Below are 57671 nucleotides of genomic sequence, written 5' to 3'. Positions count from 1 at the left end.
CCCGGTCGCTGATGATAACGAGCGGCAGCATGAAGTCATTCCAGGCCCAGAGGGTTGTCAGGATTCCAACCGTTGCATTCATCGGCATCAGCAGCGGGAAGATAACCTTCCAGAAGACGCCCCATGTACTTGCGCCATCCACAATCGCTGCCTCCTCAAGCTCTTTCGGAATGGATTTAATGTACCCGACATATAAAAACACGTTAAAGGCGAGTCCGTAAACGACATAAAGGAAAATCAGGCCGATCAGGTTATCCAGGTTCCACTGAGCAGTCTGCTTCACGATCGGAAGCATGATGATCGGAAACGGAATGAACATCGCACTAACGAGATAATAAAAGATAAACTTATAGAATTTTTTATGCATGTTCCGGGCGATCGCGTAGGCCACCATGGAATTTGTCAATAGAGTGAGGACGACGACAAAGACCGTAATCAGCAGACTGTTCCCGAATGCATTGAAAAAGTTCGTCAGTTCAATCGCTTTTGCATAGTTTGAGAAATTCCACTGTTCCGGCAAGGCGAGCAGGGACTTGCCCATTTCCTCCGGTGTTTTAAACGAGATCGTTACAGCCAGGTACAGCGGAAATAAGATGAGCACCGAGCCCGCCAGCAGAAGGAGGGTTACGAGCCAGTTCGTTTTTCCTTTTTTCATTACAGCTCCACCTCTCTTCTCTGCAGGTAACGCAGCTGCACAACCGAAATAATCACAATCACAAGGAAATAGATCACAGCGTTGGCAGACTGATAGGCAAATTCTCCACCCTCAAATCCTCCGCGGAAGATAAGGAGCGAGATAGACTCAGTAGACGTCCCGGGGCCTCCGCCGGTCATAGCGATGATGTGGTCGAAGATCATCAGGAAGTTCTTCATCGCAAGAACCATATTGATCGTGAAGAACGGTGCGATGAGCGGGAAGGTAATGTTCCAGAACTTTCTCCATACACCCGCCCCATCGATGCTTGCCGCTTCATACATATCCTCCGGAATGGTAACAAGCCCGGCCAGATAAAGGATCGTATTAAATGCAACCGCCTGCCATACAGATACAGTCAGTATTCCAAGCCAGGCAACATCGGGCTTCCCGAGGATGTTTTCAGCCAGGGCATTAATGCCAAGCACCTGGGCGATCTCCGGCACAAACATGGTGAAAATAAAGTTGAATATGTAGCCGACGATCAAAATGCTCAGGATGTTCGGCAAAAAGTAAACGGCTCTCAGCGTTTTTGAAAATTTGATCCTGGAATTGAGGCCGATGGCGATCAGCAAGCTGAAAACATTCACGAGAATTGTAGCGACCACCGCAAACTGAAAGGTAAATCCGTACGCCTGAAGCGCCCGTTCATCCTGAAACACATTGAAGTAGTTTTTCAGACCGACGAAGCTCCATTCCCCGTAGCCTTTATAATCTGTGAAGCTGTAATAGATTCCCTGAAGTGCAGGGTATGTGTGAAAAACAAAGAACAGAATGAGTGCCGGGATGGTCATCAACATAAAGGCACGCTGTCTATTTTTCATCTCCCCAGTCCTCCCCTCTCAATTGTTTAATAGCGGTTTTGAACCTTGTCCCACTCCCGGTCCATCTTACGCAAAAATGCCTCTTTATCTTTTCTGATCAGGAATTCCTGAATCAGCCCCTCAGCCCGGATAGCTCTTGGATAGGCGTGATCGGGGAAACCGGTCAGCTGCTCCTTCTCAAAGCTTTCCTGGATGCCCTGCATGACCGGGTCCTCCTGAATCACATCTTCCAGGGCAGAAAATGCCTTCTGCTCATCGATGTAGCGCTTTGAATTCTCTTTTTCCAGCATAAAGGCCAGGAATTTCTTTGCTTCCTCTTCATGTTCAATCTCTTTATTCATCGTCAGGAGAACATCGACTCCTGAAACGAGGTTGTTTTTCTTTGGATCATCCGTTACTGGGAGCGGGAAAACCCCCATTTCCAGATCAGGATTCAGTTTCTGGATCTCCGGGATTGCCCAGTTTCCCTGGAGGTAAAAGACCCCTTCCCCGTTGGCAAATGCCTTATTTCCATCTGCATAGCCGTAACCGTAATTGTTTTGATGCCCGTACTGGAGGAGCGTCAGCATTTTGTCTGCAACATCGTTATAATCTTCCGTAAAGCTCGCTTTATCGTTTCGCTTTTTTTCGGCAAAATTTTCACCCTGAAGATTTCCTGCTACAGAATTCCATGGGATCATCCCGGTCCATGCATCTTTTAAAGTGAAGTAGATCGGCACATCTCCTGCTTTTTTAACTGTTTCCAACTGTCCAATGAAGTCACTCCATATATTTGGAGGGGTCAGTCCGTATTCCTTCAATTTTGCCTTGTTGTATATGACCACATTGGCGTTCGTAGCAAATGGAATCCCGTATGTACCCTCTTTTTCATTGGCAAGCTCATCAATCATCTCAGTATAGGACGGCTTCACCTGATCAAGCAGGCCGCTTTTGGAAAAGTCATAAAAGATGCCGGCATTCGCGAGTTCACCGTAAGAACCGTTGCCTCCTATGGCGAGCAGGTCAGGCATATCCTCTTTTACCAGCCTCGTCTTCAGCACGGTTTCTGCTTCAGGCGGCGCGTTCAGCTGAATATCAATCGCTGGATTCTCTTTTTCAAACTCTGTGATCAGCCCTTCGAATGTACCGACGTTCTCTGCTTTATTGGAAAACAGCTCGAGCTTTATTTTTCCGTCAGATGATGCATTCTCAGCCTGGCATCCGGCGAGCAGAAACGTGCCGGCAGCTAGACCGAAAGATGCTGCAAACCGTTTTCTCCACATGCTGCAGTCTCCTCTCTTAGTTCGTAAACGTTTACGCAAACAGGCAAAAAAATACTCGTGTAAACGTTTACGTCAATTCTATCATACCAACAGCTTCCTAAGCTGTAAACTCTTACATGCTTTTTTCCAGCACCTGATAAACAGGAGGTCAGAAGCTCCTGCGTTCCTTAAGTAAACTAGTTAAAACCAGCCTTTATAAAAAAATGCCCGCTGCATGAGCGGGCATTTGAGAGTTAAATATCAAGGTTTTTAACGTATTGTGCATTTTCTTCAATGAAATGGCGGCGCGGCTCTACTTTGTCTCCCATAAGGATATCAAAGGTTTCATCCGCTTCGATCGCATCCTGAAGGCTGACCTGGAGAAGGGTTCTGGATTCCGGATCCATTGTTGTCTCCCAAAGCTGCTCAGGGTTCATCTCACCAAGTCCTTTATACCGCTGAATTCCAGGCTTCGGATTTTGCGGGATTTCGCCAAGGAGCCGTTCAAGTTCGCGATCATTGTAGGCATATTCAATCCGTTTGCCCTGCTGAATTTTATACAGCGGCGGCTGCGCAATGTAAATATAGCCTTTCTCAATGATTTCACGCATATAGCGGTAGAAGAACGTCAGCAGCAGGGTACGGATATGTGCTCCATCCACGTCTGCATCTGTCATGATGACAATTTTATGATAACGGGCTTTAGTGATATCAAAATCCTCGCCGATCCCTGTTCCAAGAGCCGTGATGATCGTCCGGATCTCGTTGTTTGAAAGGATTTTATCAAGGCGGGCCTTTTCTACGTTAATGATTTTTCCGCGAAGCGGCAGGATCGCCTGAAAATGACGGCTTCTTCCCTGTTTCGCTGATCCGCCTGCAGAGTCACCCTCAACTACATACAGTTCGCTGATGGAAGGATCCTTAGAAGAACAGTCAGCCAGTTTACCAGGCAGATTGGAGATTTCAAGGGCACTTTTGCGTCTTGTCAGCTCACGCGCCTTTTTCGCAGCCATCCTTGCTCTGGCTGCCATGAGGCCCTTCTCCACAATTTTCTTAGCGACAGAAGGATTCTCGAGCAGGAATTTTTCAAAGCCTGCGTCAAAGAGGGAATCGGTTACTGTACGGGCTTCCGAATTTCCAAGCTTTGTTTTCGTCTGTCCTTCAAATTGAGGATCCGGATGCTTGATGCTTACAATTGCGGTAATCCCTTCCCGGACATCTTCACCGGACAGGTTGGCATCGCTGTCTTTGAAAACATTATGTTTCCGGGCGTAATCGTTAATGACACGGGTAAGAGCCGTTTTAAAACCGGCCTCGTGCGTTCCGCCTTCATACGTATGAATGTTGTTGGCAAACGAGTAAATGCTGCTCGTGTATCCGTCATTGTATTGAAAAGCGATCTCGATCGTGATGCCGTCTTTTGATCCTTCAAGGTAAACAGGCTCATCATGAATCGCTTCTTTCGTACGGTTCAAGTGCTCGACATACGATTTGATGCCGCCTTCATAATAGTATTCATTCCGGCGCTTATTCTCGCGTTTGTCTTCAATGATGATTTTAAGGCCGCGGTTCAGGAAAGCGAGCTCTCTTAAACGGTTGGCAAGTGTGTCGTAATCATATTCAGTCGTTTCCGAGAAAATTTCCGGATCCGGTTCAAAATGAGTGATCGTTCCGGTTTTATCCGTTTCCCCGATGATTTCAAGATCACCCTGCGGCACCCCCCGCTGGAAGCCCTGGCGGTGGATTTTGCCGTCCCGGTGCACCGTGACAATCAGGTTCGTTGAAAGGGCATTAACAACCGAAGCCCCTACTCCGTGAAGTCCGCCGGACACCTTGTATCCGCCGCCGCCAAATTTTCCGCCGGCATGAAGGACCGTCATGATGACCTCTACAGCCGGACGGCCCATCTTCTCATGGATTCCGACCGGAATTCCGCGTCCGTTATCTGTTACTGTGATGCTGTTGTTTTCCTCGATCGTGACGACAATCTCATCGCAGTAGCCGGCAAGGGCTTCATCAATGCTGTTATCGACAATTTCCCAGACCAAGTGATGCAGTCCCCGGGCGCTTGTCGAACCGATATACATCCCCGGACGTTTTCTTACGGCTTCAAGTCCTTCAAGAACCTGTATCTGATTTTCATCATAGCTTTGCTGTTCCACTTGTTTTTGTTCCATAGCCAATTAGTTCACCTGCTCTTTTCAAACGGCTTATGGGGCCATTAAGTTTGTTTTTCGAATTGAATCTATATCAAACGCGATATGCGCCCGTTTCTTTAGCGTTCCTGCTGCTAGGGGGGAAAAATAAATATGCTTCTCTGTGACTACGATGGACTTCGCTTCCCCTTCCGAAAGCCGGACCACTTTCTCTTTCTGCTTATCCAGAAACTCCGGTACTATATCCGACGTTTTGGAAGAAGCCGTGTCCATGATCATGATTACGTCCTTCGACGGAACAACAAAGTCATCACCCAGATGGATGTACATACGCGTCTCACCCCGATTCGTTCGTTTCCAGTCCGCCTGAGGCTACCCGGTAGGCAGCCGCTTCCTTCAGCGTCTGATGATCGATCCCTTCCACACTGGTGGTCGTGACAAAGGTCTGAACCCTTCCCTGGATCGTGTTCAGAAGATGCGACTGCCGGTAATCGTCAAGCTCCGACAGCACGTCATCCAAAAGAAGAATAGGATATTCCCCTATCTCTTCATGAATCAGCTCGATTTCTGCGAGCTTTAAAGACAGTGCGGTTGTGCGCTGCTGGCCCTGTGAACCGAAGGTCTGGACGTCCCGGCCGTTCACGAGGAACTGGAGATCGTCTCTGTGAGGCCCGGCAAGCGTGGTTCCGCGTTCTATTTCTCTTTCTTTTATCGCATCAAATTTTTCCAGATACACATCTGTCATTTTCGACAAATCCGCGTCTTCTGATACGTCTGCAGTAGATTTATATTGGATGGTCAGTGTCTCAAGGCCTCTTGAGATGCCGGAATGAATGGGCTGGGCCCATTTTTCAAGCTGATTGGTAAAAACTCTCCGCTTCCTGTAAAGCTTGGCAGCCGCTTCACTCAGCTGCTGGGTAAGTACGTCAAGCATTGTCCGGTCATGCTGTTTGCGGGTCTGCAGCTGCTTCAGATAATGATTACGCTGCTGAAGGATTTTCTGATAGAGGCTCAGGTCATGCAAATAGACAGCCGAAACCTGTCCGATCTCCATATCCACAAACCTTCTCCTCACCTGCGGGCTTCCTTTGACGAGGTTCAGATCTTCAGGAGCGAACATAATCACATTGACTGCCCCGATATACTGGCTTAGCTTCCGCTGTTCCAGGTGGTTGATTTTCGCTGTTTTTCCTTTTTTGGAAAGTACCAGCTGCATGGGGACGGAACCGCCCCTCTTGACAACCCTTCCCTCTATTTTAGCATATTCTTCATCCCAGCGGATAAGATCTTTATCGTTTGAGGTCCGGTGGGATTTTGCCATGGCAAGAACGTAGATAGCTTCCATCATGTTCGTTTTGCCCTGGGCATTTTCCCCGATAATGACGTTCACTTTATTCTCAAACGATACAGTGAGGGAAGAGTAATTGCGGTAATTTGTCAGCTTCAGTTCCTGAATGTGCATCGATCCACCAACCTTGCTTTATTCATGCGTGCTGATAACAGCGAATGACCCGGCTTCTCCTGCATCGACCGTATCACCGTTCCGCAGCTTCCTGCCGCGGCGGTCCTCTGGCTCCCCATTCACATAAACCTCATGCTCTTCAAGAAACCATTTGACCATGCCGCCGGACTGGATGACATCGGCAAGCTTCAGAAACTGGCCCAGGGTTATATATTCCGTCTCAATGCGGACGTGTTTTTTCTCACTCATAGGATCGCCTCCTGTTCAATTTCGGCCGTTCTATTTAGGCGTACCTTTTATTTTAACTTTTTTCCTAAAAAAAGAAAAGAACCCCTGACTCTGTATTAGTACAGCGAGGGGATTTTTGTTTCTTTATATCGAACACTGTCTTTTCTGAGCGGACACAAAAGAAGAGCTGGCGTAGAAGTGCCAGCTCTCTGAAGATTAATAGGTGCGGACTGGAAGAATCAGCTGCAGGATGCTGTCATCCTCAGGCGTCCGAATAAGAAACGGCCGCATTGCTCCGGTAAAGCTTACTTTGATTTCACTGCTGTCCAGTGCTTTAAGCGCGTCCATCATATATTTGGCACTGAAGGAAATTTTTAATTCTTCACCGCTGATCTCCTCTGTCTGCACTTCTTCAATGACCTTCCCGATTTCAGGAGAGTTTGAGGAAATTTCAAGCATGCCTCCGTCCATAGTCGAAAGCTTAACTACATTGTTCCGGCCCTCTTTTGCAAGCAAGGATGCACGGTCGATCGATTGCAGAAATTCCTTTGCCTGAACAAGAACATCCGTTTTGCTCTCATCCGGGATCAGACGGGAAGTGTCCGGATAGTTGCCATCCAGAAGCCTGGAGAAGAATAAAATGTTCTTCGCTTTGAAGAGCACCTGATTGTCCGTAAAAAGAATTTCGGTTAAATCATTTGTATCATCCAGGATTTTGCTGAGCTCTGACAGGCTTTTTCCTGGAATCACGACATTGTACTTGCCTTCGTTTGCTCCATCAATCGACGTTTTCCGTAGTGCAAGCCGGTGGCTGTCAGTTGCGATGCACGTTAATTCCCCATTCTCGAGACGCCAGTTCACTCCTGTTAGTATCGGTCTCGTTTCAGAAGTGGATACGGCAAACCCGGTTTGTCTGATCAATGTTTTCAGCAAATCTGCCGGGATGCGGAACACATGATCTTCTTCGACATTCGGAAGGTGCGGATATTCCTCTGCATCAAGGCCAATCAGGTTAAATTCAGCTTTTCCTGACCGGATGATCGTGGAAAAGTGGTTCTGAACTTCCATCTCCACTGTGTCCTTCGGAAGTTTTTTAACGATTTCACTGAAAAAACGGGCCTGGAGAACAATGCTGCCAGCTGTTTCGACCTCAACATTGATTTTTCCTTTTTCTTCAGCAGGAATAAAAGACTCGATGGATATATCAGAATCGCTTCCTGTCAATGTTACGCCTTCACTGTTTGCTGAAATTTTGATTCCCGTAAGGATCGGAATCGTGGTTCTGGAAGAGACAGCCTTCATTACGTCCTGCACACTTTGGGCAAGCTTATCTTTTTGAATGACGAATTTCATCATTTTTTCCTCCTGTTCTAGCGTCTGAATCTATTAAATAATGTTTTAAAAAGCAGTAGAAGTACTAGTAGGGCATGTGATTATGTGGATAACTCATAAAAGACAAGGAAACACAGCCTATCAACCTGTGGATAGACTGTGTATGAATGAGAAGGAGTTATGCACATTATTCACGTTTTAGTTTTTCAGAGATTCCCTGATCTCTTTCACCTGACGCTGCAGCTGATCATCAACCTGAAGCATTTTGCTGATTTTTTCATGGGCATGAATCACGGTCGTGTGGTCGCGTCCGCCAAACTCTTCCCCGATCTTCGGAAGGGACGAATCCGTCATTTCTCTAGAAAGGTACATAGCGATCTGCCTTGGAAACGCGACGGATTTCGTCCGTTTTTTCGCTTTAAAATCTTCGAGGCGCACCTGATAGTGCTGCCCGACCGTTTTTTGAATATCCTGGATCGTTACCATCCGGGGTTTGGAGCTTGGAATGATATCCTTCAGTGCCTCCGCTGCAAGATCAGCGTTAATATCTTTATTGATCAAAGAAGAATAGGCGACAACCCGGATCAGCGCCCCTTCGAGTTCCCGGATGTTGGAATCGATTTGGTTTGCTATGTAAAGCATGACCTCATTCGGGATATCAAGTCCTTCCGCTTTCGCTTTTTTGCGGAGGATGGCGATCCTTGTTTCCAGATCCGGCGGTGTAATGTCTGTAATCAGGCCCCATTCAAAGCGGCTTCGCAGACGGTCTTCCAGTGTCGGAATTTCCTTCGGAGGACGGTCACTGGAAATGACAATCTGTTTGCTTTCCTCGTGAAGCGTGTTGAACGTATGGAAAAACTCCTCCTGGGTCTGTTCTTTCCCTGCCAGAAACTGAATATCATCTATGAGAAGCACATCCACACTTCGATATTTATTGCGGAAATCGACCGCTTTGTTGTCACGGATCGAGTTGATGAATTCATTGGTGAACTTCTCAGAAGAAAGATAAACCACCTTGGCTTGCGGATTATGATCGATGACATAATGGCCGATCGCATGCATAAGGTGGGTTTTTCCAAGTCCGACTCCTCCGTATATAAACAGCGGATTGTAAGCTTTCGCGGGTGCTTCGGCTACTGCCAGGGATGCTGCATGGGCGAAGCGGTTTCCGGAACCGATGACAAATGTGTCGAACGTATATTTCGGATTGAGCATATTCTGCGGAATCTCAATCTGGTTTTCATCCTCTTTGGATACCGGTTTAGCAGGAGTTTTCGGAATAAAATCCTCTTCATCCTGATTAAGCGGGATGATAAATTTTACGGCCAGCTCTTCTCCGGTCAATTCATAAATAATATTGGCGATCAAATGCAGGTAGCGGCTCTCCAGCCAGTCTCTTGCAAATTCATTCGGGGCCGTAATCGTCAGTGTATCCCCTTGAAGAGCATGGGCCTTTGTTGATTTCAGCCATGTGTCGAAGCTGGGCTTGCTTATTTTTTTTTCAATTTCTCCAAGCGCCTTCGTCCAAAGATCTGCGATATTTTCCATAAGCTGCTCTGTCCCTCCTTCTCCAAGTCTTTTTATCTATCTTTAGTGCCATGTGTCAAAAAAATAGGCATGTACAGAAGTTGTACAGCCTCTCCGGCGACCTTTGTATATTTATTCATGCGTATTGAATTGTTGATAACGATATAATATAGTAGAAAAGCAGGTTTTCGACAAAAAACCCGTTCTGTGGACAAGTTTACAAACACGCTGTTATCAACTTTCCACATCTTATCCACAGTTTGTGGATAATCTGAAATGGTGCTTTTCGTTATGAAGAGTGAAAACACAAATATAATATCAAAATAAACCATTTGTTGCAACGGGGTATGAAACTTATCCACAAGAACAACAGTCTGTCGATAAAAATTGTCCACATTTGCCGAATCTGTGAAAAACGTGTCGATAAAGGGTGTGGATAAAAAAAATGCATTAGAAAAGTTGTCCACAGACCGTTTTTTCCGGAAGAAGATCGCTGCGTGAAAAAATTCAAAAAGGTCTTCTGTTTTTTTCCCTATTGACATTTACCTGGCATGGTCACTATACTTATAAGGACTGTCTTTTACAGCTATTCCTCAGGGAGGTGCATATAATGAAACGTACTTATCAACCAAATAAACGTAAACACAGTAAAGTACACGGCTTCCGTGCGCGCATGAGCACTAAAAATGGACGTAGAGTCCTTGCTGCCCGCCGCAGAAAAGGAAGAAAAGTTTTATCCGCATAAGCCACTGAAAACGTCAGTGGTTTTTTTTTTCATTACAAGGGTTTTAAAGTGAAAGGCAGTTTGGCTACCCTTAAGAGGAAGATGGGTTCTAAAGAGCAATAAAGCGGAGTGGAGCAAGCGTGAAAAAAAGAAACCGCATTAAACGGAATGAAGATTTTCAGCAGGTATTTAAAAAAGGCAGATCGATCGCCAACCGTCAGTTTGTCCTTTATACGCTTCATAGAGATGAAGAAAAAGAGTTCAGACTCGGACTTTCTGTCAGCAAGAAGATCGGGAATGCAGTCACGAGAAACCGTGTGAAACGGCTCGTGAAGCAAATTTTTCTCGAAGAAAAAGATTTCCTTTCGAAAGGAAAGGACTATATTGTCATCGCCAGGAAACCGGCGGCCGAAATGAGCTATGAAGAAGTTCGCAGCAGCCTTTTTCATCTATTTAATAAAGCAAAGCTTGTTAAGAAGAAGAAAAATGATGAAAAATGATGTCAAGAAACGTTTGAAAAGAAAAAACAATTCTCTAAAAAAAGATGGTAAAATACATGTGAATCAATGCCCGGTATTCCGGGCGGAGGTTCTATAACAATTGTATTGCCAGTTGAAAAATAGACATGCTGTTAGGAGGACAAAGTTTGAAGAGGCGCATTTGGTTAGGAATTGCACTTGTTGGTCTTGTCACCCTATTATCCGGCTGTACCGAAATCAATCAGCCAATTACGGATAAAAGTACAGGGTTTTGGAATCAGTATATTGTTTACCCTCTTTCATGGATCATCACGTATTTCGCCGATTTGACAGGCGGAGGAGCAGCGACCGCAAATTATGGACTTGCCATTATAATTGTAACCGTGCTCATCCGTTTTGCGATTTTGCCGCTGATGATCAAGCAGACAAAAAGCTCTAAAGCCATGCAGGCACTGCAGCCTGAAATGAAGAAGCTGCGCGAGAAATACAGCTCTAAGGATCAGCAGACACAGCAGAAGCTGCAGCAGGAAACGATGGCATTATTCCAGACACATGGCGTCAACCCGCTCGCAGGGTGTTTCCCGCTTCTCGTTCAAATGCCGATCCTGATTGGTTTTTACCATGCGATCATGAGAACGGAAGCCATTAAAGAACACGCCTTCCTCTGGTTCGATCTTGGAGAGAAGGATCCATTTTACATCCTTCCGATCGTGGCAGGGATCACAACGTTTATCCAGCAGAAAATTATGATGGCCGGTACAGAAAACCAGAATCCGCAAATGGCGATGATGGTTTGGCTGATGCCGATTATGATCGTTGTTTTCGCCATCACGTTCCCGGCAGCACTCTCTCTTTACTGGGTAGTCGGAAACATCTTTATGATCATTCAGTCCCTCCTTATCAAAGGACCGGATCTTAAAGCTTCCGCCAATGCGAAAACACCGCAAAAAGCAGGAGCAAAAAAATGAACGAGGCGACGGCTGCAGGTTCAAACGTTGAAGAAGCCGTTTCAGCCGCATTGAAGCTTCTGAAAGCATCGAGAGAAGAAGTAACGATTGAAGTATTGTCAGAAGGAAGGCGCGGGTTTCTCGGCTTCGGAAAAAAAGAAGCCCGGGTAAGAGTCGTGCTTTCCGCTCCTGAACAGACCGAACTCCCTAAAGTGGAAGAACCGGTACTGCCGGCAGCACCTGACACCGAAGAAAAAGCGGAACTGCCCGCTGCTAAGCCCGAGAACCATGCACCGCCCAAAGCTGTCAGCGAAGTACCCGGAGAAGAAGCCCACGCCTATTTGAAAAGCGTGGTGGAACAGATGGGTGTGAAAGCGACAGTGGAAAAAATTCAAAAGGGAAGAAATCTCACTTTCCTGATTGAAGGCGAAAACATGGCGCTGCTGATCGGAAAAAGAGGCCAGACGCTGAACTCGCTTCAGTATCTCACCCAGCTGGCGGCAAACCGTCATTCTGATCAGTACTTTCACGTTACAGTCGATGCAGAATCCTACCGGCAGCGCCGGGAAGAAAGCCTTGTCCAGCTCGCCGGCAAGCTTGCAGGACAGGCTCTGTCAACGTCAAAAGAAGTGGCCCTCGAACCGATGCCATCCAATGAACGAAAGATTATTCACGCCGCGCTGGCGCGCAACCGGAACGTCTCCACCTACTCGGCCGGAGAAGAACCAAGGCGCTATATCGTGATCGTTCCAAAAAAGTAAGCCAGTCCTGATCAGGGCTGGTTTTTTTTCTGCCTGGAAAGCTGTTTGCGGTCCTGAGCCAGGGAGCGAAAGCAAGAATCCCAACCACTCAGATGAGTTTCACTTTAGTGGATTCAGCATAAAACTCGGGGAATTCAGCGTAAACTCAAAAGTTTCAGCAAAAATTCGGAAATCCAGCATAAACTCAAAAGTTTCAGCAAAAATTCGGAAATCCAGCATAAACTCATAAGTTTCAGCATAAACCCATAAGTTTCAGCATAAACCCCAAAAATTCAGCAAAACCGAAAACCATTCAACTTAAATTCCGACGTTTCCGGTCGGCTGTCGGAGCCGCTCTTCATAATTTCTGTGGACAGCTGTTTTTTCATTCTCCTGCTGCACTTATATTGTTATTCACATGTGGATAAGTTAAAATATAGAGCGAAAGAAAAAGAATATGTGCATAACTCCTCCCGTCTTCAATCTTCCTTTTGCCTGCCGAATATGATATCTTTGAAATTTGATGACCACTTTTACGATTATTTCCCGAACTATAGATAGATTGCCATACAACGAGGTGAACGACTTGGAATTTGATACAATAGCAGCGGTATCCACACCGATGGGTGAAGGAGCAATTGCGATTGTCCGGATGAGCGGCGGAGAAGCGGCAGCGATAGCTGACCGTATTTTTGCAGCGCCTGGAGGCAGGCCGCTGTCTGAAAATGACTCCCATACCATTCATTACGGCCGCATCGTGGACCCGGATACGAATGAGGTCGCTGAAGAGGTCATGGTTTCTTATATGAAAGGACCAAGAACCTTTACCCGCGAGGATGTTATTGAAATTAACTGCCACGGCGGACTTGTTTCCGTGAACCGGGTACTTCAGATTGTCCTGAACTGCGGAGCAAGGCTTGCAGAGCCGGGAGAATTCACAAAACGCGCCTTTATGAACGGCCGTATCGACCTCTCTCAGGCTGAAGCGGTCATGGATTTGATCCGCGCTAAGACGGATAAAGCGATGAATGTTGCTCTTGGCCAGATGGAGGGCCGGCTTTCCAAGCTGATCCGGAAGCTGCGCCAGGAAATCCTTGAGACACTAGCCCACGTGGAAGTGAACATTGATTACCCGGAATATGATGATGTGGAAGAAATGACACATCAGATGCTTGTAGAAAAAGCTTCTTATGTCAAGAATGAAATAGAGAAGCTCTTGCAGACTTCAAGCCAGGGCAAAATTTTAAGAGAAGGGCTGTCTACTGTCATTATTGGGCGCCCGAATGTCGGAAAGTCTTCTTTACTGAACAGTCTTGTTCATGAGAATAAAGCGATCGTAACAGATGTACCGGGGACGACCCGCGATGTCATTGAAGAGTACGTGAATGTAAGAGGCGTGCCTCTGAAACTGGTCGATACAGCCGGCATCCGTGAGACAGAGGACATCGTTGAGAGAATTGGTGTGGAGCGCTCCCGCCAGGTTTTGAAGGAGGCAGATCTGATTCTCCTCGTTCTGAACTACAGTGATGAGCTGACCCATGAGGATGTCCAGCTGTTTGAAGCGGTGAAAGGCATGGACGTTATCGTCATCATCAACAAGACCGACCTTCCGCAGAGCATTGACATGGAACGCGTCATGCAGCTTTCAGAAGGCCGTCCGGTCGTGACGACGTCGCTTAAAGAAGAAGAGGGAATCGATAAACTGGAGGAATCCATTCAGTCCCTGTTTTTCCAGGGGGATATTGCCCTTGGAGATATGACCTATGTATCCAATTCCCGCCATATTGCCCTCATGACACAGGCGAAGCGGTCGATTGAGGAAGCACTGAACGGCATTGAGGCCGGTGTGCCGATTGATATGGTACAGATTGATTTGACGCGTGCGTGGGAACAGCTCGGAGAAGTAATCGGCGAATCGGTTCATGAGAGCCTGATCGATCAGCTGTTTTCCCAGTTCTGTCTTGGAAAATAATCTGCTGATTACAGCAGAGAAATAGATGAAACGATGTAAAAAATAAAGGAGGAAACCACATTGGCATATCATGCTGGTGATTATGATGTCATCGTTGTTGGGGCCGGACATGCCGGGGTTGAGTCCGCTCTTGCTGCTGCGAGACTGGGCGCAAAGACGCTTGCGTTGACCATCAATCTCGATATGGTCGCGTTTATGCCCTGCAACCCTTCTGTCGGAGGGCCCGCAAAAGGAATTGTTGTCCGTGAAATCGATGCCCTTGGCGGAGAAATGGGCAAAAATATAGATAAAACCCACATTCAAATGAGAATGCTGAATACAGGGAAAGGTCCTGCCGTGAGAGCATTGCGTGCCCAGGCGGATAAGTTTACGTATCAGCACGAAATGAAAAAGACTATGGAAAATGAACCGAACCTAACCCTCATGCAGGGAATGGTCGATCACCTCCTGATCGAGGATGGCGAATGCCGAGGTGTTGTCACGCAGACCGGTGCTGAATACCATTCCAAAACCGTTGTACTGACGACTGGAACGTTCCTTCGCGGAAAAATTATTCTCGGAGAGCTTTCTTATTCCAGTGGTCCGAATAATCAGCAGCCATCCATCAAGCTGTCTGAGCACCTGCAGGAGCTTGGCTTTGATCTTGTCCGTTTTAAAACCGGAACGCCTCCGCGTGTGGACAGCAAAACCATCGATTACAGCAAAACGGAAATCCAGCCGGGCGATGAAGTACCCCGTGCCTTTTCGTATGAGACGACGAAATTTATTACCGATCAGCTTCCATGCTGGCTTACGTATACAAGTGAAGAAACCCATCAGATCATCGACAGCAATCTGCACAGATCGCCGATGTATTCCGGTATGATTAAAGGGACAGGCCCCCGCTATTGCCCTTCCATAGAAGATAAAGTGGTGCGTTTCAACGACAAGCCGCGCCATCAGATCTTCCTTGAGCCAGAGGGCCGCAATACGGAGGAAGTTTACGTGCAGGGTCTTTCCACAAGTCTTCCGGAAGACGTGCAGAAGCAGATATTGAGCACCATTCCCGGCCTTGAGAATGTCCAGATGATGAGACCGGGCTATGCGATTGAATATGATGCGATCGTTCCGACTCAGCTTTGGCCGACCCTGGAAACGAAAAAAGTACCCGGCCTCTATACAGCAGGCCAGATCAACGGAACATCCGGCTATGAAGAAGCAGCCGGACAGGGCATTATGGCAGGAATCAACGCAGGCCTCAAAGCTCTCGGCCGCGATCAGCTGATTCTAAGCCGCTCAGATGCCTATATTGGTGTGCTCATTGATGATCTGGTCACAAAAGGAACGAGCGAGCCGTACCGTCTGTTGACGTCCCGTGCGGAATACCGCCTTCTCCTCCGCCATGACAACGCCGATCTTCGCCTGACGGAAAAAGGCCATCGGATTGGCTTGATCAGTGAAGACCGTTATCAGCGGTTCACAGATAAAAAAGCAGCGATCGAAGCGGAGAAAGAGCGCCTGTCCAAAGCCATGCTGAAGCCTTCTGAAGCGGTGCAGGAAATGATCCGCTCAACCGGAGGCAGCGAGCTGAAGGACGGGATCCGTGCTGCGGACCTTCTGAAGCGGCCGGAAGTGAATTACAGCCACATCGCGGCCGTTGCGCCTGCTGATGTTTCTGTAGATCCGGACGTATCCGAGCAGGTAGAAATTCAAATTAAATACGAAGGGTATATTGATAAATCCCTTCAGCAGGTCGATAAACTGAAAAAGATGGAAAATAAAAAAATTCCGGAAAACATCGATTACGATGCGATCAACAGCCTGGCATCCGAAGCACGCCAGAAGCTGAAGGAAGTGCGTCCGCTCTCCATGGCGCAGGCTTCCAGGATCGCCGGTGTCAATCCGGCTGACATATCCATCCTCCTCGTTTATATTGAGCAGGGCCGCATAGCAAAAGTAGCGAACGACTAAAGCACAAAAGAAAGGATTGTATGATGGACATCTCCCTATTTCAATCCAAGCTGGAGGAGAAAGGCATTTCCCTTTCTCCGGAACAGCTTTCCCAATTTGATACGTACTACCATCTGCTCGTTGAGTGGAATGAGAAAATGAACCTGACCTCTATCACAGAGGAAAAGGAAGTCTACTTAAAGCACTTCTACGACTCCATCAGTGCTGCCTTTTATTTTGATTTTTCCAAGCCGCTGTCCCTGTGTGATGTCGGTGCAGGAGCGGGATTCCCGAGCCTGCCGATCAAGATCTGCTTCCCGCAGCTTAAGGTTTCTATCGTTGACTCACTGAACAAGCGGATCACATTTTTAGAAGAGCTCGCCAAACAGCTGAAGCTTGAGAACGTTCATTTTTATCATGACAGAGCGGAAACGTTCGGCAAAAACAAGCAGCACCGTGAACAGTATGATGTGGCCACAGCAAGAGCGGTTGCCCGGCTGTCTGTGCTGAGTGAACTCTGCCTCCCGCTCGTTAAAAAAGACGGACACTTCGTAGCCCTGAAAGCGGCATCCGCAGACGAGGAAATGAAAGCAGGCGAAAAAGCGGTCACCGTTCTTGGAGGAAAGGTTGAAGCCGTTCATTCTTTCCAGCTGCCGCTTGAGGAAAGCGACAGAAACATCGTCGTCATCCATAAAATCAAAGCGACTCCCGGAAAATATCCGCGCAAACCCGGAACACCGAATAAAACACCAATTGAATGATCCATATTTTGAAAAAGTACCCATGTGCTTATTGGCATGCAGGAATTCCGGCTCAGAAAATAGAATACTAAATTGGCAGTTTCAAAAGGTGGTGTACGCATATGAAGCATCCGTTTTCCCGTTTCTTCGGTCTTGGAGAAAAGGAAGAAACAGATCAGACGCTTGAAAATCAGGAGATTGAACCAGCAGCAGAAGAAGAACCCGTGCGGGAGGAAGTCAAACAGATTCCTGTTCTTGACATCACTCCGAACCGTTTTCAGCCCCGTTCCGTCTTCTCGGATGAAAAAATAGATGAGCTGTCCATGACAATCCGCACACACGGAATCATCCAGCCGATTGTTGTCCGGCCAGCCGGCGGCAAATATGAGCTGATTGCCGGTGAGCGCCGCTGGAGAGCGGTCCAGAGATTGGGCTGGGAAACCATTCCTGCCATTATTAAAGAATTTAATGATAAAGAAACCGCATCTGTGGCGCTGATCGAGAACCTTCAGCGTGAGGAGCTGTCCGCCATTGAGGAGGCCCTTGCTTATGCACGGCTTCTCGAACTCCATGAGCTGACACAGGAAGCCCTCGCCCAGCGGCTCGGCAAAGGCCAGTCCACGGTCGCGAACAAGCTACGGCTTCTGAAGCTCCCGGATGAGGTGCAGGAATCCCTTATGCAGAAAAGCATAACCGAGCGCCATGCAAGAGCGCTCATCCCTCTTAAAAAGCCCGAGCTTCAAAATGCCCTGCTGCTCGAGGTCATCGAAAAGCAGCTGAACGTTAAGCAGACCGAGGACAGGGTCGTCAAAATGCTCGAAAAAGAAAAGCCAAAACCAAAGCCGAAGCGCAAAGCCTTCAGCCGCGACACACGGATCGCGATGAACACGATCCGGCAGTCCCTTACGATGGTGCAGGACACGGGAGTCCAGATCAATTCGGAAGAAGAAGAATTTGAAGAATACATTCAATTCACCATCAAAATTCCCAAGTAGCTCTCTAATCTTATGATTAGAGAGTTTTTTTGTTCGCCCAGCATGGGCGAACTCTAACGGGTGAAAGTCCCAAGTACGACCTTAAGTAGCGGTAAGTACATAGCCAAAAGCAAGGGTGTCCACGGCGACGTGGAATCTGAAGGAAGCTCGAGGCAAACCTACGGTCTGACAAACAGAAATCATATAATACGCGCCGTTAGAGGATAAGGCTGCAAAAGAGGGTGAAGTCCATAGCTACTGTACTTTCGTCGTATATATGGCAGATAGATGGAGGGAAAGAATACGCACCTTAACTGTTCAAGAACAGTGGACGACGGAGATTTCATCTCCTTAATCCGAAAATTCCTAGTTAGTGGGGTCCAAATCAATGACGAGTATAAAGAAGCCGTCATCGGTACGCCGCAAGGGGGGAATCTGTCGCCTTTATTGAGCAACATTATGAACGCTTCTGAGGAAAGTCGATGCTCACACATTGTTCAGGCTCAGAATGTGTATCTGGAAAAAGTGGAAGACAGCTAAAAACCGCCGAAAGAACCTAATCAAACTGGGAATGAACCGAAATGATGCTTATAAAAACAGCCACACAAGCAAGGGACCAGCACGAATTGCATCTTCGTGGGTAATGACCACAACCATAACAATAAGAAACTAGCCTCATTTGGGCTAGTCCCTGGATTAAAGTACGTGCCTAGAATAAAATTGAACCGCCGTATACGGATCCGTACGTACGGTGGTGTGAGAGGTCGAGGGTTAATCACCTCCTCCTACTCGATTTGTGATGTTAAAATAGCAAAAAATAGTTCGGTTGACGAAAATCGCCGCATGTAAAAATTCATGCAAAGATGTTATACAGAACAATAATAAGGATGATTCCCATTACAATTGCCCCACCGATGGTTGGCGTTCCTGATAAGATTCGCCCAAGAGCATCGCCGGATTCAATCTGACTTTGGTTTTTCTTTTTCTTGTTCTTTTCGCTGTTCATAATTGGATCACCCTTTCTATTCTATTAACTAAAAACAATTCGTCAAATAGAAAGGTACTTCCTTTTTTTTAAATGAAAAAATATTTAGAATATTTTACTAATTTACATTGATTTCCGACAATAAAAGCGTTAACTTTAAATGGAATATATTACATAAAAAGGAAGTGGGTTAAATCGTGAAAAAATGGTTTGCATTAATGTTAACGGTTACACTGGCGTTTAGTTTCTTCGGAGAATCTACTTTTGCAAAAGTTAGTGATGCCCCAATACGTGTACTCTCGGAGGAAGTCGAGATTAAAGACATCGATGAACTATTTGAAAGAGCAAAAGAGAACGTCAATGATTTGGATGCCAATGTGATCGAAGACAAATTAGACGCCTCTTTGACCAAAGAAGGAGGAGGGGCGAGTGAAACCGCTGTCGACCTCATATCCACTTCTCAACTTTTAAAAGTTTCAGAGAAAAATGATGGAACAAGGCTTGAAGAATTCGCAGTGACTGCGTTTACCGCTGACGTGGGGCAGCAGATGGCTTCTGGTAGCAGTTCCAGATCGGCTTCATTGTGGGACGAGTCATACTCAGTGAGAGCTTATGCCACTTATTATTTCACCAGACACGTCAAGGGCGATTATACGTATCACGACATCACTCGTGCGACTGGTGGATGGGAGCGAGCTGATACTTCAGTGACAATAAGTCAAAAAAAGGTGATATATGGTGCGAGTGGTCAACGTTTAAAAGATAGTGGTTACGTGCAACAAAGTCAAACAATGTACCCATCGGGTAATACGTTTGCCTATAATGCGCCTAGTAGTTGGGAGCCTGTGATAACGCTTCATGGTGTAGGGGTTAGTACGTGGGTTACAATGAATCGAGGCCGTAGCACATGGACACTGAAATTAGTTTGTCAGAACTAATAGTGACCTAAATGTAAGCATACGTTTTTCACTGAATAATAAAACCGGAGCAAATTGCGCTCCGGTTTTATTTTCGCCTTTCTTCTTTAGATTTTAGTTTGTGAGAAGCGCCTGGAGGTGTCCCATGAATTGACTGACCGCAACTTGGACTCCTTCCGGGATGTCTTTTTCATCAGCGTCTTCTTCCGGCTCCTCTCCAAGAAAATCAAAGATTGTGAGCGGGCCGTTCGGTGCGTCTTCACCACGTTCTTCATGATGGCAGGCGATTGACTGGAAGAACGTTTCAATCGCTCTCAGTTTGCTCATTTCAGCAGCAAGCTCGTTCCCTTCGGACTTTTCGATAAACAGACGGCTCTCGATCAGATGAACTTTCTCAGCATTTGTAAATCCGCTGCTCCCTATGATGGATTTGATTTCAGTCACGTTGCAGGACTCAATGGCGTTCAGGGATTCTGTTTCGTGTTCTTTAATCGATTGGACTGTCATTTGTATCATGTTGCATTCGCTCCTTTAAGTAACCGAATGACGGTCTATACGAGTTCTCTTTTGTATTCGGATTCGCTCTCCCGAATCCTGACATACAGATCACTGGTGTGCCCATAACTTTCGATCATGACGCAGCAGCTGGATTGATAGTGCGCTTTATGCCAATTAGCATGGCGTCTGCAAGCAGCTATTCTTTTAGTTGTTATCCGGAATGAAGGTTGTTTCGACTGTTGTGTTCATTGGTTCACGCTCCTTGTCTCATTAGGAGGCTGGTCGTCGAAGGACGCCTCGATTTCGTTTAGGATTTCCTCGCCGGAAAAATAGCAGGCAATCTAAATATTTGCAGATTTTAGAAAAATCAGGGCGAAGCGGGTTCGTTTTTTGGTAGAATAGAAGAATAACTTTAAAGGACAGAATGCATGGACGTCATGCAGAAGCAGGTGAAACGCATGGGAAAAATCATTGCAATTGCAAATCAGAAAGGCGGCGTGGGCAAGACTACGACTTCAGTAAACCTTGGTGCCTGCCTTGCCTATATAGGGAAAAAAGTTCTTCTCGTTGATACGGATCCGCAGGGAAACGCGACGAGCGGAATCGGAATTGAAAAAGCGGATGTGGAATATTGCATCTATGACATCTTGGTCGAGGATAAAGAAGCAAGTGCAGCGATCAGCCCCTCTCCGGTAGAAAACCTTCATGTGATCCCGTCAACCATTCAGCTGGCCGGCGCGGAAATTGAACTGGTTCCGACTATTTCCCGGGAAGTAAGACTGAAAAGAGCGCTTGATAAAGTAAAGCATAATTACGATTACATTTTGATTGACTGTCCCCCGTCTCTCGGTCTGCTGACCATCAATGCCCTGACAGCGGCCGATACGGTGATCATTCCGGTGCAGTGTGAATATTACGCTCTTGAGGGCTTGAGCCAGCTTCTCAATACGGTCCGCCTCGTCCAGAAGCATCTGAATACGAACCTCATGATCGAAGGCGTTCTGCTGACGATGCTTGATGCCCGGACAAACCTTGGGATCCAGGTCATCGAAGAAGTTAAGAAATACTTCAGAGAGAAAGTATACAGGACGGTAATTCCAAGAAATGTAAGATTAAGTGAGGCTCCGAGCCACGGCCAGCCGATCATTCTATACGATGCGCGTTCACGCGGAGCGGAAGTCTATCTGGATCTTGCAAAGGAGGTAGCGGCCAATGCCTAAAGGACTGGGGAAAGGACTGGAATCCCTCTTGCAGGCAGGGACAGAGGAAAGTGTACAGGAGCTGAAATGCAAAGATCTGCGGCCGAACCCCTATCAGCCGCGCAAAGTCTTTCAGGAGGATGCGATTGCAGAACTAAAGGAATCGATCCTCCACTACGGGATCTTACAGCCGATTATTGTGCGGAAGAGCATCAAGGGATATGAGATTGTTGCCGGTGAAAGGCGATTCCGTGCTGCTGTGCTCGCCGGTCTTGAGACCGTCCCTGCCGTAGTACGGAAGCTCGATGATAAGCAGATGATGGAGCTTGGACTGCTCGAAAACCTCCAGCGGGAGGATCTGACTCCGGTGGAAGAGGCAAGAGCCTACCAGTCCCTGCTTGATGAGCTCGGCCTCACGCAGGAAGAGCTGGCAAAACGGCTCGGCAAAAGCCGTCCGCATATTGCCAACCATTTGCGCCTCCTCGCTCTTCCGTCAGAGGTGCAGACCATGATTAATGAAGGCCGGCTGACTATGGGCCACGGCCGGACCATTCTGGGATTAAAGAATAAATCGAAGATCAAGCTGCTGGCAGAAAAAATAATTAAAGACCAGCTCAATGTCCGGCAGACGGAAATTCTCGTGCAGCAGCTGAACGAGAGCGGCGGAAATGCACCCGATCCAAAGAAGCTTCAAAAGCGGGATCTGTTTTTAGCAGAACGCGAGAGCTCTCTGCAAGCTTATTTCGGAACGAAGGTCTCGATCAAACAGCAGCACAACAAAGGGAAAATTGAAATCGAATTTACGGATTCACATGACCTTGAGCGGATCCTGGAGCTCCTTGCGGCAGAAGAATCCTAGATTGGAGTTTTTGTGAATGGTTTTATTGGGAAGCCTGGCAAATGCACTCGGAATTGCAGCCGGAACGTTAATCGGGCTGTGTCTGACGAGGATACCGGCCAGGATAAAAGAAACCGTCATGGTGGCAATCGGGTTATCTGTTTCCATCCTTGGCATCACCATGGCGTTGAAGGCAGAGGATTTTTTCTTCGTGATCGTCAGCCTGATCGGCGGGGCCGTACTTGGGGAACTCTTCTCTCTTGAAGAAAAACTGCACCAGGCCGGCCGCTTTCTTGAACGGAAAATGGGGAAATCCAAATCCGGAAACATCGCAGAGGGATTTGTCACCGCTACCCTGATCTTTGTGATTGGAGCGATGGCGATTGTCGGGGCTTTAGACAGCGGGCTCCGCGGAGACCACAGTGTCCTGCTGACAAAATCGATGATCGACGGGTTTACAAGTGCTGTCCTTGCGAGCACGCTCGGCATCGGGGTTCTGTTCTCGGCAATCCCTGTCTTTTTTTATGAAGGGTCGATTGCCTTATTGGCTGGATTGATTCATGCGTCGATCGAAGAAAAACTGCTCGAGTCCCTTATCGCCCAGCTGACCGGCACGGGAGGAGTTATGATTTTGGCTATCGGACTGAATATGCTTGAAATCAAAGCGATCCGGGTAGCAAATCTGCTCCCGGCACTCCCCTTCATGATTCTGATCGTATGGCTTCAGCACAGCTTATTCTAAAGCACCGGCATTTTTGTTCGTCAGCTTTGCAACAGGCGTGCGCCTGAGCCAGGAGGAACGGACCACATGCCGTTTCTCTGCGTCATTCAGGCTTTCCGCAATCAGATGGGCCATCGACATCACGAGATGAAGCCTGGTGTTCTGCAGTACAAAAAACTCCATGAACCCGCTCACGTTCACGATCCCCGTTAAATGCATATCCCCGACCGCAGGAAGATCCTTGTTGACCCCTGCTCCCGGTTTTACCGGACCCGGTCCGACCTGAAAGGAACCGACACTCTTTAATTTTCCAAGACAGGCATCAATGGCAATAATATATGGATTATGGTGCGTGTCCTTGATGCGGGCAATGGAATCCTCCAGATTGACCGCATGCACCGGCTCTTTAAGCGTCCCGTACACATGAAACCGCTCCAGTCCTATTTCCGCAAGCCGGGTCCCGACAATTGGACCGAGACTGTCTCCGGTTGACCGGTCCGTACCGATGCAGAGGATCACAATCTCCCTCCCCGCCGTCTTTGGAAGCAGCGTCAGAATACAGGAAGACAGAAGTCCTTTTGCATCCTCATCCTCGTAATATATGCGTTCCGGATCCCGGAATGATGAAAACAACCCTGTCTTTATATTCATAGACTCTGCCCAGCTCCCTTGTACTCATAAGTACTACCAGTATACGGATTCTGCCGGAAATCTATACTTGCGGAATAGAAGTTTGCCCGCCTCTGTCAAAGCTCTTCAAAACTTGCTAAAATAGACCATGTTGAGTATTAGGGACAGACAGGAGTGAATCCTTTTGATCAAAACAATAAATGATAAACTGCAGGAGTACTTGTTTAATGAAGAACTGTGGGTTGGCATTGGATTTGGAATCTTAAAAATCGTCCTGATCGTCATTGTTTCCGCGATTATCATCCGGGTAGGGAACCTCGCCATCCAGAAAATCCTGTCACTAAGGGTCAAATCACCACTCCGCATTTCTGAAAGGCGTGAAAATACCCTCGCCAAGCTGCTGAGCAATGTGATGACCTATGTGGTTTATTTTGCAGCACTGCTGATGGTGCTTGAGACGATGACGCTTGATGTCCGGGCTCTGCTTGCCGGAGCGGGGATTGTCGGGCTTGCTGTCGGATTCGGCGCCCAGAACCTTGTGCGCGATATCATCACAGGCTTTTTCATCATTTTTGAAGATCAGTTCTCAGTAGGTGATGTGATCCGGGTAGGTGCTTTTGAAGGTACTGTCGAAGAAATCGGCCTCCGTACCACAAAGATCAAAAGCTGGACAGGTGAGCTCCATATTCTGCCGAACGGAAGCATCGTGGAAGTCACGAACTTTTCCATTCATAACAGCACGGCAGTAGTAGACGTTAACGTTTCCTATGAATCGGATATTCAGCATGTCGAGGAAGTCATCCGTGACCTTCTGCGAGTGCTCCCTTCAAAATATGAAGATATGGCGGCCGTTCCGGAGCTCTTGGGTGTTCAGAATTTTGGTGCATCCGAAATAACACTGAGGGTCATTTGTGAAACAGCCCCGATGCAGCACTTTTACGTATCCCGGATGATCCGCAAGGAAATTAAGCTGATGATGGATGAGCATGGGATTGACATTCCATTCCCGCGCATTGTGATGTATAACCGGGATGCAAAAGAAGGACAGGCAGGAAAGGGTGAAAGCAGTGGCGGATAAAGAATTTGATTTGAATGATGTAGTCGAGATGAAGAAGCCGCACCCGTGCGGAGCAAACCGCTGGAAAATCATCCGCCTCGGCATGGATATAAGGATCAAATGTGAAGGCTGCGGGCACAGCGTCATGATCCCAAGAAGAGAGTTTACAAGGAAAATGAAGAAAATCCTGGTGAAGGGTGTGCCAGCACCAGAATAAACCCTGTTTTTCTTGTGTTTTCCCCGTATCCTTTCTATAATTGGGGTTGGTTTACAAAAGTACGGCCATTTACAGCAGGGTCCGAGCAGGACGCTGTTTATCATAGAGGAGCTGAACTAATCATGGCTTTAACTGCAGGTATCGTCGGACTTCCGAACGTAGGAAAATCCACGCTTTTTAACGCAATCACCCAGGCAGGGGCTGAATCTGCCAACTATCCGTTCTGTACAATCGATCCGAATGTCGGAATCGTGGAAGTGCCGGATGAGCGCCTTCAAAAACTGACGGAGCTTATTCAGCCGAAAAAGACGGTTCCAACCGCATTTGAATTTACGGATATCGCCGGAATCGTAAAAGGTGCGAGCAAAGGCGAGGGACTTGGAAATAAGTTTCTTTCCCACATCCGCCAGGTGGACGCCATCACTCATGTGGTCCGCTGCTTTGAAGACGGCAACATCACACACGTTTCCGGAAAAGTCGATCCGATCGATGACATCGAAACGATCAACCTTGAGCTCGTGCTTGCTGATCTGGAAACGATCGAAAAACGTGCGGCACGTGTTGAGAAGCTTGCCAGACAAAAGGACAAGGAAGCCGTGTTTGAGCATGAAATCCTTTCTAAACTGAAGGAAACGTTCGAAAACGGACAGCCGGCCCGTGCTCTTGAATTTAACGAAGAGCAGCAGAAATATGTGAAGCAGCTGCACCTTTTGACGACAAAACCTGTTCTTTACGTAGCTAACGTTGCTGAAGATGAGGTAGCGGATGCATCCGCCAACCCACTCGTTCAAAAGGTAAAAGACTTTGCAGCAAACGAAAACGCAGAAGTCATCGTCGTCTGTGCCAAAATCGAATCTGAGATTGTCGAACTGGACGCTGAGGAAAAAGAAATGTTCCTCGAAGAGCTCGGAATTACAGAATCCGGCCTCGACCAGCTGATCCGTGCCACCTATGAACTGCTTGGCCTTGCCACGTACTTCACAGCAGGTGTGCAGGAAGTCCGCGCCTGGACGTTCCGCCTCGGCATGAAAGCACCGCAATGCGCAGGCGTCATCCACACCGACTTCGAACGCGGCTTCATCCGTGCCGAAACCGTTCACTACGAAGACCTCGTCGCAGCCGGCACTATGGGCGCAGCCCGCGAAGCTGGAAAAGTCCGCCTTGAAGGAAAAGAATACCTCGTTAAAGACGGTGACGTGATTCACTTCCGTTTTAACGTATAAGAGAGGGGAGAAGGCCGCGGCCTTCTCTTTTTTTTGGAGTTTTGGATTGGGATGTTTCTGTTAGCGGCTGGCAGGGAGCGGCATGAGGATTGGCTGGTTTGGTACGGAAGCTTTCCGTTTCGGCACGTGAAAAGACCGAACCGGCACAAAACCTGGAAGGATCGGCACGAAACCGATCCGTCCCGGCACGTAAATGGAGTTAGGTACGAAACCCTCCCATTTCGGCACGTAAAAGGACCGGACCGGCACGAAACCTGGAAAGATCGGCACGAAACCGATCCGTCCCGGCACGTAAATAGAGTTAGGCACATAACCCTTTCATTTCGGCACGTGAAGGGACCGAACCGGCACGAAACCTGGAAGGATCGGCACGAAACCGGTCCGTTCCGGCACGTAAATAGAGTTAGGCACGTAACCCTTTCATTTCGGCACGTGAAAAGACCGGACCGGCACGAAACCTGGAAAGATCGGCACGAAACCGATCCGTCCCGGCACGTAAATAGAGTTAGGCACGAAACCCTCCCATTTCGGCACGTAAAAGGACCGGACCGGCACGAAACCTGGAAAGATCGGCACGAAACCGGTCCGTTCCGGCACAGATCCCTACCCCAAACCTGCATAAACCCTAAAAAACCGTCCCGACCGACTTATCTTCAAGCCCCTCGGTATATCGCAAAAGCCATCTTTCGCCCCCGAGAAACTTTAAAAAGCTGCTCCTGTCTGTTCCTGATCTCTCCCCTTGCTAAATTCCAATTCCAGTGGTATAATTCTAACTTGTGAGTAATTGAATATTGCTCCTTGCTCTCAATTCATTGAGAGCCGCTTAGACCAAGAGGAGGTGTAGAGGTATGACAAACTACGAGATTATGTACATCGTACGTCCGAACATCGAAGAAGATGCTAAGAAAGCTCTTGTTGAGCGTTTCAGCGGTATTCTTTCTGACAATGGTGCGGAAGTAAAGGAAACGAAAGAGTGGGGCAAACGCCGCCTTGCTTATGAAATCAACGATTTCCGCGATGGCTACTATCAGATCGTTAAAGTTGCATCTAACGCTGAAGCGGTTCAGGAATTTGACCGTCTTGCGAAGATCAGCGAAGACATCATTCGCCACATCGTAATTAAAGAAGAAGAAAAATAATAGCTGATAATAAATTTTAAACAAAGGATGGTCTTCATGATCAATCGTGTCGTTCTTGTCGGAAGACTTACAAAAGACCCTGAACTCCGCTACACACCATCTGGTCAGGCTGTTGCGACTTTTACTATTGCGGTAAACCGTACGTTTACCAATCAGCAGGGTGAAAGAGAAGCAGATTTCCTGAACTGTGTTGTGTGGAGACGTCAGGCTGAAAATGTAGCCAACTTCCTGAATAAAGGCAGCTTGGCTGGCGTAGAAGGCAGATTGCAGTCTCGCAGCTATGAGGATCAGTCAGGACGCCGCGTGTATGTGACGGAGGTTGTCGCGGACAGTGTCCAATTCCTTGAGCCTAAAGGTTCAGGCGGAAGCGGTGCTGGAGGCGGCGGCAATAATAACTTTTATGGCGGAGGCCAGTCCCAGGGCGGAGGCCAAAACCCGTACGGTTCCGACCAGCAGCGGAAGAATAACAGCGATCAAGGCCGTACAAGCTTTGATGATGATCCATTTGCCAATGATGGACAGCCGATTGATATATCAGACGATGATTTGCCATTCTAAAACCATTTAAAAACGAAAGGAGTGTATGACTAATGGCAGGAGGACGCAGAGGCGGACGTGCAAAGCGCCGTAAGGTTTGCTACTTTACTTCTAACGGAATCACGCACATCGATTACAAAGATATCGATTTGCTGAAAAAATTTGTTTCCGAGCGCGGTAAAATTCTTCCTCGTCGTGTAACTGGTACAAGCGCTAAATACCAACGTAAACTTACGATTGCTATCAAACGCTCACGCCAAATGGCATTGCTTCCATACGTTACAGGCGAGTAATGATTTAATCAAGAGACACTCAAGTGCTGAGTGTCTCTTTTTATTCTATAGAAGCGTCTGGTACGCTTTCCGGCAAAAAAATGGTATAATAAATAAGGTTATGTACATAACAAAAATGATGGCTTCGGACTGTAAGCCATTTTTTATTTTGCATTTTGATTGATCTGAAGCAGGGAGACGGTCTTTCTGCTCTTTCTCTGTGTACATATAAATGAGGTGAACAATTGAAGAAAACCAATGCTCTTACCGAGGGTGCTGTTTTGCTGGCGCTCTTTGCGGCCGCTGTATTTCTGACACAATCCGTTCCGCCTCTTGGAGTAATCCTGGTGGTTGTTTTGCCGCTTCCGTTTATTGTTTATGCGTTAAAGCATGACGTGAAATACACGCTGGTGATGCTGATTGCTTCGATTCCGGTTGTTTTCCTGACCGGGACGTTTAACGGGCTAGTGCTTGCCTTGCCTGCAGGCTTAATGGGTGCCGTGATGGGTACACTTTATAAGAAGAAAGGGAGTATGGCCGCAGTAGCGGGCGGCGCTCTTTCCTTTGTGGCTTCTTTCCTTATCGGGATGGCTGTTTCGGTTTTCTTTTTTGGATTTAATCCGCTTGAAGAGATGCGGGCACTTGTTGATGCCTCGTTCAGACGGTCTTTCACCATGCTTGAGAGTCTCGGCCGCGGACTGAGTGATAAACAGCAGGCGATGTACTTCGAACAGCTTGAGCAAGCTTACAGCGCATTGCCTTTTTCGATCATCGCCGGCGGGTTCATGGCCGCGCTGATTCAGCATAAAGCTGCGCGTGTGCTGCTGAAAAGGCTCCGGATGACGGTTCCCGCTTTAAAACCGTTTCGGGAATGGAAGCTTCCGGCAAGCATCGGCTGGTATTACCTGGCTGTGATTTTGCTTGGGTACTTCCGTTTTGAAGAAGGCACCTTTATGCATTCCGCCTTCATTAATGGCTTTTATCTTTTAACCGTGCTGCTCATTATTCAGGGCCTTTCCTTTGTATTTTATTATGCTCATGTGAAGGGTAAGTCTAAAGGCATACCGGTCATTACGGTTATTGCCGCTTTAATGATTCCATTTTTGCTTTATCCTCTACAATTCTTAGGTATAATTGACATAGGATTTAAATTAAGAGAAAGAATTGCCCGGAATTCATAATCCGGGCTTCGGTATCACTGGTGCGAGGAGCTGAAGCAGATGCCAAGTTTTTATCAAAAGCGTTTATTTCGTTACCCTATAATCGCCTTATACGGCGTAACAGTGATCGCATTAGCCATCCTTTTTTACTATAACTGGATCCTTTCCGTTTCCTGTCTGCTTCTGACCGGTTTCACGCTCATCCTTCTTATTCAGGCGGATGCGAGGATGCGTGAGGACATGGAGGGCTATATTTCCACGCTTTCTTACAGGCTGAAAAAGGTCGGAGAAGAAGCACTGATGGAAATGCCGATCGGAATCATGCTGTTTAATGACCAGTACTTTATTGAATGGACCAATCCGTTTCTCGCCTCCTCTTTTGATGAAGACACCCTTGTCGGCAGGACGCTTTACGATGTGGCTGAAGGATTGATCCCCCTCATCAAGCAGGAAGTGGACTCCGAAACGATCTCCCTCAACGGCCGTAAATTCAAAGTGATTATTAAAAGAGAGGAACGCCTTCTTTATTTTTTTGATGTAACGGAACAGAAGGAAATCGAACAGCAATACAAAGAGGAACGAACGGTTTTAGCCCTTATTTTTCTGGATAATTATGAAGAAGTAACGCAGGGGATGGATGATCAGACGAAAAGCACGATCAACAGCGAGGTAACCTCTCTTCTTAATAAATGGGGTACGGATCACGGCTTGTTCCTGAAACGGGTTTCGTCTGAACGCTTTCTCGCTGTATTAAATGAAAATATTTTAGAAGAGCTGGAGAAATCGAAGTTTTCGATTCTTGATGAAGTCCGTGAGAAGACGGCCGTGGATAATATCTCCCTTACGTTAAGTGTAGGAATCGGTGCCGGACATCATTCCCTGCAGGAGCTCGGCGATCTCGCACAGTCAAGTCTCGATCTTGCTCTTGGACGCGGGGGCGACCAGGTGGCGCTCAAGCAGCCGAGCGGCAAGGTGAAATTCTACGGAGGCAAGACGAATCCGATGGAAAAAAGAACCCGTGTCCGTGCCCGCGTGATTTCCCATGCGCTGACGGAGATTGTGACAGCGAGCGATAAGGTGCTGATCATGGGCCACAAATACCCGGATATGGATTCGATCGGAGCAGCTATCGGTGTCTTGAAAGTGGCTGAGGTGAACGATAAGGAAGCTTACATCGTGCTCGATGAAACCGAAATCGATTCAAGTGTGCAGCGGCTTGTTGAGGAACTGAAGCTACACAGCGAACTCTGGTCTCATTTTATCCGGCCGGATGACGCACTTGATCTTCTTACAGAGGAGACCGTCCTCGTTGTCGTGGATACCCATAAGCCGTCTCTTGTGCTGGATGAGAAGCTGCTGAGCCGCGTTCATGATAAAATTGTCATCGACCATCACAGACGGGGCGAAGAGTTTATTAAAGAGCCGCTGCTTGTCTATATGGAGCCGTATGCTTCTTCAACGGCAGAACTTGTTACAGAGCTTCTTGAGTATCAGCCGAAGCGCCTCAAACTCAAAATGATTGAAGCAACCGCCCTGTTAGCTGGTATAATAGTGGACACGAAAAGCTTCACGCTCAGAACCGGATCAAGAACGTTTGATGCTGCTTCCTATTTAAGATCCAAAGGAGCGGACACGATTCTTGTGCAGAAGTTCATGAGAGAGGATCTTGCACACTTTGTGAAGCGTGCGAAGCTGATCCAGGATACAGTGGTGCTGGATAACGGAGTTGCCCTGTCGAAGTCTGATTCAGATGACAGCTTTGACCAGGTCATCATCGCCCAGGCAGCAGACACACTCCTGTCCATGAGCGGAGTGTCGGCTTCTTTTGTCATTGCGCGCCGTAATGAGAATACGGTGGGAATCAGCGCCCGTTCACTCGGGGATGTAAACGTTCAGCTCATTATGGAGGCACTGGACGGCGGCGGCCATTTGACCAATGCTGCCACCCAGCTGTCAGGCATCACCGTACCGGAGGCGGAAGAGAGATTAAAACAAGCGATTGGCGATTACTTTGAGGGAGGAATCAAGCAATGAGAGTCATATTTCTGAAAGACGTAAAAGGCAAAGGGAAAAAAGGCGAAGTGAAAAACGTAGCGGACGGGTACGCCCACAATTTTCTGATCAAGCAGGGTCTTGCTGTCGAAGCGAGCAATTCTGCTATGTCTGCACTGCAGGGCCAGAAAAATAAAGAAGACAAAGAAGCCGAGCAGGAGCTGAAGGAAGCTCAGGAGCTGAAAGCAAAGCTTGAGGAGCTGACAGTTGAACTGAAGGCAAAATCCGGGGAAGGCGGCCGTCTATTTGGCTCCATCACGAGCAAGCAGATTGCGGATGAGCTGAAAAAGAGCCACTCCATTAAAATTGATAAACGCAAAATTGAGCTTCCGGATGCGATCCGCGCTCTCGGATATACAAATGTTCCTGTGAAGCTTCATACCGATGTAAGTGCGGTTTTGAAGGTGCATGTAACGGAAGAATAAGCAGGAAAGTTTCACCACCTGATGAGGGGAAAAACCGTCTCATGACAGGCAAAGACAGATAAAAAGGGTGACAAAGCGGGCAGAGGAAAAAATTCTGTACAGCTTCTGTCCCCTTTTTCTTATATAATGGAACAAGTACACAGTTATTTTAACTATTATAAGGACGGTGCCAGAATTTGAATGAGCTTTTTCAAGACCGGATTCCGCCGCAGAATATAGATGCTGAACAAGCAGTGCTCGGAGCCATCTTTTTGGAGCCGCAAGCGTTGACGATGGCCTCGGAAATCCTGATTCCTGAGGATTTTTACCGGGCCGCGCACCAGAAAATCTACAATGCGATGCTTGAGCTTGCCGACAAGGGAGAGCCAGTCGACCTGGTCACCGTCACCTCGGACCTCGCGGATGTGAATCTGCTTGAGGAAATTGGAGGAGTGTCCTACCTGACGGACCTTGCCGACTCAGTACCGACCGCGGCAAATGTTGAATATTATGCAAAAATCGTAGAAGAAAAATCCATCCTGAGGCGCCTCATCCGCACTGCAAGTACGATCGCCCAGGACGGCTATACACGGGAAGATGAAGTAGCGGATCTTCTGACCGATGCGGAAAAAAGCATCATGGAAGTCGCCCAGCGCAAGAACGCCGGTGCGTTCCAAAACATTAAGGACGTTCTCGTCCAGACGTATGACAACATTGAACTGCTTCACAACCGGAAAGGCGACATCACCGGAATTCCGACCGGCTTCGCGGAGCTTGACCGGATGACAGCAGGATTTCAGCGAAATGACCTGATTATCGTTGCCGCCCGTCCTTCCGTAGGGAAAACCGCCTTCGCCCTGAACATCGCCCAGAACGTGGCAACGAAGACGGACGAAAACGTCGCGATCTTCAGCCTTGAGATGGGAGCCGACCAGCTCGTTATGCGTATGCTCTGTGCGGAAGGCAACATCAACGCCCAAAACTTAAGGACAGGTAACCTGACGAGTGAGGACTGGGGCAAGCTGACGATGGCGATGGGAAGCCTCTCGAATGCCGGCATCTACATTGATGACACCCCGGGGATCCGGGTGAGCGAGATCCGCTCCAAATGCCGCCGCCTCAAGCAGGAGGCCGGCCTCGGCATGATCCTGATCGATTACCTGCAGCTCATCCAGGGAAGCGGCCGGAGCAAGGACAACCGTCAGCAGGAGGTATCCGAGATTTCCCGGACATTGAAATCCCTCGCCCGTGAACTCAAGGTGCCTGTCATCGCCCTGTCCCAGCTCTCACGTGGAGTGGAGCAGCGGCAGGATAAGCGCCCGATGATGTCTGATATCCGTGAATCCGGAAGCATCGAGCAGGATGCCGACATCGTCGCCTTCCTGTACCGTGATGACTACTATGACAAAGAATCCGAGAACAAGAACATCATCGAGATCATCATCGCCAAACAGCGTAACGGCCCGGTTGGAACCGTATCGCTCGCGTTTGTAAAAGAATACAACAAGTTCGTGAACCTGGAGCGGAGGTTTGACGACGCCCCAGGGGCTTAAAGGCTGCATCCTTTTCAGGGTGCGGTCTTTTTTGCTTCAAGCAGCCCTTTTACGGCATTCTCCAGCCGTTCGGCGTCCCTGACTTTTAAAAACTGCAGATTGATCTCTTCTTCTTTGTTCTGTTCCAGAAACAGGACAAGCTTGGTATCGGTTATCCTGTAATCTTCTGCCATCGCAAGGCTGATTTTTACAGGAGGGAAAAAATAGCGTTTTTTGTGATAGAGCCAGGACCCATTTAACGTAATATAGTCTCGTTTGTCGATCGTAAAGAAAAAGAAGCTGCCATACAGGGCAAAGATAATCATAAGGGGCGAGCCGTAAAAAATAAGAGACGTTGAACTAAAACTAAAATCAAATCCTGAGAAAGGATCCGTTAGTCTGAAGAACATAATCGGAAAGGCCATCCAAACACATCCCAAAAGAAAAAATAGAATTCCGCTTATCTGAGTTAATGCTGATTTTTTGTATTTCAAATTCAAGTGATCTCCTCCTTTCTTTTACATGACACATATACCCATTTATTTGTATTTCTGAGCAATTTTACATGAAAAAACCCCGCTCCATAAAGAGCGGGGTTGATTTCAATTTCCTGTTTTAGTGAATTCCATCCAGTCCAGATTCGCATTCGGTGCGTAGACCTGCAGTGTTTGGATGCCTTTTTCCAGGCGGATGCTCGTTTCGAAGGTTTTCCACGTATCCCATCCGCCAGTCTGGGGGATGGCTGCCTCTGAGCGGGCATCTGCCTGTTCCGGTTTAATTTCCCCTGGGGGAAGGTCTCCGGTGAACTGATTTCCTGCTTTGGTAAGGAGGGTGAACGTTCCGCCGTCCCTTCCGGATGCAGCGGCAAAGGCCACCTTATAGTCGCCAGCTTCCTTAACATCTACAGCGTATTGCATCCAGTCACCTGTATCGATCCACCCGACGCTCGTACCGCCGCTTTGGACGCCGAACATGTCCTGATAGCTTTCCGCTTCGATTCGTTTATTCGCAGCATCCAGAACAGCGGGCTTGGCGAGGCGCTTCATCCGGATGTTATCGATGGTGACCCCTGCCCGGTTTCCGCCTAACAGGAACTCGATCACACTGTTCGGGTTGCTCTCTGAAGGCTGGACGAGCAACTGGTAGGACTGCATTTCCTTGGTCAGCGCGATTTGTTCGGTTTTCGTATAAAAGGCGGAGCGGTTTTCATTGGTTACCTGGAATCCGAGTTGGCGTACGGCCTCTGCCTTCGCGTCAAAGGTCAGGAGATAAGCGGCCTCTTTTTCAAGGTTCAGCTTGCTCTGGCTTAAGCGGATGGCCTCCCCGTAGCTTCCTGTCTTTTTGATGTCCACGTGAAGCTTTCGCTCAGCGACCGCTTCGCCTACAGAAGCTGAAGCCTTGGAGCCTTTATCGGCTGAGAGGTCCCAGAATTCCATCCGGGCCGTGCCCTGATCAAACGTTCCGTTGTAAATGTAGTTTCCATCGGGAAGCACTTTTTTCGGTGCGTTCGGATCCTTTGGAAGTTTCACGAGTTTTACATGGTCAATCCAAACCGGACGGTCCGAGCTCTGGCCCAGGTTGAATTCCAGACGGGCATGCGGATCTGTTTCACTTTCCATATCAAATTCATAGCTGAAGGATTGCATGCTGTCCGTCAGGGAAAGTGTCTGATCGGACAAATATCTCGCATAGCTGCGTTCCGGTCCTGAGATATTGATTCCAGCCGCACGAGGGCCATCCGAGCGGGCATCAAGGGTCAGTCTGTAGCGCTCTCCCTTTTCAACCGGCAGATTCGGCTGTACGAATTGAACAGCATGCACCGCATCACCAGGCTTTGTGATGCTGATTTTGGCTTCGCCATTCACCTGTTCTGCCGTTCCTTCGCCTCCAAACAGGGTGGAAGGCTCAAACGGCTGGAACTTCCAGTCCGTGAGGCCGGCCTCAAACTCCCCGTTGTACACATAGTTTCCGTCGGCAAGCGGGGGACGGAGATCCGCGGTGACCTCTTTTGCAGCGGGTCTGTCCCCGGCCTCGCGGTACTCTCCGTCCAGTTCATACACTCTTACATAATCGACAAGCATCCGGTTCGGGAATTGGGTCGTGCTGTCCGGATAACCGGGCCAGTTTCCGCCGACGGCCAGATTCAGCTGAAGGAAGAAATCCCTGTCAAATGGAGCCGGGTACGTATACGGTGCAGCAGCATTTGCATTTTTGCTGTACCAGTCATTTTGCTTCGCATAAAGGACGCCGTCTACATACCACCTGAACTCACCGGGCTCCCAGTCAATCGAGAAGGTGTGGTAGTCTTCAGAAAAATCCTTCGCACCTTGCGGAAGACGGTACACTTCACCTGTGTTTTTCCACGGCAGACCATAATGGAGCGTCCCATGCACCTCATTTGGAGCGTGCCCGAGCAGTTCCATAATGTCGATTTCACCGGAAGCCGGCCAGCCGGAGTAGAGATCATAGTCTGTCGGCATCATCCAGATTGCCGGCCAGATTCCCTGCCCCTTCGGCAGCTTCGCACGGATTTCATAGCGGCCGTATGTCCAGTCGCCTTTATTCTGTGTGGTTAATTTTGCAGAGGTGTAGTCATTGCCCCCGAGAGGCTCCTTATGGGCTTCAATAACAAGCGATCCATCCTCTACACGGGCGTTTTTGGAACGATTCGTGTAGTTTTGAAGTTCATTGTTCCCGTAGCCTCCGCCTCCCTGGATAAAATTCCACTTGCCCTCATCTATGGAGGCTCCTGTGAATTCATCCTGCCATATCAGGTTCCAGTCTTCCTTTTGAATCTGGTTTTCTTTCAGGGTGATCTGCTCGAAATCGACAATCCGGTCAGCAGAGTCCAGCAAGTAAACACCGGCATATTTGTTGATTCGGGAATCCACACCCGTGAGGTCCGAGCCGGAGCGGTACGGATTTGTAACGGTCCGGTCCTTAGGCATAACGTCTCCCGGTTTTACTTTTCCAAACGGTTCATTTGAAACCTTGACTCCGATATGGTGGGATTTCGGCATCGGGATAATCAGCTTGGCTGTCCCGTGCACCTCTCCTTTAATGGCAACCGGATGGAACGGAATCTCTTTTTTACTGCCGGCTGCTTCCGCAGGCCCTGTTAATCCGGCGATCAGCATACAGGAAATCATCATCCCTGTGAATTTACGCATCTTTTAACCTCCCACAATGGTTTTCAAAAGGCGGGCTGAATCAGGAGCCAATCTGCAAAGAGGCCTCTCTCTGCTTAATGATCTCCGCGTAACGGTATGCGCTGTCCTTCCAGATGCGTTCCTGGGTGTCAAAATCTACGTAAATCATGCCAAAACGCTTGTCATAGCCGAAGCTCCATTCAAAGTTGTCGAGAAGGGACCACAGGTAATAGCCTTGAATGTTCATGCCGAGGTCATTCAAATCGGACACAGCCTGAATGTGCTGTTCAATGTAGCGCGTCCGGAGCACATCGTGCACTTTCCCGTTCACGACCTCATCATCATAGGCCGCACCATTCTCCGTTATGTAGATTGGCAGGTCAGTATATTCGTTCCGCAGCCGGATGATCAGGTCTTTGAACTCGTCCGGTGCAATGTCCCAGCCCATTCCGGTTTTCTCATAGTCGGAGAAAGCCCCCTTGCTCATGAAATCCTGTGCTGCGCTGAATTCAACGATGGCACGGCTGTAATAGTTGATTCCGAAGAAATCGCAAGGAACCGAGATGGTCTCCATGTCCCCTTCTTTAATAAAATCATAGGAATGAACGTATTTAGAGAACAGGTTCATCATGTCTGCCGGATAGGTCCCTTTAAAAACCGGATCCAGGAACCAGCGGTTTGAATACCCGTCTGCATTGTTCGCTGCCAGCTGATCGTTTGCAGAATCAGATTTTGCATAGATTGGAGACAGATTCAGCGTGATGCCGATCGGTGTGGAGGATGAAAATTCCGTTTTCAGCATGCTAACCGCTTCCCCGTGGGAAAGAAGCATATGATGAACCGCCTTGACGGCCTCTTCCATATTCGTATGGCCCGGTGCATGTACACCCTGATGGTAGCCAAGAAAGCCTGCACACCAAGGTTCATTGTGCGTGATCCAGGAGTCTACGAGAGAATCAAGCTCAGTAAAGCACGTTCTTGCGTAGTCCTTAAACCACTCGACCGACTCACGGCTGATCCAGCCGCCTTCTTCATGTGCCCACATCGGCAGATCCCAATGATAAAGGGTGACGGCCGGCTTGATTCCTTCCTCGCGAAGACGTTTCGCCAGGTTTTTATAAAATGCCATGCCTTCCGGGTTGTACCGGCCTTTTTCCGGAAAAATCCGCGGCCAGGCGATCGAAAAGCGGTACGCGTCCACACCTAGCTTTTTCAGCGTCTGGATGTCCTCCTCGAAGCGGTGGTAATGGTCGCATGCATTGTCTCCGTTGTGCTGTTCATATACCTTGCCTGGGGTCGCGCAGAACGTGTCCCAGATGGAAGGGGTCCTTCCGCCTTCGTTGTGGGCTCCTTCAATTTGATAGGAGGATGTTGCCGTGCCGAAAACAAAATCTCTCGAAAAATTCATCTCAATCTACTCCTCTATTCTTTGATGGCTCCAGCAGAAATGCTGTTGATAATGTATTTGGACAGGAAGAGAAACGCGATCATGATCGGTACGACGGAAATGGCGATCCCGAGGTACATCGACCCTAAGTTCTGGGCGACCTGCGATCCTTTCAGGAAGCCCATTAAGACAGGCAGTGTATACTTTTCCGGTGAGAAAATCAGAACGAGCGGCATAATGTAGTTATTCCATGATCCGATGAAGGTGAAGATCGACATCGTTGCAATCGCCGGCATCATGATTGGAAGGGCGACGATATGGAATATCTTGAATTCACCCGCCCCGTCGATTCTCGCGGCCTCGATCAAACTCGGATGCAGCGTCGTCAGGATGTACTGTCTCAAAAAGAAGACGACAAACGGACTCGCAATCGCCGGCAGAATGAGCGGGATGTACGTATCCAGGATACCGAGCGTTTTCGAAAGCTCATAGAATCCGATGAGTCCCAGCTGTCCGGGAACCATCATCATCACAAGCATGAACACAAAAAGGAAGTTCTTCATTTTGAAGTGATAAAAGGCAAATCCATACGCGGTCAGTGCTGAGAAATAGCCCGTCAGCAAGGTCACAAGAACGGAAATGAATAGACTGTTTTTAAACCCTGTCCATACATTTACGTAGCTCATCATCGTCTGATAGTTTTCCACTAATGCGTTACCGGGTACGAGGGTGAATCCGGTCAGGATCGCTTCGTTTGAACGGGTTGCATTGATGAGCATCATCAGAAAAGGGATAAAGCATGCGATCGCAAGCAGCGTCATTCCGACGTACAGAACGATTTTGATAAGCCGGTCTTTTCCTTTTTTCGGTTCAGCCGCGAGCGGTCTCGGTTCAATTTCAGTTGGAGCATACGGTTTCGTTTGCGGACTTGAAATCATGTCTGCACCTGCCTTGCTTGTTTTTTCCCGTTGCTGTACATCGATTTGAAAACAACGGCGGAGAAAAGGACGGTAATCAGGAACAATCCGTATGCAACTGCGGATGCATAGCCGTAATTGTTGTATTTAAAGGCCTGGTTGTACAAATACAGCACCATCGTATTGAGCGATCCATCCGGTGAACCGATCCCATCCGTAAGAAGCATAGGAAGGTCAAATAACTGGAGGCCTCCAATGAGCGAAGTGATCATGATATAAAGAAGGATCGGCTTCAGCAGGGGAAGAGTAATGCTGGTCAGCGTCTGCCAGCGGTTTGCCCCGTCAATGAGCGCTGCTTCGAAGTAATCCTTCGAAATGCCGGAAATGCCCGCCATGATGATGATGATGAAGGAGTGGCCGAACCACATCCATGTCAGAATAAGTGATACAGAGATCTGTGCCGCCGCCGGCTCATTCAGCCAATTGATCGGCTCAGCGATCAGCCCGAGATTCATCAGAACGATGTTGAGAGAGCCATGCTGCCAATCAAGCAAAATCCCAAACAGCAGCGCAACAGAACTCACCGTGATCAAGTTAGGAAGGTAGAAAATCGCCCGGAAGAACGACTGGCCCTTCAACTTCATTCTCATATCCGAAAATACAGCAGCGAGAATCAGCGCCAAGCCCATCTGCAAGGCAAAATTGATGCCCCAGATCTTCAGCGTATTCACAAAAGCCTGCAGAAAAAAGGAATCGGTCAGAAGACGCGTGTAGTTTGTCAGCCCGACAACCTCAGCCGTACCGCTGCCGGTATAATTCGTAAAACTGTAATAGAAGGTTAACGCAACAGGATAAATGCTAAACACCAAGAAGATGATCCAGAATGGGGCGATAAAAAAGTATCCATACCGATTTAAATTTTTCACCTGTTTACCTCTCTTTCAAAAAGTGTGCGGTGCAAGGAAATCACACCGCACGTGGGATGCTTACTTAGCTGGGACTGTTAAATCCGGATACGCATTTTTGGCTTTCATATAGAACTCCTGGATTGCATCTTCCTTCGATTTCTTTCCATCGGAGAATTGCTTCACCGCATTTCCGTACAAAGTGTCCAGCTGCTGATCATACTTCGTGACAATCCCCGGTTTAATCTGCTCAGACTGCTCAAGGAAGAATTGATAGTTGTTTTGCCCGCCAAGGAATTCATCCTTGAAATCTCCTTTGATCTCTTCTGTTACCGGAAGATAGGACAGAACATCACCCGTTTCTTTCGCCCAGTCCTTCAGGAATTCCTGATCCTGTGTCATCAGCTTTACAAAATCGTAAGCAAGCTCTTTGTTTTTCGATTTGCTGTATACCCCGAGCCATGAACCGCCCCAGAAATACGGGCTTGGTCCGCTCGTTACTGCCCAGTCACCCACTGAATCTTTCACATTGGCTTTTAGAACACTGTGTAGGCCCCAAGTAGGGAGAACATAGGAGAAGACCTTCGTATCAGTAGATTTGCCGCCTTCTATAACTTTTACTGCTTTATCCATGGACTCGAACCAGGCAGGAGACCATTCGGCAGCATTCGCTGTATAGCCGTTCTCCTTCAGTTGTTTCGCATAATCCATAAACTCGATTTTACGGTCTGTCAGCTTCAGTTCGTTCTTCTCATTCACCCACGGCTCCGGTTCATTCCCTTGAGCAAACCAGCGGATCGCTCCTTCATCCGGGAACATTTTGTAGCCTTTTGCTTTCATCTTTTCAGCCACTTCAAAAACGGAATCCATTGACCCCATCATTTTTCCTACTTCAGCCGGATCATCCGTGCCGAGCACTTCTTTTGCCATGCTGCGCTTGTAATAAACGCCCCCTGGAGTGGTCTGCCAGGAAAGAGCTCTCACTTTTCCATCTTTATCTTTCCCCATGTCAAATACGTAAGGTGTGTACTTGTCGGCCAGCTCCTCTGCATTGTAAGGAGCCTTGGAGAGATCTTCCCAGTATCCGGCATCCACCCACTGTTTAATGAAAGCAAGCTCTCCGGTAAACACATCCGGCGCGCCAACGCCGCTCTCAAGGACAGGCTTCAGCTTTGTCGGGTAATCCGCGATCGGAACAATTGTCAGTTCAACCTTTACGCCGTTCTTTTCTTCAAATTTCGTAATCGGTTTTTTCAGCTCATCGGTAAACGACCAGACTCTTAAATCGATGTCACCGCCGCCTTTTCCGTTGCTTGCACTGTCCGCTCCGGAACAGCCTGCGAGAATTCCAAACAATAAAACAAGGGATAATAGCAAACTTGCCGTTTTTCTCATGTATGTACACTCCTTTTTTTTATAAATCGGTTTTTAACCGAAAGCGGTTTCGATTTGCTGCAAAAAAATTCTGAAAGCGATTACTTTATTAGGTAAAAAGGAAGCCGCTTATTCGAAAGCGGTTTCGATTTCCGGTAAAAAAAAATCAGCGAAGCTTTTTACAGGACTCCCGTTCGATTAACGTGACAGGGACCATCTCACTCATTAGGGACTTTTTTTTCTGGTTCATTTGATTGACAAGCAGGTGAACGGCCTGCTTTCCGATCTCATCGGTATCCTGCTTAACCGTAGTTAGCTTGGGGGATAAAAATTCCGCCATCTCAATATCATCGAAGCCGATAACGGAGATATCTTCCGGAACCGTAAGCCCCGCTTTTTTAATGGCTTCCATTGCGCCAATTGCCAGCAGGTCCCCGGCAGCAAAAACAGCTGTAGGCCGGTCCGGCAGTGTCAGCAGTTTCTCCATGGCTTCCTGTCCTTCACGAACCGAAAACATGCCGCCATCCACGAGATAATCCTCTGGGATCTCAAGCTGCGCCCTACTCATCGCATTCCGGTAGCCTTGAATTCTCGCACTTCCGGAAAAAGTGTCCGGCGCGCCGGAGATATGGGCGATCTTCCTGTGTCCGAGTGACAGCAAATACTCGACTGCCTTTTCTCCGCCTGTCACATTATCTGAATGAACCACGCTGCTGTTTACCTTGTCCATATCGATCACTACAATGGGAATGGAGCTGTCTAGGACTTCAAGGACGAACGGGTCATTCTGATCCGAGCAGATAATAATGATGCCGTCTACTCCGCGATACTGAAAATACTCCAGGTAGCTTGTGTTGCGGTTTCTTAAATTTCGTGACGGGAAAACAAGATCATAGCCTTCATTTTCAGCATGCTTACGGAAGCTCTCAATGACGGCATTAAAGAATGGATGCTTCATCCCGACACCGTTGTCTTCTGTAAACATCACGCCGACCGACCAGGTTTTCTTTGTGGAAAGGGACTGGGCATGAGAATTCGGCAGATAGCCCATCTCTGCAGCAACCGTCAAAATCACATTCTTGGTTTTCTCACTTACATCCGGATAATTGTTCAAAGCTTTTGAAACGGTGGTGCTCGAAACACCAGCTTTCTTTGCAACGTCATAAATTGTAGCCATTGAAATCTCCTCTTATCGAAAGCGCTTTCGTTAAGTTGAATTATAAGTCGATGCCATCGATTAGGCAAGAGCTTTTTTTAAAAAGAATGTGTTAAAGCATAGGGCTGTGATTTTTGGAGCGGAAGGCGTGAGACACCGAGCTGAGAGCAACAGCCTATTTTACCAGAGATAAAAATCAAACGGTGAAAGGAATCTTTGTATCGGCCGTTTTACGAACGAAATGACTTTAGTCCTCCTTAAATGTTCGGGAAATGATTTGACAACTCCTCTTTCCGATTGGTACAATATTGGATGGATTTAGTATATATAAACTTCAATAAATCGTACGTTTAAATAGTATTCGGAGGTGCAGTACATGTCTTCAGCAGTTGTAGTGGGTACTCAGTGGGGAGATGAAGGAAAAGGGAAAATCACCGATTTCCTTTCAGAAAATGCAGAAGTCATCGCCCGTTACCAAGGCGGAAACAATGCAGGCCACACGATCAAGTTCAACGGAGTAACATATAAGCTTCACCTGATTCCATCCGGAATTTTCTATGAAGATAAAATTTGTGTAATCGGGAACGGAATGGTTGTCGATCCGAAGGCGCTCGTTCAGGAGCTAGCTTATCTGCATGATAAAGAAGTCAGCACGGATAACCTGAGAATCAGCAACCGCGCACACGTTATTTTGCCTTATCACTTGAAATTGGACGCTGTTGAAGAAGACCGCAAAGGCGCCAATAAAATCGGGACAACGAAAAAAGGAATCGGACCTGCCTACATGGATAAAGCAGCCAGAATCGGCATCCGGATCGCAGACCTTCTTGACCGTGAATCGTTTGAAGAGAAGCTTGCGCGCAATTTAGAAGAAAAGAACCGCCTGTTCGAAAAAATGTACGAGGTGGAAGGCTTTAAAATCGAGGATATTCTTGATGAATACTACGAATATGGCCAGCAGATCAAAAAGTATGTGTGCGACACATCCGTTGTCCTGAACGATGCACTCGACGAAGGACGCCGCGTCCTGTTTGAAGGCGCACAGGGGGTTATGCTCGATATCGACCAGGGAACGTATCCATTCGTTACCTCTTCCAACCCTGTCGCAGGCGGCGTCACGATCGGTTCAGGTGTCGGCCCGACGAAGATCAACCACGTAGTCGGCGTATCCAAAGCGTACACTACCCGTGTCGGTGACGGTCCTTTCCCGACAGAGCTGGATAATGAGATCGGCCACCAAATCCGTGAGGTCGGCCGCGAATACGGGACTACTACAGGCCGTCCGCGCCGTGTAGGCTGGTTTGACAGCGTTGTGGTCCGCCATGCCCGCCGTGTCAGCGGAATCACCGACCTTTCCCTGAACTCCATCGACGTTCTGACAGGGATCGAGACTTTGAAAATCTGTGTCGCCTACCGCTACAGAGGAGAAGTCATCGAGCAATTCCCGGCAAGCCTGAAGGAACTCGCTGAATGCGAACCGGTATATGAAGAGCTGCCGGGCTGGACTGAAGATATCACTGGCGCTAAAACACTGGAAGATCTTCCGGAAAATGCCCGCCACTATCTCGAGCGCGTTTCCCAGCTTACAGGAATCCCGCTTTCCATCTTCTCCGTCGGCCCGGACCGTTCCCAGACGAACGTGCTGCGGAGCGTGTACCGCGCGAATTAAATAGATTTCAAAAAGAGGGAGCCGGATGGCTTCCTTTTTTTGTTATGATCAAACGAGGGGGGAATGATATGAAAAGCTATCACGTGAACGGCTTAACCTATACCGTCCGTCAGGCAACTGTACAAGATGCCTCGGAAATGTCCAGCCTGCGCCTGCAGATCGACGGAGAAACCGAGAATTTAGACAGGGAACCGGGAGAAGCATTTATTGATGCAAATGGCTTTAAACAACTCATCAGCAAGGATGCGGAGAGCCCGGTGAACTTGTTTCTGGTCGCAGAAGCCGGAGGACAGATTGCCGGGTTTTCAAGGTGTGAAGGAAGCACCCTCAAACGATTTTCCCATAAGGCGGAGTTCGGAGTAGGAATTTTAAAGGAATACTGGGGTCATGGGATCGGCAGAAACCTATTATCTGAGTCCATCGCCTGGGCAGAAGCAGCAGGGCTGAAAAAAATGACGCTGAACGTCCTTGAAACAAATCAAAAAGCCATCGAGCTCTATCAAAAACAGGGCTTTAAAATTGAAGGGACGCTAGAATGCGATAAGATTCTTTCGGATGGGCAGTGTTACCGTACGATTGTGATGGGACGGCTGTGTGAATGAACTGTTTTTAGAGCTGGTTTGAATTGAAGGCAGATCTCCTGGATTTATAGAAACGTTTTTGTATGAAGTTAAAATAAAGAAGACTCCCCCAGTAAGAGACAGTATAATGAAAAGGCTAACTTATCAAACGGTTATCATCTTAAAATGTTTTTGTCACTTTCGTAAAAAAACTATTGTCTTGCTCTATCGTTCCATGCTATTATTAAAAACGTCGCTGAGGCGCTCTGACAGTGGGTTTGAGGTGGCATTGGTATTTTGAGCCATTAGCTCAGTCGGTAGAGCACGATCGAATAATCATCGAAGCGAAACATCAGCGCACAAATCGAGCTGCTGCTTGAATAATCTCCCTGAGATTCGGGCGTCTTACATGCTCTGGGTGTAGGAAAACTAGGAGCCATTAGCTCAGTCGGTAGAGCACGATCGAATAATCATCGAAGCGAAACATCAGCGCACAAATCGAGCTGCTGCTTGATTAATCTCCCTGAGATTTGGGCGTCTTACATGCTCTGGGTGTAGGAATACTAGGAGCCATTAGCTCAGTCGGTAGAGCATCTGACTTTTAATCAGAGGGTCGAAGGTTCGAGTCCTTCATGGCTCATCTCTAATAAATGGCCCGTTGGTCAAGCGGTTAAGACACCGCCCTTTCACGGCGGTAACACGGGTTCGAATCCCGTACGGGTCACCATTCATATCTCTTATATTTTTGGTCCGGTAGTTCAGTTGGTTAGAATGCCTGCCTGTCACGCAGGAGGTCGCGGGTTCGAGTCCCGTCCGGACCGCCATTTATTCTTTTTCTTACATATGATAAAATCAATAACAGTAAGAGGGTTTCAATAAGCGAGAAGGTCGAGGAAGCGACCGAATGAGCACCGGAGCGTATAATTCATACGCGAGGATGTGAATGAAGGAGCTGACGAAGAGATTCGAAGCTTAGTGGAAGCCGAAATGATATGGCTTGGTAGCTCAGTCGGTAGAGCACGCCCGAATAAGCTGCGAAGCGAGACTTCAGCGCACAAATGGAGCTGCTGCTTGAATAATCTTTCTGAGATTTGTGCGATGGTGCAAGTATTAGAAAAAGCTCTGACAAAAATTTTATAATGGCTTGGTAGCTCAGTCGGTAGAGCAATGGACTGAAAATCCATGTGTCGGCGGTTCGATTCCGTCCCAAGCCATCCAAAAACACGTTCCTGGTGGAATGTGTTTTTTTCTTTTTCATTAGAATCATTATCGTTCGCAAATAAGCTGTGAGTTTTCGCAAATAAAAATAAAATTTTCGCAAATAAGCTGGTCCCGAGTCGGTCCGGGGTCTCCTCCAGTTAGGTGTTTCGATAATAAATTCAGGATTTCGATAATATCTGTCCTGTTTTCGATAATATATCCAGGATTTCGATAATATCCGAGTCATTTTCGATAATAAACGGTCCCCCGGACCCTAATCAGGTCCCATTTCCTGCTTCAACTCCCCTTATACTGCCTCAGGTCCTCTATGTTCACCTGATTTCAACGCTGATCACGCCGTTTTCCGGTCCATACACACTTCCGGCCAACCCCCATTCCCAATCCTGCCAAATCATTCCCGTATTATTACATCCAACGTGCGATATATGACAAAACGGCCACAATCCCTTAACAATTGGAAGGGAATTGGACGGACGGTAGGAAGTCTGTGCTATCTTAAACGGGTGCCTTTTTAGGGGCTTATATAAAGTTTGGGGGGTTCCGCTTTGGATAAGGGTCATAAATCGAGAATTAAGTATACGCTTGCATGCGGCGTGATGGTGTCATCTTTCATGTTCGGATCACAGACGGCGTCTGCGGTAGATCAGGTTTCAGCGGTTTACCATTTATACATAGATGGAAAGAAGCTTGGAACGGTAGATAACAAGAAGATTATCGAAGAAGCGGAATCGGCGGTCGTGGACCGTGAGGAAGACCGTTTTAAAAAAGAGGGAATTGAGCTGACTGTTCAGGATCTTGAGGTTGTTCCGGAGATGATGTTCCGCCCGTTCGCCGATAATCAGAAGGCGAAGGAGAAGCTGGAATCAGAAATGGAAGTCGCAGCTAAAGCGCATTCCCTCGTGATTGATGGGAAAACGGCTGCATCGTTCCGTTCAAAGGAAGAAGCCGAGAAGGCGTGGAAGGATTACCTTCATACCTTTATTCCTGAAGATCAGCTGAAAGCCTTCGAAGAGCATCAAAAATCCGGAAAGCCGTTCGAGCCGATCAAAGAAGGTGTGACCCGGATTACAAATATCGAGTATGCTGCAGCTCCTGAGTTCAAGGAGGAAAAAGTAGATCCGGGTGCGGTCCGGACAGCATCAGAGGGAACGGATGCGCTGAAAAAAGGTACGGAAAATGAGTCTCTCTATCAAGTGAAGGACGGGGACAGTCTGGAAGCTATCGCAGATTACTTCGGCATGCCGCTTGACGAACTGCTGAAGCTTAACGAAATGAAAGATTCAAAGGATGCGATCAAGCCGGATGATCAAATCAAGGTCGTGCGGTCTGCTCCGTTTACCGAAGTGAAGGTGACGGAGGAGTCCTCTAAGCTTGAGTCCATTCCTTTTGATGAAGAGCGCAAGGAGAACGCAGAGCTTCCAAAAGGGGAAGAACAGGTTTCCCAAAAAGGGGAAAATGGAGAAGCGCTCCGTGAACGCAAGGTCTACCGCTTGAATGGCCAAGTGGTCAGCGAGGAAACCAATAAGGACGAAAAGAAAAAAGACCCGGTTAAGCAAGTCGTTCAGATCGGGACGAAAGAAACCTCCAAAGGCGACGGGTCGCTTGCATGGCCGGCAGTCGGCGGAGAGATCACAAGCAAGATGGGGGAACGCTGGGGCCGCGAACATAAAGGGATCGACATTGCCGGTGTCCAGGACCGGACGATCAAGGCTGCGGACAACGGGAAAGTGGTCTATGCCGAAAACAGCGGAGCCTATGGCAATAAGATAGAGATCGATCATCAGAATGGAATGAAAACCGTGTATGCCCACCTTGATTCCATTTCCGTTTCAGAGGGCGCTACCGTCCAGAAAGGCTCCAAAATCGGAGTCATGGGAAATACAGGGCGTTCAACAGGCATGCATCTTCACTTTGAAGTGTATGAAAACGGCAATCTGAAAAACCCGCTTGATTTTGTAAGTCCATAAAAAGAACCGGCCCTACCGGATGAAGGTAGGGCCGGTTTTTTGACTTTTCCCGGGGAATTCGCTGTTAAGGTGGAAAAAAGGACATACTATCGGTATAATTAGTCTGTTTAGAGCTATCGAAAAAATGACTTCACATAGATTTGGAATCCTTGGCCAAAAGGGGCGATCGAACAGATGGATAATCGAAGAATATTAGTCGTGGACGATGAAAAACCGATTGCGGATATATTGGAATTTAATTTAAAAAAAGAAGGCTATGAAGTCGTTTGTGCCTATGACGGCAACGATGCGATTCAGCAGGTGGAGGAGTTTCAGCCGGATTTGATTCTGCTCGATATCATGCTTCCGAGCCGTGATGGCATGGAAGTGTGCCGCGAAGTGCGCAAAAAGTATGATATGCCCATCATCATGCTGACGGCGAAGGATTCGGAGATTGATAAGGTGCTCGGGCTTGAGCTTGGTGCGGATGATTACGTGACGAAGCCCTTCAGCACCCGTGAGCTATTGGCTCGTGTGAAGGCGAACCTCAGACGCCAGCAGACAATCGGCACCGCGGAGGAAGCGGCCGGCGATACGAACGAGATCACCATCGGCTCCCTCGTTATCCACCCGGATGCCTATGTGGTGACAAAGCGCGGGGAAACGATTGAACTGACACACCGTGAATTTGAACTGCTCCATTATCTGGCGAAGCATATCGGCCAGGTGATGACGCGTGAGCACTTGCTTCAGACAGTATGGGGCTATGATTATTTCGGTGATGTCCGTACCGTTGATGTAACGGTACGCCGTCTCCGTGAGAAGATTGAAGACAATCCGAGCCATCCGAACTGGATCGTGACGAGAAGAGGCGTGGGGTATTATTTGCGTAATCCTGAACAGGAGTAAGTGAAATGAATAAAATTGGGTTCTTCCGATCCATCCATTTTAAATTTGCCCTGATTTTTGTGCTGCTGATTGTATTGGCGATGCAAATAATCGGGGTCTACTTTGTCAGGGAGCTGGAGAAGTCCCTCGTGGACAACTTTAACAGCTCCATCAACAGGCAGATCAGCCTGCTGACCTTCAGCCTCAGTGAAGAGCTCGCTAAAAAGCGCCCTGCAGAAGACGGAGATACAAAAACGCAGGACTTGTCGAGAGTGGTATCCTCCTATGCCAAAGGGGATATCCAGGAGGTGCAGGTCATTGACCCGAACGATGATATGAAGGTCATTGCCACCTCGAATTCAGCGAGCGATAACATCATCAATAAAAAGACGACCGATGTCAGACTGAAGAATGCGGCAATCAACTACGGCTCGCAAAATTCGGATTTTTCAGCCAAACCAGAGGTTTTGTTTGATCCCAACACCCAGAACCGGGTCCGCGTTTCCACTGCCCCAATCAGGGATAAAAACAACGGCAGCCTTGCCGGCATCGTATATGTAGAAGCATCGATGGAGAGCGTTTTTGCCCAGATGCGCAACATCAACGGAATTCTGGCTGCCGGAACGGGAATCGCGCTTATTTTTACCGCCGGAGTCGGAATCCTCCTTGCCAGGACCATCACGCGGCCGCTGTCCGATATGCGGAAGCAGGCATTGGAGCTTGCGAAAGGAAACTTTGGCCGGAAGGTCCGGATTTACGGAAATGACGAGATCGGCCAGCTCGCTTTGAACTTTAACCATTTGACGGAGGAGCTTGAAGAAGCCCATGCCCAGACAGATGGAGAGCGGAAGAAGCTTGCGTCTGTGATCGCCAATATGACAGACGGGGTCATTGCAACGAATCGCAAGGGAGAAATCATTCTCGTGAACGATCCGGCTGCAAGTCTATTAAACGTTTCACGTGAAACGGCCCTTTCGATGAAAATTACAACTCTATTAGATATTGAGGAAGAAGTACAGTTCGATGATCTGATCGAATCGCAGGAGCCGCTGCTTCTTGATTTCAGCTCGGATGAAAAACCCCTGATCCTCCGCGTCAATTTCTCTGTAATCGTCAAAGAGCATGGCGGATTCATTGAAGGTCTCATCGCGATTATTTATGACGTGACCGAGCAGGAGAAGATCGATGAAGAGCGCCGCGAATTCGTGGCGAACGTATCCCATGAGCTCCGCACACCGCTTACGACGATGCGCAGCTACCTGGATGCATTGGCGGAAGGAGCCTGGGAGGATAAAGAAATCGCCCCTCAGTTCCTGAATGTCACCCAGACAGAGACAGAGCGGATGATCCGTCTTGTCAACGACCTACTGAACCTTTCCAAAATGGACAGCAGGGATTACCGGATCAAGCCGGACTGGATCAATTTCACGGTCTTTTTCAACAAAATCATCGACCGCTTCGAAATGACAAAGTCACAGAACGTCACGTTTAAGCGAGACATTCCGGCAGAAGATCTCTATGTCGACATCGACACGGATAAAATCACCCAGGTGCTTGATAACATCATATCGAATGCCTTGAAATATTCGCCTGAAGGCGGAAAGCTTACGTTTAAAGTGAAGGTCTTCCGTGAAGAGATCCTGATCAGCATCCAGGATGAAGGGGTCGGCATTCCGAAGGACAGCGTGAAAAAGATTTTCGACCGGTTCTACCGCGTGGATAAAGCGAGAACCCGGAAGCTTGGCGGTACAGGCCTCGGCCTGGCCATCGCCAAGGAGATGATTGAGGCCCACTCCGGTGAGATCTGGGCAGAAAGCAAGGAACGGCGGGGGACCACGATCTTCTTCACACTCCCGTACAATCCGGATCAAGAGGATGATTGGGAATGAAGCGGGAAACGGTTAAGACGCTCATACTTACAGTTCTGGTAGCAGTCAGTATTTATTTTACGTTTAACATCTGGACGTTCCAGCCCTCCTTTGACCCGATCAAAAACCTCGAGTACCTCGAGCAGCAGCCGCTGTCGGCGGGCGAAAGGGTTATGGGGGATGTGATCAAGCCCCAGCAGCTGTTCTACCATGAAAAAGGCAAGCACTATAATGCCGATTCAGAAGCAAGCGAGATCTGGACAGGCATGGCGGACTGGAAGCTTGAACAGTCAAAGGATGTAACAGAGAAATTCGGCAATGAAAAGCTGAAGGACTTCGTATATGGGAAGGACGGGCAGTCGAAGGTTGATTTGGTGTTCAGCCAGTCCCTCCCGGCGGAGACGTTCCAATCGATTCTCGACTGGGAAACGCCGCCTTCACGCGATCAGACGTATGACCGGATCATCATCCCTTTGGACCGGGTCCGGACACCGCGTGTCTATTTCGTTTCGACCGGAGATAAGAAGGTAACGGAAGTAAAACTGAAGACGGATGTTGCGATCCAGCTTAGGGGAGAGTTTTTCACTGAACTGGATGCCTATCCGCAGTATTTCGCGTGGGAGGTCAGAAAAGACACGACGCTCCTCCTGCCGATGAACAAGGTCAGCTACCCGAAGACCTCGTATTCGTTCCAGAATTTCAGCGGGGAAAAATTTAAAAATGCCCTCTTCAGCAATCCGTCCTACGTCACGAGCTCCGTTACGGAGGATTCACAGCTGTATACGGACTTATCCAACATCATGAGGATCCGGACAGAGCAGACGCAGATGGAATTCACCTCGGCAAGGGGTTCTAATCCAAATGCGAAAGCGAGCAGTCTGGCCACGGTCCTCTCCCAGAGCAAGGATTATCTGAACGCTCATGGAGGATGGACGGATGACTATGTGTTTTTCAGCCATGATGAGAACATGAATGTGACCTTGAAAATCATGAAAAACAACCTCCCTGTCTTTGCGAGCGAGGACATTCCCCAGATCATGGCGGGCATCAGCCTGCAGTGGGCCGGGACGGAGGTCAACCGCTATGAACACCCGACCTTTCAGCTGAGAAATGACTCGAACCCTGTCAATATCCTGCTCGAGGATGGGTATGAATTGAAACAAATGATCTCAGGCAGCACCGGCCAGCTCAGTGTAAACAACATTATCCGGGTCTTCCCTGCCTATGAGCTTTCCAAATCGTCGGAGGACCTGAATATGATCGCAGAGCCGGCCTGGTATGCCGAGACGAAATCCGGCACGTACCATTTGATTAACGATCCGGTCACAATTGGAGGAGGCAACAGGAATGGATTGGAGTAAGACGAAGACAATCTTCATTTTCGCGTTCCTCGTTCTGGATCTGTTCCTTGTCTGGCAGTACTCCCAGCTTGTGATCACGAACAAATACAAGAACATCCAGGACGCTTCTGTGACGGATCAGTTCAAGGAAGAAGCGATCACGTATCCGCCTCTCGATGACACACCTGACCTGCCGCCTCTTAAAGCGGAACGGCATCTGTTTACAGATGAAGAGCGGTCCTCCCTCAAGGAGCAGGAGCCCGCGTTTAAAGAACAGGATCCATACCGGCTTGCAATGAAACTTGTGGAGCCGGTGAAGGTGGACAAGGATGACCTGGCGAAGGCCGATACCTTCGTCTCGGCCCAGCTCATCAGCGGCAGTGAATATGTGCTGTGGTCCTACAACAGAGAAAATAGCACGATCACGTATTTCCAGCGGGTGAACGACCGGATCGTATACCAGAAGAGCGGCGATAAGCAGCTGGGATCCATCGTCCTCCATCTGAACGAGAACCGCGAGATCATTTCCTATGAACAGACGTACATGGATACGGCTGATGAAGAGGAACAGCCTCAGGATACGGCGACGGCGCTTGAAGCGCTCGCCCGTCTATACAACGAGAACGACTTGAAGCCGAAGAGTGAAGTAACGGAAATGACACTCGGCTATTATACGTCCCAGGGACAGGATATCGCGTCTCAGTCGCTGCAGCCGCACTGGTATGTCGAAATCAACAACAAGGACTTTTATTTCGTGAACGCCTATGATACACAGGTCGTCAGACCGAATCAGCAGAAAAAATTGGAGTGAATGCAAATGAGCTTGCAGTTCAGCGTACTTGCGAGCGGAAGTACAGGGAATGCCATTTATGTCGAAGCCGATGGACAGTCCTTCTTGGTGGATGCGGGCCTGAGCAATAAACAGCTCGGCCTGCTGATGGCCAAAATCGGCAAGAGCATGGACGATTTGAGCGGCATTTTTGTCACCCACGAACACAGCGACCATATTAAAGGCCTCGGCGTGGCAGCCCGGAAGCATAAGGTGCCGATCTACGCCAATGCAAAAACATGGAACGCGATGGACACGCTGACCGGTGAAATTCCGGCCGATCAGAAGTTCCATTTTGAAACCGACACCGTCAAAACCTTCGGAGGGCTGGATATCCAGTCCTTCGGTGTTTCCCATGATGCCGCAGAACCGATGTTTTACGTGTTTCACCATAACGGCCGCAAACTTGCCCTCATAACCGATACGGGCTATGTGAGCGACCGGATGAAGGGCATGATCCGCGATGCGAACGCCTTCGTGTTTGAAAGCAACCACGATGTGAGCATGCTGCGGATGGGCCATTATCCTTGGAGCATCAAGCGCCGCATCTTGTCAGACGTCGGCCACGTCTCCAATGAAGATGCTGCCCTCGCGATGTCAGACGTCATCGGTGACCAGACATCGCGGATCTACCTTGCCCACCTGAGCCGGGACAACAATATGAAGGACCTCGCCAGGATGTCGGTTCAGCAGACACTCGAGAGCAAGGGCTTCGTTATCGGTGATACCGTCAGCCTGTTTGATACCGACCCAATCAACCCGACACCATTGACCGCGGTATAATTTATTTTTTTGCCATGCTTTGAGTATAATACTAAATAGAAGCAAGCAAAAAAGGAGCTGGACACAGTGGGGTATTATGATCAGGATTATCAGGAGCCGCCTCGCCGGCAGAAGGGCAACCGCGGCGGCTGGTTTCTCGCCGGTATCACGGGTGCGGTTCTCGGCGGGCTGCTCGTTCTCCTTGCCGGACCGACCGTCAATGATTTCATCAGCGGCGGCCTGCAGCCGGGCACAGAGGAAAACGGAAACAACGAGCCAGCCGGACCCGAAAAGCAGGTCAATGTGGATGTGAGCTCGGACATCACGAACATCGTCAGCAAGGTCTCAAGCTCTGTCGTCGGCGTCATCAACATCCAGCAGTCCGGGTTCTGGGAGGAAGACGAAGGCAGTGAGGCGGGGACAGGCTCCGGCGTCATCTATAAAAAAGACGTCGGCACCGCCTTTGTCGTCACCAACCATCACGTTATCGAAGGCGCCTCACAGGTGGAAATCAGCCTCTCCGACGGCGCGCGCGTCCCTGCTAAAATTCTCGGCAGTGACAAGCTGACCGACCTCGCCGTTCTGGAAGTCGACAGCAGCAAAATCAAAAACGTCGCCCCGTTCGGCGACTCTGATAAAGTAAAACCAGGTGAGCCGGCGATCGCGATCGGCAACCCGCTCGGCCTCCAGTTCGCAGGCTCTGTCACTCAGGGCATCATCTCCGGAACCGAGCGGGCGATTCCGATCGACGAGAACGGTGACGGCCAGCCGGACTGGAACTCTGAAGTGCTCCAAACGGACGCAGCCATCAACCCGGGCAACAGCGGCGGGGCATTGATCAACATGGACGGCAAGGTCATCGGCATCAACTCGATGAAAATCGCCGAGTCCTCTGTTGAAGGAATCGGCCTCGCCATCCCGGTCAACGTCGCCCAACCCGTCATCAAGGACCTCGAAACGTACGGCGAAGTCCGCCGCCCGTTCCTCGGCCTGAGCATGCGCTCCCTTGATGAAGTATCGAGCTATCACCATAAAGAAACACTCAAGCTGCCGGACAGCGTCACGAAAGGCGTCGTCGTCTTTGAAGCCGATCCCCTCTCCCCTGCAGGAAAAGCGGGCATGAAGCAAATGGACGTCATCACGCAAATGGACGGCAAAGAAATCAAGGACATCATCCAGCTTCGAAAAGTACTGTATGAATTGAAGCCGGGCGATTCGGTGACAATCACGTACTACCGCGGCGGAGATAAGAAGTCGGTGAAGGTAAGGCTTGGGGAATCGCAGACGCAGGGAAGTTAAACTTGGTTTAGTGGGTGGCTTATTTCCGCTGCAGGACTCCCTTTCCGCGGGGCGGGCGGTGAGCCTCCTCGATGCTGTGCATCTGTGGGGTCTCACCTGTCCCGCTGTTCCCGCAGGAGTGTCGCCCTTCCGCTCCAATAAGCCCGACCAAGAGTGAGCACAGTCACCCCGGAATGCATAAGCACTTCGGGGTTTTCATTTGCCGGCTTTTCACCTTTCAGGTTGTGGATAAATAGCGAAATTCGTGTACAATAAAACCATCATCCACTTGTGGATAAGGAGGAATCACCATGAAAGCATGCGCAGATCATGTCGAAACAGCAATAGATATGTATGTTGATGAGCACGAACTGGCTCCGGAAATAATAAAAATTGAAGAAACAAACAGGTTATCCACAGCCTGTGAATTGTGCGAAAACCCCGCCGTATATATAGTAGGGGAATAAACATTCGCCACCATCTGTGGATAGGAAATACACATTTGTGGATAACTCATGTTCATAACACATCATCAAGGTGGGGATAACCTGTGAATATCACAATCATCACAGTCGGAAAACTAAAAGAAAAATACCTCAAGCAAGGAATCGACGAATACCTAAAGCGCCTCAGCGCCTACGCCAAAATGGACATCATCGAGCTGCCCGACGAAAAAGCGCCGGAAAATTTGAGTGATCTGGATATGAAAATCGTGAAGGACAAAGAAGGCGAACGAATCCTGGGGAAGATTTCAGACGATACCCATGTCATCGCCCTAGCTATTGAAGGAAAGATGAAGTCTTCTGAGCAGCTGGCATCGGATCTGGACAGACTCGCGACTTACGGGAAAAGTAAGGTTGCGTTTGTGATTGGGGGATCGCTCGGATTGAGTGATGGAGTGATGAAACGTGCAAATGATACGCTGTCATTTAGCAAAATGACGTTTCCGCATCAATTAATGAGGCTGATTTTGGTGGAGCAGGTTTATCGGGCTTTTCGGATTGTGCGGGGGGAACCTTATCACAAGTGATGGTAAACAGTAAATATGAGATGACATTTAATATAAATAAAATCAACGAATATAAAAATAAATAGAAACAATCTTATTCTACATAATAAGGCAGGTTCAATTAAATGAACTTGTCTTTTTTTGTTTTTAAGAATTCTATTTGTTTAAAAATAAAAAGGAAGTAAAAAATAATTTAAATATCGAACGTATTTTGTGCTAGATTGCAATTCAAATTTTTTACATACTAAGTGAAAAGCTCACCAAGCAATTTTGGTATACTGTTGATATGGAATTACAAAATTTGGAGGTTATACGTTTGAGCATTTGGTTATTTCGAGCAGGTTCCGATGGTGAGTATGAAAATAAGTTTTTGTTGATCTAAATAAATTTCAAAAAAAAGAAGAATTATATTCGTTTTTGGTTAAAAAGTATGATTTAGAAAAAGAAAAGACGGCAATAAATTGGGCATCACAAATATATCCCATTGCTCATCGAATGCTTATCGGTGATTGGGTTGTATTACCTAGTATGCTTAATCGAACGATTCATTTTGGTAAAATTACAGGTAACTACCAATACAATCCAAACTTAGAAAATCCATATTTTCATTATCGAGATGTAGAGTGGTTTTCATTAGATGTTCCAAGAGACAGATTTGAACAGGATATTTTGTATTCAATGGGTGCTTTTATGACAGTTTGTAAAATACATAAAAATAATGCTGAGGAACGCATTAAAGAGATGTACAAGAATAATTGGCAAGTAGCCCATAAACCAATCCCTGAAAGAATTGAAGATACTGAAGATGAGGGAATACCTGATTTTGAAGAGTATATCGAAGATAGAATTTCAGAGCATATTATCAGGAAATTTAAAGGGCATAAGATGGAAATGCTAATAGAAGAAATTCTGAAAGCAAAAGGATTTACAACATATAGAAGCCCTGAAGGGTCAAATCAAGGGGTGGATATTTTAGCAGCAGCGAATACATTAGGATTTAGCCCCCCGAAAATTTGTGTTCAAGTGAAAACTACAGATTCACCTGTAGACCGTCCAACAATGGATCAACTAATTGGGACTATGAGTAATTTTAATGCAGATTATGGGCTACTTATTTCTTGGAGTGGCTTCGAAAACTCTGTAATGAAAGAAATTCCAAAGCAGTTCTTCCGAGTGCGATTATGGGATTCTGCAAAAATAATAGAACAACTTCTAGAAAACTACGATGCACTTAGTGATGACATAAAAGCAGAAATTCCATTGAAAAAAGTATGGATGTTAAACAGTGAAGATTAGATGATATGCCTAAAATAGCATTTAAACCATTACTGAGAACCGTTTACAAGTAATAAGTAGAATAATATGAAGTGGAGAGATACATAATGGGTCCTAACTCTTTAGAGTATCAAAAATCGATTGCTCATGAATTTAACGCCACTAAAAATAGGATTAGATATTTAATAGGTTCTACCCATTGGGGTGAGGATGGTAGATATAAGGAAGTAATTCTAATGAATTTTTTAAAAAGATTTCTCCCTAATAATATTGAGGTAGGAACAGGTTTCGTTAAGGACGGCGATAATATATCTACCCAAATTGATATAATTATTTATAATTCATCATTGCCATTATATTTTAAAGAAAATGACTTTATAATTGTTCAACCAAAAAGTGTATTGGGAATAATTGAAGTGAAATCAAATCCTGATAGGAATAAAATCGCAGAAGCGATTTTTAAAGCAAGTAAAGTAGGAGAGATTATAAGGGAGAATTTAATATTTAATGGGTTATTTATTTTTGGAGAAGCAAACAATAATCAAAATCACTCATCAAAATTATTAGAAAATCCAAGAAATGGTCAATTTAAAGATTCTTTATTAGATGCATTATTAAAAAATAATGGCTTAAATCATATTGTTTCTAATGATGGGGCCTTTATAAAAAAATGGAGTGAAGAGGAGAAGTTTAGTTGTTATGCTATTAAGGATTTGGCAACGAGTTATTTTTTCTCTAATTTATTAGATATTATTAATAATAGAATTGAATTATTTGGAATTCCAGAA

55 protein-coding genes and 4 tRNA genes (2 of these 59 cut by a window edge) are annotated in these 57671 nt (G+C 47.8%); 39 read left to right on the top strand and 20 right to left on the bottom strand.

Annotation, left to right across the window (positions count from 1 at the left end):
* The 9 genes from GKZ89_RS12255 to dnaA all read right to left on the bottom strand — a co-directional run.
* Positions 1 to 655, bottom strand: the 5' portion of a protein-coding gene (locus GKZ89_RS12255) for a carbohydrate ABC transporter permease (RefSeq protein WP_155112693.1). 167 nt of this gene lie to the left of the window's left edge; only the first 655 of its 822 coding nucleotides appear in the window; its start codon is at positions 653 to 655; the stop codon falls past the left edge of the window.
* A complete protein-coding gene (locus GKZ89_RS12250) occupies positions 655 to 1518 on the bottom strand; it encodes a carbohydrate ABC transporter permease (RefSeq protein ID WP_155112692.1) in 864 nt (287 codons plus the stop codon). Before GKZ89_RS12250 ends, GKZ89_RS12255 begins: the two co-directional genes overlap by 1 nt.
* 26 nt (positions 1519 to 1544) lie before the next feature.
* Complete coding sequence (locus GKZ89_RS12245) at positions 1545 to 2780, bottom strand: ABC transporter substrate-binding protein (protein WP_155112691.1); 1236 nt, start codon at positions 2778 to 2780, stop codon at positions 1545 to 1547.
* A 233-nt stretch (positions 2781 to 3013) separates the two neighbouring features.
* Positions 3014 to 4936 carry a DNA topoisomerase (ATP-hydrolyzing) subunit B gene (gene gyrB, locus GKZ89_RS12240; RefSeq protein WP_155112702.1) on the bottom strand — a complete coding sequence of 641 codons (1923 nt, stop codon included), beginning with the start codon at positions 4934 to 4936 and terminating at the stop codon, positions 3014 to 3016.
* Between the two features lie 33 nt (positions 4937 to 4969).
* Positions 4970 to 5245, bottom strand: a complete 276-nt coding sequence (gene remB, locus GKZ89_RS12235) for an extracellular matrix regulator RemB (protein WP_155112690.1) — start codon at positions 5243 to 5245, stop codon at positions 4970 to 4972.
* 7 nt (positions 5246 to 5252) lie between these two features.
* Positions 5253 to 6377: a DNA replication/repair protein RecF gene (gene recF / locus GKZ89_RS12230; RefSeq protein WP_155112689.1), complete on the bottom strand. Its 1125-nt coding sequence runs from the start codon at positions 6375 to 6377 to the stop codon at positions 5253 to 5255.
* Positions 6378 to 6395: 18 nt separating this feature from the next.
* Complete coding sequence (yaaA, locus tag GKZ89_RS12225) at positions 6396 to 6626, bottom strand: S4 domain-containing protein YaaA (protein WP_155112688.1); 231 nt, start codon at positions 6624 to 6626, stop codon at positions 6396 to 6398.
* Between the two features lie 195 nt (positions 6627 to 6821).
* A complete protein-coding gene (gene dnaN / locus GKZ89_RS12220) occupies positions 6822 to 7958 on the bottom strand; it encodes a DNA polymerase III subunit beta (protein ID WP_155112687.1) in 1137 nt (378 codons plus the stop codon).
* 177 nt (positions 7959 to 8135) lie between these two features.
* Positions 8136 to 9485, bottom strand: a complete 1350-nt coding sequence (gene dnaA / locus GKZ89_RS12215) for a chromosomal replication initiator protein DnaA (protein WP_155112686.1) — start codon at positions 9483 to 9485, stop codon at positions 8136 to 8138.
* Between the two features lie 589 nt (positions 9486 to 10074).
* Between dnaA and rpmH the strand changes: the two genes are divergently transcribed.
* The 8 genes from rpmH to noc all read left to right on the top strand — a co-directional run bounded on the left by rpmH (position 10075) and on the right by noc (position 17990).
* The gene (rpmH, locus tag GKZ89_RS12210) at positions 10075 to 10209 is read left to right on the top strand and encodes a 50S ribosomal protein L34 (protein WP_066109727.1); all 135 of its coding nucleotides are present in this window, start codon (positions 10075 to 10077) and stop codon (positions 10207 to 10209) included.
* A gap of 119 nt (positions 10210 to 10328) precedes the next feature.
* Positions 10329 to 10688: a ribonuclease P protein component gene (gene rnpA, locus GKZ89_RS12205; protein ID WP_162356788.1), complete on the top strand. Its 360-nt coding sequence runs from the start codon at positions 10329 to 10331 to the stop codon at positions 10686 to 10688.
* Positions 10689 to 10813: 125 nt separating this feature from the next.
* Positions 10814 to 11635, top strand: coding sequence for a YidC family membrane integrase SpoIIIJ (spoIIIJ, locus tag GKZ89_RS12200; protein ID WP_155112685.1), 822 nt, complete (start codon positions 10814 to 10816; stop codon positions 11633 to 11635).
* Positions 11632 to 12375: an RNA-binding cell elongation regulator Jag/EloR gene (gene jag, locus GKZ89_RS12195; protein ID WP_155112684.1), complete on the top strand. Its 744-nt coding sequence runs from the start codon at positions 11632 to 11634 to the stop codon at positions 12373 to 12375. The genes spoIIIJ and jag overlap by 4 nt, the downstream gene beginning before the upstream one ends.
* Positions 12376 to 12940: 565 nt before the next feature.
* On the top strand, positions 12941 to 14326 hold the full coding sequence (mnmE, locus tag GKZ89_RS12190; RefSeq protein ID WP_155112683.1) for a tRNA uridine-5-carboxymethylaminomethyl(34) synthesis GTPase MnmE: 1386 nt from the start codon (positions 12941 to 12943) through the stop codon (positions 14324 to 14326).
* A gap of 60 nt (positions 14327 to 14386) precedes the next feature.
* Entirely contained in the window at positions 14387 to 16276 is a 1890-nt protein-coding gene (gene mnmG / locus GKZ89_RS12185; protein ID WP_155112682.1) for a tRNA uridine-5-carboxymethylaminomethyl(34) synthesis enzyme MnmG, read from the top strand.
* Positions 16277 to 16299: 23 nt separating this feature from the next.
* On the top strand, positions 16300 to 17016 hold the full coding sequence (rsmG, locus tag GKZ89_RS12180) for a 16S rRNA (guanine(527)-N(7))-methyltransferase RsmG (protein WP_155112681.1): 717 nt from the start codon (positions 16300 to 16302) through the stop codon (positions 17014 to 17016).
* A 101-nt stretch (positions 17017 to 17117) separates the two neighbouring features.
* Positions 17118 to 17990 carry a nucleoid occlusion protein gene (gene noc, locus GKZ89_RS12175; RefSeq protein WP_155112680.1) on the top strand — a complete coding sequence of 291 codons (873 nt, stop codon included), beginning with the start codon at positions 17118 to 17120 and terminating at the stop codon, positions 17988 to 17990.
* An 832-nt stretch (positions 17991 to 18822) separates the two neighbouring features.
* Here noc and GKZ89_RS12165 read toward each other — a convergent pair.
* On the bottom strand, positions 18823 to 18975 hold the full coding sequence (locus tag GKZ89_RS12165) for a hypothetical protein (RefSeq protein WP_155112679.1): 153 nt from the start codon (positions 18973 to 18975) through the stop codon (positions 18823 to 18825).
* Between the two features lie 176 nt (positions 18976 to 19151).
* Here GKZ89_RS12165 and GKZ89_RS12160 point away from each other — a divergent pair, with 176 nt between their 5' ends.
* Positions 19152 to 19892, top strand: coding sequence for a hypothetical protein (locus GKZ89_RS12160; RefSeq protein ID WP_155112678.1), 741 nt, complete (start codon positions 19152 to 19154; stop codon positions 19890 to 19892).
* 93 nt (positions 19893 to 19985) lie between these two features.
* Here GKZ89_RS12160 and GKZ89_RS12155 read toward each other — a convergent pair whose 3' ends face one another.
* Positions 19986 to 20387, bottom strand: a complete 402-nt coding sequence (locus tag GKZ89_RS12155; RefSeq protein WP_155112677.1) for a hypothetical protein — start codon at positions 20385 to 20387, stop codon at positions 19986 to 19988.
* A gap of 440 nt (positions 20388 to 20827) precedes the next feature.
* On the opposite strand from GKZ89_RS12155, the gene GKZ89_RS12150 reads away from it, so the two are divergent.
* The 3 genes from GKZ89_RS12150 to GKZ89_RS12140 are packed head-to-tail and all read left to right on the top strand — an operon-like array spanning position 20828 to position 23148.
* Positions 20828 to 21589: a ParA family protein gene (locus GKZ89_RS12150; RefSeq protein WP_155112676.1), complete on the top strand. Its 762-nt coding sequence runs from the start codon at positions 20828 to 20830 to the stop codon at positions 21587 to 21589.
* Positions 21582 to 22427, top strand: a complete 846-nt coding sequence (locus GKZ89_RS12145) for a ParB/RepB/Spo0J family partition protein (protein ID WP_155112675.1) — start codon at positions 21582 to 21584, stop codon at positions 22425 to 22427. The genes GKZ89_RS12150 and GKZ89_RS12145 overlap by 8 nt, the downstream gene beginning before the upstream one ends.
* Positions 22428 to 22443: 16 nt before the next feature.
* On the top strand, positions 22444 to 23148 hold the full coding sequence (locus GKZ89_RS12140; RefSeq protein ID WP_155112674.1) for a DUF554 domain-containing protein: 705 nt from the start codon (positions 22444 to 22446) through the stop codon (positions 23146 to 23148).
* Here the strand turns inward: GKZ89_RS12140 and yyaC are convergent.
* A complete protein-coding gene (gene yyaC, locus GKZ89_RS12135) occupies positions 23140 to 23778 on the bottom strand; it encodes a spore protease YyaC (RefSeq protein ID WP_155112673.1) in 639 nt (212 codons plus the stop codon). The genes GKZ89_RS12140 and yyaC overlap by 9 nt on opposite strands.
* A 166-nt stretch (positions 23779 to 23944) precedes the next feature.
* On the opposite strand from yyaC, the gene GKZ89_RS12130 reads away from it, so the two are divergent.
* The 3 genes from GKZ89_RS12130 to ychF all read left to right on the top strand — a co-directional run bounded on the left by GKZ89_RS12130 (position 23945) and on the right by ychF (position 26254).
* Positions 23945 to 24835: a mechanosensitive ion channel family protein gene (locus tag GKZ89_RS12130; RefSeq protein WP_430697234.1), complete on the top strand. Its 891-nt coding sequence runs from the start codon at positions 23945 to 23947 to the stop codon at positions 24833 to 24835.
* Positions 24825 to 25031 carry a DUF951 family protein gene (locus GKZ89_RS12125; protein ID WP_162356786.1) on the top strand — a complete coding sequence of 69 codons (207 nt, stop codon included), beginning with the start codon at positions 24825 to 24827 and terminating at the stop codon, positions 25029 to 25031. The genes GKZ89_RS12130 and GKZ89_RS12125 overlap by 11 nt, the downstream gene beginning before the upstream one ends.
* Positions 25032 to 25153: 122 nt before the next feature.
* A complete protein-coding gene (ychF, locus tag GKZ89_RS12120; RefSeq protein ID WP_155112670.1) occupies positions 25154 to 26254 on the top strand; it encodes a redox-regulated ATPase YchF in 1101 nt (366 codons plus the stop codon).
* A gap of 60 nt (positions 26255 to 26314) precedes the next feature.
* On the opposite strand, the gene GKZ89_RS12115 is transcribed toward ychF, so the two are convergent.
* Positions 26315 to 26563 carry a hypothetical protein gene (locus GKZ89_RS12115; RefSeq protein ID WP_155112669.1) on the bottom strand — a complete coding sequence of 83 codons (249 nt, stop codon included), beginning with the start codon at positions 26561 to 26563 and terminating at the stop codon, positions 26315 to 26317.
* Between the two features lie 539 nt (positions 26564 to 27102).
* Between GKZ89_RS12115 and rpsF the strand changes: the two genes are divergently transcribed.
* The 7 genes from rpsF to dnaB all read left to right on the top strand — a co-directional run bounded on the left by rpsF (position 27103) and on the right by dnaB (position 33371).
* Positions 27103 to 27393, top strand: coding sequence for a 30S ribosomal protein S6 (gene rpsF / locus GKZ89_RS12110; RefSeq protein WP_155112668.1), 291 nt, complete (start codon positions 27103 to 27105; stop codon positions 27391 to 27393).
* A gap of 36 nt (positions 27394 to 27429) precedes the next feature.
* A complete protein-coding gene (gene ssb, locus GKZ89_RS12105; RefSeq protein ID WP_155112667.1) occupies positions 27430 to 27951 on the top strand; it encodes a single-stranded DNA-binding protein in 522 nt (173 codons plus the stop codon).
* Positions 27952 to 27983: 32 nt separating this feature from the next.
* A complete protein-coding gene (gene rpsR / locus GKZ89_RS12100) occupies positions 27984 to 28223 on the top strand; it encodes a 30S ribosomal protein S18 (RefSeq protein WP_155112666.1) in 240 nt (79 codons plus the stop codon).
* A 224-nt stretch (positions 28224 to 28447) separates the two neighbouring features.
* Complete coding sequence (locus tag GKZ89_RS12095; protein WP_155112665.1) at positions 28448 to 29383, top strand: YybS family protein; 936 nt, start codon at positions 28448 to 28450, stop codon at positions 29381 to 29383.
* Positions 29384 to 29422: 39 nt separating this feature from the next.
* The gene (locus tag GKZ89_RS12090; RefSeq protein WP_155112664.1) at positions 29423 to 31396 is read left to right on the top strand and encodes a DHH family phosphoesterase; all 1974 of its coding nucleotides are present in this window, start codon (positions 29423 to 29425) and stop codon (positions 31394 to 31396) included.
* Entirely contained in the window at positions 31393 to 31839 is a 447-nt protein-coding gene (rplI, locus tag GKZ89_RS12085; protein ID WP_155112663.1) for a 50S ribosomal protein L9, read from the top strand. Before GKZ89_RS12090 ends, rplI begins: the two co-directional genes overlap by 4 nt.
* A 176-nt stretch (positions 31840 to 32015) precedes the next feature.
* On the top strand, positions 32016 to 33371 hold the full coding sequence (dnaB, locus tag GKZ89_RS12080; RefSeq protein WP_155112662.1) for a replicative DNA helicase: 1356 nt from the start codon (positions 32016 to 32018) through the stop codon (positions 33369 to 33371).
* A 14-nt stretch (positions 33372 to 33385) separates the two neighbouring features.
* On the opposite strand, the gene GKZ89_RS12075 is transcribed toward dnaB, so the two are convergent.
* The 7 genes from GKZ89_RS12075 to GKZ89_RS12045 all read right to left on the bottom strand — a co-directional run bounded on the left by GKZ89_RS12075 (position 33386) and on the right by GKZ89_RS12045 (position 42259).
* Positions 33386 to 33775, bottom strand: a complete 390-nt coding sequence (locus GKZ89_RS12075; protein ID WP_155112661.1) for a hypothetical protein — start codon at positions 33773 to 33775, stop codon at positions 33386 to 33388.
* A gap of 177 nt (positions 33776 to 33952) precedes the next feature.
* Positions 33953 to 36520, bottom strand: coding sequence for a carbohydrate binding domain-containing protein (locus tag GKZ89_RS12070; protein ID WP_155112660.1), 2568 nt, complete (start codon positions 36518 to 36520; stop codon positions 33953 to 33955).
* Between the two features lie 40 nt (positions 36521 to 36560).
* Entirely contained in the window at positions 36561 to 37907 is a 1347-nt protein-coding gene (locus GKZ89_RS12065) for a GH1 family beta-glucosidase (RefSeq protein WP_155112659.1), read from the bottom strand.
* Positions 37908 to 37921: 14 nt separating this feature from the next.
* Complete coding sequence (locus GKZ89_RS12060; RefSeq protein ID WP_155112658.1) at positions 37922 to 38824, bottom strand: carbohydrate ABC transporter permease; 903 nt, start codon at positions 38822 to 38824, stop codon at positions 37922 to 37924.
* Complete coding sequence (locus GKZ89_RS12055; protein ID WP_162356784.1) at positions 38821 to 39729, bottom strand: ABC transporter permease subunit; 909 nt, start codon at positions 39727 to 39729, stop codon at positions 38821 to 38823. Before GKZ89_RS12055 ends, GKZ89_RS12060 begins: the two co-directional genes overlap by 4 nt.
* Before the next feature lie 60 nt (positions 39730 to 39789).
* A complete protein-coding gene (locus GKZ89_RS12050) occupies positions 39790 to 41103 on the bottom strand; it encodes an ABC transporter substrate-binding protein (protein WP_155112657.1) in 1314 nt (437 codons plus the stop codon).
* A gap of 145 nt (positions 41104 to 41248) precedes the next feature.
* Positions 41249 to 42259, bottom strand: coding sequence for a LacI family DNA-binding transcriptional regulator (locus GKZ89_RS12045; RefSeq protein WP_155112656.1), 1011 nt, complete (start codon positions 42257 to 42259; stop codon positions 41249 to 41251).
* 355 nt (positions 42260 to 42614) lie between these two features.
* On the opposite strand from GKZ89_RS12045, the gene GKZ89_RS12040 reads away from it, so the two are divergent.
* From GKZ89_RS12040 to GKZ89_RS11960, 17 genes are all read left to right on the top strand, one after another.
* Positions 42615 to 43907: an adenylosuccinate synthase gene (locus tag GKZ89_RS12040; RefSeq protein WP_155112655.1), complete on the top strand. Its 1293-nt coding sequence runs from the start codon at positions 42615 to 42617 to the stop codon at positions 43905 to 43907.
* A gap of 68 nt (positions 43908 to 43975) precedes the next feature.
* Entirely contained in the window at positions 43976 to 44509 is a 534-nt protein-coding gene (locus GKZ89_RS12035; protein WP_241680232.1) for a GNAT family N-acetyltransferase, read from the top strand.
* Positions 44510 to 45034: 525 nt separating this feature from the next.
* Positions 45035 to 45107: transfer RNA gene (locus GKZ89_RS12030), tRNA-Lys, on the top strand.
* Between the two features lie 12 nt (positions 45108 to 45119).
* Positions 45120 to 45194 (top strand) — tRNA-Glu (locus tag GKZ89_RS12025).
* Between the two features lie 20 nt (positions 45195 to 45214).
* A tRNA-Asp gene (locus GKZ89_RS12020) sits at positions 45215 to 45291 on the top strand.
* A 317-nt stretch (positions 45292 to 45608) separates the two neighbouring features.
* Positions 45609 to 45681, top strand: a tRNA-Phe gene (locus GKZ89_RS12015).
* Between the two features lie 552 nt (positions 45682 to 46233).
* Positions 46234 to 47655, top strand: coding sequence for a M23 family metallopeptidase (locus GKZ89_RS12010; RefSeq protein ID WP_155112653.1), 1422 nt, complete (start codon positions 46234 to 46236; stop codon positions 47653 to 47655).
* A gap of 174 nt (positions 47656 to 47829) precedes the next feature.
* Positions 47830 to 48543, top strand: coding sequence for a response regulator YycF (gene yycF / locus GKZ89_RS12005; RefSeq protein WP_155112652.1), 714 nt, complete (start codon positions 47830 to 47832; stop codon positions 48541 to 48543).
* A gap of 5 nt (positions 48544 to 48548) precedes the next feature.
* Positions 48549 to 50411 carry a cell wall metabolism sensor histidine kinase WalK gene (gene walK / locus GKZ89_RS12000; RefSeq protein WP_155112651.1) on the top strand — a complete coding sequence of 621 codons (1863 nt, stop codon included), beginning with the start codon at positions 48549 to 48551 and terminating at the stop codon, positions 50409 to 50411.
* The gene (locus tag GKZ89_RS11995) at positions 50408 to 51751 is read left to right on the top strand and encodes a YycH family regulatory protein (RefSeq protein ID WP_155112650.1); all 1344 of its coding nucleotides are present in this window, start codon (positions 50408 to 50410) and stop codon (positions 51749 to 51751) included. The genes walK and GKZ89_RS11995 overlap by 4 nt, the downstream gene beginning before the upstream one ends.
* Positions 51738 to 52541, top strand: a complete 804-nt coding sequence (locus GKZ89_RS11990) for a two-component system regulatory protein YycI (RefSeq protein WP_155112649.1) — start codon at positions 51738 to 51740, stop codon at positions 52539 to 52541. The genes GKZ89_RS11995 and GKZ89_RS11990 overlap by 14 nt, the downstream gene beginning before the upstream one ends.
* 6 nt (positions 52542 to 52547) lie before the next feature.
* Positions 52548 to 53342: an MBL fold metallo-hydrolase gene (locus GKZ89_RS11985; protein WP_155112648.1), complete on the top strand. Its 795-nt coding sequence runs from the start codon at positions 52548 to 52550 to the stop codon at positions 53340 to 53342.
* A gap of 66 nt (positions 53343 to 53408) precedes the next feature.
* Positions 53409 to 54620: a trypsin-like peptidase domain-containing protein gene (locus GKZ89_RS11980; RefSeq protein WP_162356782.1), complete on the top strand. Its 1212-nt coding sequence runs from the start codon at positions 53409 to 53411 to the stop codon at positions 54618 to 54620.
* A 290-nt stretch (positions 54621 to 54910) separates the two neighbouring features.
* A complete protein-coding gene (locus GKZ89_RS11975; protein ID WP_155112646.1) occupies positions 54911 to 55066 on the top strand; it encodes a CxxH/CxxC protein in 156 nt (51 codons plus the stop codon).
* A gap of 83 nt (positions 55067 to 55149) precedes the next feature.
* Entirely contained in the window at positions 55150 to 55629 is a 480-nt protein-coding gene (gene rlmH / locus GKZ89_RS11970; protein WP_162356780.1) for a 23S rRNA (pseudouridine(1915)-N(3))-methyltransferase RlmH, read from the top strand.
* A gap of 396 nt (positions 55630 to 56025) precedes the next feature.
* Positions 56026 to 56904, top strand: coding sequence for a restriction endonuclease (locus GKZ89_RS11965; RefSeq protein WP_241680231.1), 879 nt, complete (start codon positions 56026 to 56028; stop codon positions 56902 to 56904).
* Between the two features lie 86 nt (positions 56905 to 56990).
* Positions 56991 to 57671, top strand: partial view of a DUF6602 domain-containing protein gene (locus tag GKZ89_RS11960; protein WP_155112645.1) — the 5' portion only. 84 nt of this gene lie beyond the right edge of the window; only the first 681 of its 765 coding nucleotides appear in the window; it begins with the start codon at positions 56991 to 56993; its stop codon lies beyond the right edge, outside the window.

Source organism: Metabacillus mangrovi, assembly GCF_009711125.1.
GTDB lineage: Bacteria > Bacillota > Bacilli > Bacillales > Bacillaceae > Metabacillus_B > Metabacillus_B mangrovi.
Note: the sequence above shows the minus strand (reverse complement) of the source record. Positions and strands in the feature narration are given on the sequence as shown.

Coding starts and splice junctions, on each gene's coding strand:
- GKZ89_RS12250 (WP_155112692.1), bottom strand. CDS start 1,518: ATGAAAAATAGACAGCGTGCCTTTATGTTGATGACCATCCCGGCACTC.
- GKZ89_RS12245 (WP_155112691.1), bottom strand. CDS start 2,780: ATGTGGAGAAAACGGTTTGCAGCATCTTTCGGTCTAGCTGCCGGCACG.
- gyrB (WP_155112702.1), bottom strand. CDS start 4,936: ATGGAACAAAAACAAGTGGAACAGCAAAGCTATGATGAAAATCAGATA.
- remB (WP_155112690.1), bottom strand. CDS start 5,245: ATGTACATCCATCTGGGTGATGACTTTGTTGTTCCGTCGAAGGACGTA.
- recF (WP_155112689.1), bottom strand. CDS start 6,377: ATGCACATTCAGGAACTGAAGCTGACAAATTACCGCAATTACTCTTCC.
- yaaA (WP_155112688.1), bottom strand. CDS start 6,626: ATGAGTGAGAAAAAACACGTCCGCATTGAGACGGAATATATAACCCTG.
- dnaN (WP_155112687.1), bottom strand. CDS start 7,958: ATGAAATTCGTCATTCAAAAAGATAAGCTTGCCCAAAGTGTGCAGGAC.
- dnaA (WP_155112686.1), bottom strand. CDS start 9,485: ATGGAAAATATCGCAGATCTTTGGACGAAGGCGCTTGGAGAAATTGAA.
- rpmH (WP_066109727.1), top strand. CDS start 10,075: ATGAAACGTACTTATCAACCAAATAAACGTAAACACAGTAAAGTACAC.
- spoIIIJ (WP_155112685.1), top strand. CDS start 10,814: ATGCTGTTAGGAGGACAAAGTTTGAAGAGGCGCATTTGGTTAGGAATT.
- jag (WP_155112684.1), top strand. CDS start 11,632: ATGAACGAGGCGACGGCTGCAGGTTCAAACGTTGAAGAAGCCGTTTCA.
- rsmG (WP_155112681.1), top strand. CDS start 16,300: ATGGACATCTCCCTATTTCAATCCAAGCTGGAGGAGAAAGGCATTTCC.
- noc (WP_155112680.1), top strand. CDS start 17,118: ATGAAGCATCCGTTTTCCCGTTTCTTCGGTCTTGGAGAAAAGGAAGAA.
- GKZ89_RS12165 (WP_155112679.1), bottom strand. CDS start 18,975: ATGAACAGCGAAAAGAACAAGAAAAAGAAAAACCAAAGTCAGATTGAA.
- GKZ89_RS12155 (WP_155112677.1), bottom strand. CDS start 20,387: ATGATACAAATGACAGTCCAATCGATTAAAGAACACGAAACAGAATCC.
- GKZ89_RS12150 (WP_155112676.1), top strand. CDS start 20,828: ATGGGAAAAATCATTGCAATTGCAAATCAGAAAGGCGGCGTGGGCAAG.
- GKZ89_RS12145 (WP_155112675.1), top strand. CDS start 21,582: ATGCCTAAAGGACTGGGGAAAGGACTGGAATCCCTCTTGCAGGCAGGG.
- GKZ89_RS12140 (WP_155112674.1), top strand. CDS start 22,444: ATGGTTTTATTGGGAAGCCTGGCAAATGCACTCGGAATTGCAGCCGGA.
- yyaC (WP_155112673.1), bottom strand. CDS start 23,778: ATGAATATAAAGACAGGGTTGTTTTCATCATTCCGGGATCCGGAACGC.
- ychF (WP_155112670.1), top strand. CDS start 25,154: ATGGCTTTAACTGCAGGTATCGTCGGACTTCCGAACGTAGGAAAATCC.
- rpsF (WP_155112668.1), top strand. CDS start 27,103: ATGACAAACTACGAGATTATGTACATCGTACGTCCGAACATCGAAGAA.
- ssb (WP_155112667.1), top strand. CDS start 27,430: ATGATCAATCGTGTCGTTCTTGTCGGAAGACTTACAAAAGACCCTGAA.
- rpsR (WP_155112666.1), top strand. CDS start 27,984: ATGGCAGGAGGACGCAGAGGCGGACGTGCAAAGCGCCGTAAGGTTTGC.
- GKZ89_RS12090 (WP_155112664.1), top strand. CDS start 29,423: ATGCCAAGTTTTTATCAAAAGCGTTTATTTCGTTACCCTATAATCGCC.
- rplI (WP_155112663.1), top strand. CDS start 31,393: ATGAGAGTCATATTTCTGAAAGACGTAAAAGGCAAAGGGAAAAAAGGC.
- GKZ89_RS12075 (WP_155112661.1), bottom strand. CDS start 33,775: ATGGCCTTTCCGATTATGTTCTTCAGACTAACGGATCCTTTCTCAGGA.
- GKZ89_RS12070 (WP_155112660.1), bottom strand. CDS start 36,520: ATGCGTAAATTCACAGGGATGATGATTTCCTGTATGCTGATCGCCGGA.
- GKZ89_RS12065 (WP_155112659.1), bottom strand. CDS start 37,907: ATGAATTTTTCGAGAGATTTTGTTTTCGGCACGGCAACATCCTCCTAT.
- GKZ89_RS12060 (WP_155112658.1), bottom strand. CDS start 38,824: ATGATTTCAAGTCCGCAAACGAAACCGTATGCTCCAACTGAAATTGAA.
- GKZ89_RS12050 (WP_155112657.1), bottom strand. CDS start 41,103: ATGAGAAAAACGGCAAGTTTGCTATTATCCCTTGTTTTATTGTTTGGA.
- GKZ89_RS12045 (WP_155112656.1), bottom strand. CDS start 42,259: ATGGCTACAATTTATGACGTTGCAAAGAAAGCTGGTGTTTCGAGCACC.
- GKZ89_RS12040 (WP_155112655.1), top strand. CDS start 42,615: ATGTCTTCAGCAGTTGTAGTGGGTACTCAGTGGGGAGATGAAGGAAAA.
- GKZ89_RS12035 (WP_241680232.1), top strand. CDS start 43,976: ATGAAAAGCTATCACGTGAACGGCTTAACCTATACCGTCCGTCAGGCA.
- yycF (WP_155112652.1), top strand. CDS start 47,830: ATGGATAATCGAAGAATATTAGTCGTGGACGATGAAAAACCGATTGCG.
- walK (WP_155112651.1), top strand. CDS start 48,549: ATGAATAAAATTGGGTTCTTCCGATCCATCCATTTTAAATTTGCCCTG.
- GKZ89_RS11995 (WP_155112650.1), top strand. CDS start 50,408: ATGAAGCGGGAAACGGTTAAGACGCTCATACTTACAGTTCTGGTAGCA.
- GKZ89_RS11990 (WP_155112649.1), top strand. CDS start 51,738: ATGGATTGGAGTAAGACGAAGACAATCTTCATTTTCGCGTTCCTCGTT.
- GKZ89_RS11985 (WP_155112648.1), top strand. CDS start 52,548: ATGAGCTTGCAGTTCAGCGTACTTGCGAGCGGAAGTACAGGGAATGCC.
- GKZ89_RS11975 (WP_155112646.1), top strand. CDS start 54,911: ATGAAAGCATGCGCAGATCATGTCGAAACAGCAATAGATATGTATGTT.